Here is a 56,196-nt window from a genome sequence, read left to right as displayed (position 1 = left end):
CTGGGCAGCGTGGTGATCGCGACGGGTTTGGGTTACCGCGCGACGGCGTGGGCCGGGGTGGCGGTGAGTGCGGTGGGGTTGGTGTTGGCGGTGGTCGGGTTCGCGGTGGATCGTCGTCGGGGTGCTCGGGCGGGTCAGCTGGTGCGCTGAGTGGTGGCTCAGTGGGGCCCGTCGCGCAGGACGCCGCGTACGTGGTCGACCGAGAGTGATTCGGGGGCGAAGGCGGTCAGCAGCCAGGTCGCGCCCGCCCGCGCGTACGGCGAACCGTCCTCGCCGGGCTCGAGCTCCGCGACGTAGTCGTACGGCCCGGTTCCGGTGCGCAGCGCCTCGACCTGGGCCACGGCCTCCGCGAAGCGGTCGGCCGAGTCGAGGTTCACCGGGAAGTAGCCGTCGAGGCGCGCGGCCCGGCGCATCGGGTGGATCTTCCCGGGGAAGCCCGCCGCCCAGACCGGGATCCGCCGCGCCGGTGTCGGCAGGAACCGGATGCCGGCCACCGTGTAGTGCTCGCTGTGGTGGTCCACGACTTCGCCGGACCAGGCGGTCGCCAGGATCTCCAGCGCCTCGTCGAGCATGCGGGCGCGCACCCGGTCGTCGCACTCCTCGCCGAACCGGGAGAACTCCTCGCCGAACCGGTCGCTGCCGAGGCCGACGCCGAGCGTGAGCCGGCCGTCGCCGAGGCGGTCGAGCGTCGCGGTCTCGCGGGCGAGCTTGGCGGGGCGACGGCGGGTGATCGCGCTGACCATCGGCCCGAAACGCACCGTCGACGTGACGGTGGCGATCGCGGCCAGGGTGATCCAGGGGTCGGCCGCCGCGGCCACCGGTTCGCGCCAGCGGAGGTGGTCCCAGACGAAGACGCCGTCCCAGCCCGCTTCTTCGGCCTCGGCGGCGAGACGGGCGACGAGCCCCGGGTCGGCCAAGGCGTCGAAGAGCGGGAGCCAGAGCGCGTGCTGGGGAGTCATGCCCGGCACGCTACCCAGGCGGGCGCCGTTACGACATCCGGTGGTGATTCGCGCAGCGGAAAGCGGAAATCGCGGTGCTTCCGCCGTCAGGGCGATACTCGTGGTGCCGAAAAGTGCGGTTCCCGTCGCTCTTGAGCGTGACGTTCTCCCGGCGTTTCCCGTCCTTCGGCCTATTCCCGCCATGATCTGCGTAGGCCGAATCCAGGCTCAGTAACCCGTTGAGCGCCTTGACACAGGGCGCTCCGGGTGACGTTCGCGGACCCTGCTAACGAATTCCCGCCCAATTCGTCTTTCCCAGGCAACCCCGTACCGAATCCGGCCGTCCGCCGGTGCTCGAAAGGGAAATCCATGTCACGAAGATCAGTTTTCGTCGCCCTCACCGCGACCGCCGCGCTGCTGGCCCCGGCCGCGGTGGCGGCCGCGGCACCGCCGGGCGTCGACCCGGCCACCGTCGACCTCACGCTCGCCGCCGGGCAGAGCACCACCGTCACCAAGCACGTCACCACCTCCGCCGTCCCGCCGAACCCCGACCTCGTCCTGCTCGCCGACACCACCGGCAGCATGGGCGGCGCCATCACCAACGTGCGCACCAACGCCAACGCCATCACCGGGGACGTGCTCGCCGCGCAGCCGACCGCGCAGTTCGGCGTCGCGGAGTACAAGGATTTCAGCGACTCCGTGCCGTTCAAGGTCAACCAGGCCATCACCGCGGACACCGGCGCGGTTCAGGCGGGCATCAACCAGTGGGCCGCGGGCGGCGGGGGCGACGGCCCCGAAGCCGACCTCAACGCCCTCTACGAACTGGCCACCGGCGCCGTCTCGTTCCGCCCGGACGGGACCCGCATCGTCGCCTGGTTCGGCGACGCGCCGTCGCACGACCCCAGCGGCGGCCACACCCTGGCCGACACGATCGCCGCGCTCAAGGCGGCGAACATCCGGGTCGTCGCGGTCAACGTCGGCGCGCTCGACGCCACCGGCCAGGCCACGGCCATCACCGAAGCCACCGGCGGTGTGCTGCTCAACAACGTGCCCTCGAACCAGGTGTCCCAGGCCATCCTGGACGGCATCAAGTCCATCGAGGTGACGGTGACCCCGCACGTCACCAGCTGCGACCCGCAGCTGACGCTCACCAACGCCCCGGCGAGCGTCAAGGTGACCAGCGGCGACGTCGCGACGTTCACCGAGACGATCGCCGCCGCGGCCGATGCCGCTCCGGGCACCTACCACTGCTCGGTCGACTACCTGGTCGACGGCGTGTCCCGCGGCTTCGTCGAGACGACGACCGTGCGCGTGCTCGGCTTGGCCGTCAACGACGTCACGGTCGCCGAAGGCTCCGGCGGCGCGCCGGTGCCGGCCACGTTCACCGTGTCCCTGCTCGGCGGGACCAGCCCGAACCCGGTGACCGTGCACTACGCCACCGCGAACGGCAGCGCCACCGCACCGGCCGACTACGCCGCCGTCAGCGGCGACGTCACCTTCGCGCCCGGTGAGACGGCCAAACCGGTGACCGTGCTGGTCAACCCGGACACCGTCGACGAGCCGGACGAGACGTTCACCGTGAACCTCTCCGCCCCGGCCGGCGCCGGCCTGGTGGACCCGACGGGTGTCGGCACGATCGTCGACGACGACCGCGACGGCGCCTTCTCCTGCACCGGCACCGCGGCGAACGTCCTCGGCATCACCGCCGCCGTGGCGAACCCGCAGAACCTGCCCTGCGCCGACGACAGCAAGACCGTCCTCGACGCGACGCTCAACGCCGGCCTGATCAAGGTGCAGACCCACGCGCTGACCTCGTCGACCGACCTGACCCCGGACAACCAGTCCGCGGCCCCGGCGGCCGGTGACCAGGCGCGGGCGTCGGCCAAGATCGACAAGACGGTGATCAGCACGATCGGGCTCACGATCGAGCTGGGCGTGATCCAGTCCCAGGCGGCGGCGACCTGCCAGCCGGCCACGGGCGGGCTCGCCCCGGTGCTGACGGGCAGCTCGAACGTCGCCTCGCTGAAGATCAACGGCGTCGCGGTCACGGTCGGCTCGGCGCCGCTGACCATCCCGCTGGTCATCGGCTCGCTGAAGCTGAACGGCCAGACCGTCTCGGGCGGCGTCGTGAAGCAGCAGGCGGTGGCGCTGGACACGGCGCTGGCGAAGATCGTGCTGGCGGAGTCCCAGGCCGACGTGCACGGCAGTGCGGCGCACCCGGCGGGCAACCCCTGCCGGCGCTGATCCGGTGAACACCCGGGGCGGGCGGTTCCCCGCCCGCCCCGGCCACGGTTCGGCAAGGCTTCCTGCCGGCGCGGTTGCCCTCCGGTGCGTGGGTCGGCGACGATGGCGGCCGTGCCCGGCGACCAGTCGAAAGCCATTCCGCCACTGGCGGGGGAGGACCACGGCTGCGCCGAGTGCGGACTTTCCTATCCCACGCTCACGATCGAGACGGCCGCCGCGATCATCGCGTCCCTGCCCGGCGCGCTGGACTCCGTGCTCGGGGACGCGCCCCCGCCGGACCTCCGGCGCCGCCCGCGGCCGGGACACTGGTCGGCGCTGGAGTACCTCGTCCACCTGCGCGATGTCTGTGTCACCTACACGATCCGGGTGCACCGGGCCCGGACCGAGGACCGGCCCGCCCTCGACCCGATGCTCAACGACCTGCGGGCACGGCGTTTCCGCTACAACGAACGCTCCCTCGACGGAGTGCGTGAGGAACTGGCGGCCTGCGCTGCCGGACTCGGCGAAGAGATCGAGCGCTTGACTCCGCCGGACCTCGAACGCTCGGTGACCCGCCTCCCGGGCGAACACCGCACGGCCCGCTGGCTGGTGCGCCAAGCCGCTCACGAGGTCACGCACCACCTCGAAGACATCCGGCACTGCCTGGCCGAGGCCGCGGCACAACGGCCTCGGCGCGGTGCCGGTCGAAACCGGCACCGCGCCGAGAACGGGTGACCCTCAGTCGGTGATGTGGTGCTCGCCGTCGATCAGCGACCACGGGCCGTGCTGGAGGTCCGCGCCCAGGTACGTGTGGATCAGCAAACCCAGCGTGTCGCGGGCGTAGACCTCGATCGATCGCCGGGACTGGTGGAGGACCGCGGTCGGAGTACCCGTGATGTGCCAGTCGCCGATGACCGACCACGTGCCCGTCCGGCCGTCGCGGTCGAGGTAGTTGTGGATCAGCAAGCCGTTCACGTCGCGGCCGTAGACCTCGACCGCGCCCGAACCCGGGTTGTACGCCGCGGCCGGGGTGCCCGTGACGTGCCAGTCGCCGACCGCGCTCCACGGCCCGTGCCGCAGGTCGCTGCCGAGGTAGGTGTGGACGAGCAGCCCGGTCGTCTCCCGGGCGTAGACCTCGACGGACCGGCGCAGGTCGTCGAAGACCGCGGCGGGGTCGTCGGTGATGTGCCGGTCGCCGACCGCGCTCCACGGGCCGTGCTGCCCGTCGTTGCCCAGGTAGGTGTGGATGAGCAGGCCGGTCGTCGTTTCGCGGGCGTAGACGTCGACCGCGTCCGAGACCGGGTTGTACACCGCCGAGGGCGTTCCTTCGAAGTGCCGGTCGCCCACCACCGACCACGGGCCGTGCTTGAGGTCGCTGCCGAGGTAGGTGTGGACGAGCAGGCCGCTGACGTCCCGGCCGTAGACCTCCACCGCGCGGCTGCGGGGGTTGTAGGTCGCGGCCGGCGGCGTGGTGATGTGCCAGTCGCCGACGACGTCCCACGGGCCGTACCGGCCGTCGCGCCCGAGGTAGGTGTGGATCAGCAGGTCCTTCGTGTCACGGGCGTAGACCTCGACGGAGCCGGAGTTGGGGTTGTACACCGACACGGGCTTGCCCACGATGTGCCAGTCGCCGTGGGTGCTCCACGCACCCGACCGGCCGTCCGGGCCCAGGTAGGTGTGCGCGAGCAGGCCGTCGGTGTCGCGGGTGAACATCTCCACCGACGCCGTCAGCCCGTTGAAGGTGCCCTGGCCACCCGGGGTGGGCGCGAGGCTCGCGACCGTGTTGAAGCGGTAGAGGTTGTGCGTGACCATCAGGTTGATGATCGTGGTCGAGTAGTTGACGTCGGTGGCGTAGCCGGCCCGGTGGACCTCGCGGATGAACTGGTCCGGGTCGCCGGTGAAGGTGAAGGCGTTGGCGTAGCGCGAGTTCTCACGCAGGAACCGGCCGTGGTCGCGGAACGAGTCCTCCATGGACGCGTACGTCCGGAAGTCGGCGTAGGTCTCGTAGCAGGTGCCGTCCGGGTTGCACTCGAACGTCTTGAGCCGCGCGCAGCCGGTCGCGATCGGGCCGGGGACGCCGCCCGAGCACTTGATGCCGAAGTGGTTGTTGTTCGGCGCCGCGGTGCCCCAGGCGGATTCCTGGATGGCCTGCGCCACCGTGACCGACGCGGGCACGCCGTACTCGGACTGCCCGCGCTGGGCGGCGGGCCCGGCGGCGTTGATGAAGTCCTCCTGGCTGCCGGCCGCGATGGCGACCGGTGCCGTCTCGCCGTCCCGCGCGGCGTCGGCGATCACCGCGGGGGCGTCCGGTGGCGGGGGCGCCGCCTGGGCGATGCCGCCGGCGAACTGGGCCGCGAACAACGTGACGGCGATCGTGAAGAGGCGTCGCCGGGCGTGGGGTCTGGTCATGGTGGTCAGCGTGCGGCGCGGGTCTCCGGAGAACCTGTGAGCCGGGTTTGAGACGGCACCACGGGCGGCCGCGGCTCGGCTGCCTCGCGGCTGCCGTGACGCTCGAAGATGGCCGACGCCTCCGCCCAGGCCGCGTCGGCCGCGGCCGGGTCGCCGGCCGCCGCGTGGGCCACGGACAGGTCGCGCAGGGTCCGCGCCCGCCACAGCGGCAGGCTCAGGGCGTCCCACCAGTGCAACGCGTGCTCGAGGAGCTCCTTCGCCGCGGCCGGGCGTCCCTGCGCGAGCTCCAGCTCGCCGAGGGTCCGGGTGATGAGGGCCTGCCCGAAGCTGTCCTGCATCTCGTTGCAGACGGCCAGGCCGTCGCGCAGGGCCGGGCCCGTGCTGACGTCCCCCCGGCGCAGGCGGGCCTTCGCCAGCGCCTGGGTGGTGTAGGCGATCATCAGCCGGTCACCGATCCGGTGGAGCACGCCGAGCGCGCGCTCGCACAGGCCGATCGCCGCGTCCCAGTCGCGCTCCGCCCGCCGGACCAGGCTGAGCGACCGCAGCACGAGCGCGACGCCGTGGTCGTCGCCCTGCTCCTCGTAGATCCGCCGCGCCCGGTCACCGGCGCTCCAGGCGGCCGGGAGGTCGCCGCGTTCGGTGTGTGTCAGCGCCGCGGTGTGGTGGGCCCGGGCGAGCAGCACCGGGTCGTCCATCACGCGCAGCACCGGGATGGTTTCGTCGAGCAGCGTGATCGCGTCCGCGAGGTCGCCGCGTTCGCGGTGGACGCGGCTGAGTTCGAGCCGGGTCCGCGCCTGCTGCGGGAGGTCGCCCGCCGTGACCCAGCAGGCGAGGGCGCGCCCGTAGTAGTCGGCCGACTCGTCGAGGCGGTCCTGTTCGTAGCGCAGCCACCCGAGCCCGCCGAGCAGCCGGGCTTCCGCCGCCCGGTCGCCGGTGCGCTCCGCGGCCGCCAGCGCCGCCTGGTGCGTGCGCCACCAGAGGCTGAACTGGTTGGTGAGAGCGAACGACGACGAGGTGAGCGCCGCGGCCAGCCGGGAGGCGAGCGCGCTCAGGTCCAGCGCGGCCGCCCGTTCGACGACGGCGACCAAGCCGGTCTGCTCGGCTTCGAACCACCGTTCCGGTTCCGCGAGGAGGTCCGCGACCAGCGAATCGTCCAATGTGGACACCGATTCGGCGGCGATCACCTCGGCGGCGCCGGGCATCCGGAGGGCCGCGTGTTCCATCAGCGCCAGGTATTCGCCGGCGGCGCGCGTCACCGCGGACTCGAGCTCTGCGCGGGTTTCCTCGGCCTCGGCGCGTTCCCGGCCGAAGGCGCGGGTGAGGTCGTGCAGCGTGTAACGGTCGCCCGAGGCGTCCGCGAGGCGGCTGTCCACCAGATGCTCGACGACGTCCTCGGCCACGGCGGACGAACATCCGAGCAGCGGCGCCAGCAGCCACGAAGCGAACGAGGACAGCTCCAGGTACCCGAGCCGGCGCAGCGCCGTCCGGGCGGGCCCGGACAGCCCGGCATAACTCAGCGCCAGGCTGCCCCGCACTTCGAGGTCGCCGACGCGCAGCTCGCTCAGCACCGTGCGTTCCGACCGGAGGCGCCGGGCCAGCTGCGCCAGCGGCCACTGCGGGCGCGCCGCCAGCCGGGCCCCGGCGATCCGCACGGCGAGCGGCAGACGGCCGCAGAGGCGGGCGATCTCGGCCGCCACCACCGGTTCCCGGCCGGACCGCCCGCCGCCGACCACCGCGTCGAGCAGCCGCACCGCCTCCTCTTCGGACAGCACGCCGAGCTCACGCTGGTGGGCGCCTTCCAGCGCGCCCATCCGCTGCCTGCTGGTGACCAGGACCGCGCACCCCCGGCCGCCGGGCAGCAGCGGCCGGACCTGCTGTTCGCCGGCGGCGTCGTCGAGCACCACCAGCACCCGGCGCCCGGCCAGCTCGGAGCGGTAGCGGGCGATCCGGTCGTCCAGTCCCGCCGGGATGGCCGCCTCCGGGACCCCGAGCGCCCGCAGGAACGCCGCGAGGACGTCCGCGGGATCCGTGGCGGCCGGTCGCGTGCCGGCCAGGTGGGCGTACAGCTGCCCGCCGGGGAACTCGGCACGGACCTGGTGGGCGACGTGCCGCGCGAGAGTGCTCTTGCCCGCCCCGGGCGGGCCGGACACCGCGACCACGCGAACGGCTGTGCCAGTCCGCCCCGACAGCAGCCCGGCCAGGGCGCGGACGTCGTCCCCGCGGCCGGTGAAGTCCGCGATGTCCGTCGGCAGCTGGGCCGGCACCACGACGGTGGTTCCGCCGCAGGTCGCGTCGGCCTGCAGCACCCGCTCGTGCGCGGCGCGCAGCTCGGGGCCGGGTTCGACCCCGAGCTCCTCGACCAGCTCGGCCCGCGCGGCGCGGTAGTGGGCCAGCGCCTCGGTGCGGCGGCCCGCCTGGTGCAGCGCGGTGACGCGGTGGGCGTGCAGCCGTTCCCGGAGGGGGTGCTGCTCGATCAGCGCGGTGACCTCGCCGACGAGCCGGTCGCCCCAGCCCAGCGCCAGCTCGGCGGCGAGCCGTTCCTCGACGGCGACCAGGCGCAGCTCCTCCAGGCGGGCGCGCTCGGCGTCCGCCCAGCTCCCGGTGACGCCGTCGAGCGGGCGGCCGCGCCACAGGGCGAGGGCCGACCGCAGCTTTTCGGCGGTCACCGCGGGGTCTTCGGTGCTGCGGGCTTCCGCCACCGTGCGGGTGAACAGCTCGACGTCGACCGCTTCGGGGGGCAGGTCCAGCAGGTAGCCGCCGCCGGCGCGGACGACGACGTCGCCCAGCAGGCGGCGCAGCCCCGAGACGTAGGTGTACAGCGCGCCGCGGACGTCGGCGGCCGGGCTGTCCTCCCACAGCGCGTCGACCAGCCTCTCCAGCGACACGGCGTGCCCGGCGTGCAGCGCCAGGACGGCGATCAGGGCCCGCGGCTTCGGGCCGCCGAGCACCACGGCCCGGTCCCCGTCCCGCACTTCGACCGCACCGAGCAATCCCACCCGCACGCCGTCCCCTCCCCAGGATCCGCGACCGGACGAACCGGACCAAACGTAGCCTTGCCGGTGATCGCGGACTTCTCAAGACCGGCTCGCAGATTTCTCGCAGAGCGGTGCACGACGCTGAGCGGGATCGACGGGCGGAACCGCCGCTCGTCGCCGCGATGGGCACGGGAGTCATGCGATGAGAACGAAACCGCCGGGCCGGGTCCGGCCGGCCGCTTTGCTGGCCACGGCCGCGCTGACGGTACTGCTCGCTCTCCCGCTCGGGGCGGCCCCCGCGAGCGCCGCGACCGGCCAGGACGTCGTCCAGGTCGCCTCCGGCCAGCTCGGCAAGGGGTGCGACGGCAACGGCTGGCGCTGCGACCCCGGCGCTTGGTGCGCGGACTTCCTCAAGTGGGTCTGGGACCGGGCCGGGATCGACACGAACGGGATCACCCCGGCGGCCGGGAGCGTCGTCGGCTACGGGCAGAACCGCGGCACGGTGACCGGGACGCCGCACGTCGGCGACGCGATCGTCTACAACTACAACGGGGCCGGCTACGCCGACCACGTCAACATCGTCACCGCCGTCCGCGACGACGGCCTGGTGCAGACGATCGGCGGCAACCAGGGCCCGCCGCCGGGCATCGTCAGCTTCACCGACTGGCACCGGCCGGGCGCGGACATGAACGCCACCCCGACGATCGTCCGCCCGGCGGGGATCCAGGACGCGCCGGCGTCCGGCCTCGCGCCCGTCCAGGGCAGCCAGGGCACCTACAACGCGCTCTCGGCGTCGGTCGAGATGTTCGCGCGCGGCACCGACAACCTGCTCGGGCACACCTACCTCGGACCCGACGGCCGGTCGGGTGCCTGGAGCACCCACGGCGACTGGGCGCTCGCGAGCCAGCCGATCTCGGTCTACAACCCGAACTCCGGGGCCGTCGAGGTCTACGCCCGCGACACCCTGGGCCTGCTGATCCACACCTACATCGGCCGCGACGGGCAGTACGGGCCCTGGGACGTCGTCGGCGCTCAGCACATCACCGGCCGCCCGTCGGTGGTCTACAACCCGAACACGCGGGCCGTCGAGATCTACGCCGTCGCCACCGACGGCAAGCCCGTCCACACCTACCTCGGCGCCGACCTCAAGCACGGCCCGTGGACGGTGGCGGGTGAGTGGGTGCTGACCGACTCGCCTTCGGTCGTCTACAACCCCGTGTCCCGCGCCGTCGAGGTCTACGGGCGCGACACCTTGGGCCTGCTCGTCCACAGTTACCTCGGCGCCGACGGGAAGTACGGGCCGTGGGACGTCGTCGGTGACTGGCACCTGGCGAGCCGTCCGGTCGCGGTCTACGACGACCACCGCCGGTCGGTGGAGATCTACGGCCAGGACACGCAGAACCTGCTGATCCACACGTACCTGGGCAGCGACCTCAAGCACGGCCCGTGGTCGGTCGTCGGCGACTGGCACATCTACGCACCCCCGATCCCCGTGTACAACCCGAACTCCGGTGCGGTCGAGATCTACGGGCACGACGCGCAGAACCTGCTGATCCACTCCTACCTCGACCAGAACGGGCAGCACGGCGCGTGGTCGGTGGTCAGCGGCACCCCGGTGCGGAGCCTGCTGACGGCGACCTACCACGAGTCCCGCCGGTCGCTCGAGATCTACGCCCGCGGCGACGGCGACCTGCTGGTCCACACCTACCTCGGCAGCGACCTGAAGCACGGGCCGCTGACGGTGGTCGAAGGCGGGCACCCGGTCGTCGGCGACTGAGGCGCGCATCGGTGGGGCGCCGGGGGATCAGGGGGTTTCCGGTGCCCCACCGGCCGGCTCAGACGGCGGCGAGCCGGCGGAAGCGGCTGCCGTGGAACACCAAGGGCGGGTTCTCCGCCGTGTGCAGCCCGTGGATGCGCAGCAACGCGATCAGGTGGTCGCCGGCGGGGACTTCTTCCGCCAGGGAGCACTCGAGCCACGCGCTCGAACCGGTGATGAACACGCTGCTGTCCGGGCCCGTCTGCCAGGGGATGTCCCGGAACCGGTCGCCGTCCCGGGCCGACAGCTTCAGGCACGCGTCGTCCTGGCCCTCCGCCAGGACACTCAGGCCGAGGCGGTGCCGGGCGCGCAGCCTCGACCACGTCGACGAGGAGCGCTGGATGCAGAGCGACACCAGGGGCGGGGCCAGCGAGACCGACGTGAACGAACTGGCGGCCATTCCGTGGGGACGGCCGTCGATGAGGGCGCACACGGCGGTGACGCCGGACGGGAAGCACCCGAACGCTTCGCGCAACCGGCTTTCGGACGTCACGGGCTGCAAGACGGTCATCGAGGCTCTTTCACGATCGGTGAACGCAGGGCCCGCACTTCCGGGACCGGGCCCTCGAAGCGTTCGACGTCCACGGCCGCGTGCTGGCCCGCGCAGCCCTGCGACAGCCGGGAGGACGGCACGTCGGCGGTCAGGACGTTCGGGTTGCCGTGTGCGCACAGCGGGCCGGTCGGGTGGTCCTCCACCGGGTCGAACCATGCGCCCGTGGGGAGCTGGACCACGCCGGGCCGGAGTGCGTCGTCGAGGACCGCGCCCGCCAAGCACGCGCCGCGGGTGTTGAACACCCGGACGACGTCGCCGGTCGCGATGCCGCGGGCCGCCGCGTCGGCCGGGTTGAGGCGGATGCGCTCGCGGCCGGCCACCTTGCCCGCGCGGCTCGTCTCACCGGCGTCGAGCTGGCTGTGCAGGCGGGTGTGCGGCTGGTTCGCGATCAGCCACAGCGGGCCGGACTCGCTCGGCGGCAGCCAGACCGGGTGGCCGGGGCAGTCCGGGTACCCGAACCCCGCGACGGTCGCCGACGTGATCTCGATGCGGCCGCTCGGCGTGCGCAGGGGATGGGCGTGCGGATCCGCGCGGAAGTCCGCGAACAGCGTGTGGTGTTCGCGGCCGGGCGGCAGCCGCAGTTCCCCGGCGGCCCAGAACTCCGCGAACGAAGGTGTGTCCCGCCAACCGTTGTAGAGGTGTTCGAGCCACTGCCGGGCCGTCCGGCCTTCGGTGAATTCCGCGGCGACGCCGAGACGCTCCGACAGGCCGGCGAAGATCGCGTAGTCGTCCCGCGCTTCGCCCGCTGGCGGGGCGATCCGGTGCATGGCGATCAGGTGTGTGTCCCGGCGGCCGGAGCCGAGATCTTCCCGTTCCAGCGCGGTCGTGGCGGGCAGCACGATGTCGGCGTGGCGGGCGGTCGCCGTCCAGTGGGGCTCGTGGACGACCACCGTGTCCGGCCGGGTGAACGCGCGACGCAGGCGGTTGAGGTCCTGGTGGTGGTGGAACGGGTTGCCGCCCGCCCAGTACACGAGCCGGATGTCCGGGTAGCGGCGGACTTCGCCGTCGTAGTCGTAGGTTTCGCCCGGGTGCAGCAGCAGATCGGCGATCCGCGCGACCGGGATGAACTCGCGCACCGGGTTCACGCCTTGCGGAAGGGACGGGATCTTCAGGTCGGGCCCGGTGTCGCCGACGTCGCCCATCGAACCGTAGCCGTGGCCGAACCCGCCGCCCGGCAGGCCGATCTGCCCCAGCATCGCGGCCAGCGCGATGCCCGCCCACACCGGCTGTTCCCCGTGTTCGGTGCGCTGCAACGACCACGTGACGGTGATCAGCGTCCGGTTGGCCGCCATCTCCCGGGCCAGCGCGACGATGTCGGCGGCCGGGATGCCCGTGATGCCGGCGGCCCACGTCGCGTCCTTCGGGCCGTCGAGCAGGTACCGTTCGAACTCCGGGTATCCGACGCAGTAGCGGTCGAGGAACGTCTGGTCGTGCAAGCCTTCGACGACGAGCGTGTGGGCCAGCGCCAGCATCAGCGCGGTGTCGGCCGCGGGCCGGATCGGGTACCACCGGTAGTCCACTGTGGACGGGACGTCGTCGCGCAGCGGGCTGACGAGCGCGACGCGGCCGCTGAACCGCGCGAGGTGCCCGGCGGTCCCGTGGACCGTGACGCCGCCGGGCGTGACGAAGACGTTCTTCTCCGGCACGCCGCCGAACGCGACGATCAGCTCGGTGTGCGCGGCGATCGTCGGCCAGGTCGACGCCCGCCGCAGCACCGCGTGCGTGTCGCCGACGACGTGCGGCAGCAGTACCGACGACGTCCCGTTGCTGTAGGTGTTGCGCGACGCCGTGAAGCCGCCGAGGGTGTTCAGGAAGCGGTGCAGCTGGCTCTGGGCGTGGTGGAACCGCCCGGCGCTGGCCCAGCCGTAGGAGCCGCCGAAGATCGCCTGGTTCCCGTGCTCGGCCCGGACGCGGCCGAGCTCACCGGCCAGCCGGTCGAGCACCTCGTCCCAGGGCACCTCGACGAACTCGTCGCGGCCGCGCCGGGAGTCCGGGCCGGGGCCGTGCTCGAGCCAGCCGCGGCGGACCGCCGGCCGGGCCACCCGGGTGGGGTGGTCCAGCGCGGCGCCCAGGTTGCCCAGCAACGGCGACGGCGCCGGGTCGGCCGGATGCGGTTCGACGCGCAGCCGTCCTTCGGCGTCGACCTCGGCGGAGAAGGCGCCCCAGTGCGATGTGCTCGGCTTCATGCCCCGACGGTAACCGCGTCTTGCCGGCTACAGGACCTTCACACCGGTGGGAGGATCAACCGGGTGTCCGCGATGTGAGAACACCGCTTCGGCGACCGCCCGCAGCGTCGCGATCGGGTCGTCGCCGAGGGGGTAGACGCCGACGTGGTCCGCGCCCGCGGCCCGGTGGGCCAGCAGCCGCGCCGCGACGGTGGCCGGGTCGCCGTGGGCGACGAGTGCGTCGACGAGGCGATCGCTGCCCGCGCCGGCGAGGTCGTCCTCGGTGAAGCCCAGGCGACGGAGGTTGCTCGCGTAGTTGGCGACGCCCAGCGCGGTTCCGGGCGGGGCCGACCGGGCGATCGCGCGGGCTCGTGCCGGGTCGGGCTCGACCAGGGCGAAATGGCCCGGCAGCACCAGTTTGCCCGCGCCGAGGACCGCGCGTGCCCGGCGGGTGTGGTCCGGGGTGACCAGGCACGGGACGGTACCGGCGGTGCGGTCGCGGGCCAGGCGCAGCATCTTCGGCCCGAGGGCGGCCACCACGACCCGGTCGGCCGGCACGCCCGCGTCGGCGAGAGCGTCCAAATAGGACACCAACGTGCCGTACGGCGAGGCGTACTCGGCGTGCACTTCGCGGTGCCCGATCCCGACGCCCAGCAGGAACCGGCCGGGGTGCTTCGCGACGATCCGGTGGTAGGACGCGGCGACCGTCTCCGCTTCGGCGGTCCACACGTTCACCACGCTCGTGCCGACGACCAGCCGCGTGGTGGCGTCGAGCAGCCGCTCGGCGAAGGCGAGATCGGCGGGCGGGGAGGCGTCCAGCCAGAGCGTGCCGTAGCCGGCCCGCTCGACTTCCGCGGCGCTTTCCGGGGTCACTTCGTGCTCGCGCAAGTGAGCGCCGAGCAGACCGAGGTCGAGGTTCATGCCCCCAGTCCAGCACCGCGGGCCGCCGCGAACGAGGGCCAGGAGCGACGCGCAGCGATAACCTGGAGGCATCGTCCCAGTCCAGGGGAGAACCAGTGGAACTACGGGCCTTGCGGTACTTCGTCACGGTCGCCGACGAGCTGCACTTCGGCCGGGCCGCGCAGCGGCTGCACATCGCCCAGCCCGCGGTCAGCAGGCAGATCGCCCGGCTGGAGCGCGAGCTGGGGGAGCGGCTGTTCGACCGGTCGCCGCGCCGGGTCCGGCTGACCGCGGCCGGGCACCGGGTGCTCGCGGCCGCCCGGGACGCGCTCGCGGCCGCCGACCGCGTCCGGAGCGCGGCGGCCGGCCCCACGGGCGTCATGCGGATCGGCACCGCTGCCGGGGCCACCGCGCGGCTGGAGCGCGGGATCGACGCGCTGCGGGAGCAGGCCCCGGCGTTCGGCTTCGTGCTCGTCGACCTGCCGCAGGCCGATCGCCTGAATGCCCTGCGCCAGGGGGAGATCGACCTGGCGCTGGCCCGGGGCGTGGCCGCGGCGCCCGGGGTGCGGGTGCTGCCGGCCTGGACCGAGCCGCTGTTCGCGGTCGTGTCCGCGCGGCACCCCGCCGCCGGCCGCGACGCCGTGAGCGTGGCCGAGCTGGCCGACGGCGACCTGCGCGTCCACGACCCGGCGGTGCTGCGCGAGGCGGGCGTCCCGGTGCGGCCGGGCCGTCCGGGCCGTCCGGACCGTCCGGCGGGGACGGTCCAGGACACGATCGTCGAGGTGGGCGCGGATCCGCGGGCCTGGACGGTGCTGCCCGCGGATCAAGTGGCGGAGATCCGCTCGACCCGGGTGCGCGCGATCCCGCTCGCGCCGCGGAAGACGATCACGGGCAGCGTGGTCGTCCCGGACGACCTCCCGCACACCTGCGCGGCGGCCCACCAGGCCGCGTTCGGCGACTGACCCCCGGACCACGGCCGGCCGCGCGGCTGCACGCGGCGGGGCGCTCGAAGACGCCGGGACCACGGGGCGCTACCTCATCCCGCTGCCATGACCCGAAGGCTCAGCGGTTCCAGTGCTCGGCGAGCAGTTCGTAGGACGCGGTCGGCGTGGGCGTGCGTGATCGTCGTGATGACGAGTTCGTCGGCGCCGGTGGCCTTCTGCAGCTGCCGCAGCCGGGCGACTGCGTGCAGGACTTCGAGTACCAGCTCGACCTGCTCCTCGCCGGTCTGCGGCGCGGATGACTACCAGGCCAGCTCCCCGTTTTCGTCCTGGAGGGTCCCCGTGGGGCCGTCCGCGCCGAGGGTGGCCAGGCGCACGACAGTCCGGGCGCTCTCTTCCGGGGAACGCCCGATCCCGAACGCCGCCGTCATGTCGGTGGCGGTGGTGCCGGGCTCGACGGCGTTGAACTTGATGCCGGGCTGGGACTTGGCGTACTGGACCGTGAGCATGGTCGCGGCGGCCTTGGACGCGGAGTAGAGCGCGAGGGGCAGCCCGAACTCCGGCCGGTCGGGGTTCGTCACCGCCCAGAACGATCCGGCGCTGCTGGAAACCGTGACCACGGTGGGGTTCGACGACTTGCGCAGCCAGGGAAGCGCCGCTTCGGTGACGCGCACGATCCCCACCGCGTTGGTGTCGAAGACCCGCAGCGCGGTGGGGCCGTCGAGGGCTTCGCTGCCGAGGACGCCCGCGTTGTTGACCAGGACGTCGAGCCGTCCTTCGGCCGCGCCGATCGTGGCCAGCGCGCTGCTCACCGAGGCGTCGTCGGTCACGTCGAGCTGCACGAACCGCGCGCCGAGCTCCGCCGCGGCTTTCTCGCCACGCTCGGCGTCACGGGCTCCGACGTAGACGGTGTGTCCCAGGGACAGGAGGTGTTTCGCCGTCTCGAAACCGATGCCCTTGTTGGCTCCGGTGATCAGGGTGACGGTCATGGGGGGTCCTTCCGGCTGCCGGCTGATCTCGCCGAGTTTCGCATCGATCGATGCAGAATCCGACTGTAACAGATTTCGCAGCGATCGATTCAGAATTACGGACGGCTCAGGTGAGCGGCCAGGCGCGCAGCGCGGCGTCGGCCATCTCCTGCAGTTCGGCGCGGTCGACGCCGCTCGCCGCTTGCACGGCGATGCCGTACGCCAGCGCGGTGAGGTAGCGGGCGAGCACGGCCGGATCGGCCTCCGGGGGAAGGTCACCGTCGTCGACCGCTTGCCCGAACCGGTCGCGGAGGGTGGAGTAGCCGTCGTCGCGCCAGTCGACGAGCAGGTCGCGGGCGCCACGGCCGGCGTCGCCGGTGGCCAAGGCGCCCTGGACGCCGAGGCATCCGTGCGGGCCGGCCGGCCGGGTGGTCGTCCGGATCGTGCCCGCGATGATCGCGGTGGCGACGTCGAAGGCGGTCGGCTCTTCCAGGGCACGCGCGACGTAGGCGCTCGGGCCTTCGGTGTAGCGCTCCAGGGCCTTGCGGAACAGCTCTTCCTTGTTCCCGAAGGTCGCGTACATGCTGGTGGTGGAGATGCCCATGGCCTCGGTCAGGGTGGCCAGGCTGGCCCCCTCGTAGCCGTGCTCCCAGAACACCAGCAGGGCGCGCTCGAGGGCCGCGTCGGGGTCGAATCCGCGCGGGCGGCCGGCCGCCCGGCGTTTCCCGGTCTCCATGGCCGCAGTCTACCGTTTTTGTATCGATCGATGCGGAACGTGCCCGTCCGGTCAGTGGTGGACGGCGAGCCGCCAGAGCGAGGTGACCTCGGCCGCGCGTGCGGCGTGGAGGGGGTCGTCCGGATCGGACGCGCGGGGGTGGCGGGGCCGGGTGTCGGTCTTGCCGACCACCGTCAACCCGGCCGCGTCGATCGCTTCGAGGAGGTCGGCGCGGGACCGCAGCCCGAGGTGCTCGGCGAGGTCCGACAGGATCAGCCACCCCTCGCCGCCGGGCTCGAGGTGCTTGCCCAGCCGGTCCAGGTAGCCCCGCAGCATCCGGCTGCCCGGGTCGTACACCGCGTGCTCGATCGGCGAGGTCGGCTTGGCCGGCAGCCACGGCGGGTTGCAGACGACCAGGGGTGCCTCGCCGGGTGGGAACAGGTCCGTCCGCACGAACCGCACGCGCCCGGCGAACCCGAGCCGCTCGAGGTTGTCCTGGGCGCAGTCGAGCGCCCGCTGGTCGAGGTCCGTGGCCACGACCGACTCGACCCCGCGAGCGAGCAGCACCGCGGCGAGCACGCCGGAGCCGGTCCCGATGTCGAACGCGAGCCGGCTCGACGGGAGCGGCGCCGCCGCCACGAGGTCGACGTACTCGCCGCGGGCCGGCGAGAACACCCCGTAGTGCGGGTGGATCCGGGCGCCGAGCCCGGGCACCTCGACCCCCTTGCGCCGCCACTCGTGCGCGCCGATCACGCCGAGCAGTTCGCGCAACGACACGACCGACGGCTCCTCCGCCGGGCCGTAGGCCTCCGTGCACGCCTCCCGCACGTCGGGCGCCCGGCGCAGGGGGACGACGTGCCCCGGGTCCACGGGCACCAGCAGCTTGCCGAGCAGCTGGGCCTGCCGGGCCTGCCGCTGGCGGTGCAGGTGGAACGCCTCGGTGGCGCTCTTCGCCGGACGTCGCTTGCCGGCCCGGTCGATCCTCCGGTCCACGGCCCTCAGCAGCTGCCGCGCGTTCTGGAAGTCCCCGCGCCACAGCACGGCCTTGCCCTCGACGGCCAGCCGGTAGGCCTCGTCGGCGGTCATTTCGTCGTCGCCGACGACGATCTCGGCGGGCGGCGGCGCGTTGTTCTCCGACCGCCACTCGGCGGTCAGCTCTTCGCCGCCCTCGATCCAGCGGACGAGCATCGATTTCCCCCCGACCACGGTTTTCCCGGCACCCCACCATGTCAGACGCGAGTTCACCGCGGACCGGCGCCTACTCGATGCGCGCCGCGGCGTCGTGGAACGCGTGGCGGACCGCCGAGACGTCCTGGGCCCGGCTCGGGTGCACGCGGTTCGTCAGCAGGACGTAGTAGCGGCGGCGGGTGGGCTCCACCCACAGGCTCGTGCCCGTGAACCCGGTGTGGCCGTAGGAATCCGGCCGCAGTGCGGTGCCGACGGGCGAGCCGGGGACGTCCAGACCCTGCCACGCCAGGCCGCGGCGCAACCCCCGGGTGTGGCAGGCGATCATCTCCGCGTGCGTCTCCGGCTTCAGCAGCGGGGCCGCGCCCGCCGCCAGGACCCGGCCGAGGCGTGCCACGTCCGCCAGCGGCGCGAAGAGGCCCGCGTGCCCGCAGATCCCGCCCAGCACCACGGCGTTCTCGTCGTGGACTTCGCCGGTCACGACCCGGCCGCGCCACGGGCAGTCCTCGGTGGCCACCGCGTCCGCCACCGGGCCGAACCCCGTGTCCCGCATCCCCGCCGGGGCCGTCACCAGGTCCGCGACCAGGCGGTCCAGCGGCCGCCCCGAAGCCGCCGAGGCGATCAGGCCCAGCAGGATGAACCCCTGCGACGAGTACTCCACCCGGCTGCCGGGCGGGGCCGGCAGCGGGGTCGTCCGGATCGCTTCCAGCAGGTCCGTCCGCGTCGGGAAGGTGCGCCACAGCGGGGTCCCGCCGGGCAGGCCCGAGGTGTGGGTCAGCAGCTGTCGCACGGTGATCGACGCTTTATCGGTCCCGTCGTACGACGGCAGGTGACGAGGGAGCGGGTCGTCGAGGGACAGCGCGCCGCGCTCGGCCAAGGCGGCCACGACCAGGCCCACCACCGGCTTGGTCACCGAGGCCAGGTCCCACCGGCTCGCCTCCGTGACCGGCGGCCCGTCCCACCAGCGCGTGCCCAGGACGCCGCGGTCGAGCACGGCGTCGGCCGTGCCGACCTCCCACGCCGCCGCGGAAGAGACCCGGTCGTCGCGTGCCCGGGCCAGCAGCTCAGCGAGCATCGACCGCTCGCAGCGGGGTCCCGGCGAGCACCGCCGAGAGCCGGTTCGCCGCCTCGGCCACCAGCGGGCCCAGCACGGCGAAGCTCGACGGCTGCAGCGTGAACGTCAGCCCGGACACGCTCACCGCGCCCAGCACCGCGCCGCCGGCGTCGAGCACCGGGGCGCCCAGGCAGCGCACGTGCGCCTCGAACTGCTCGTCGTCCACGACGTAACCCGCGCGGTCCGCCGTGGCCAGCTCGGCCCGCAGCGACGCTGGGTCTGTCACCGTCTTCGCCGTGCGCGCCGCGAGCGGGGCGCGCAGCACCGCGTCCACGTCGGCCTCGGGCAGGCGCGAGAGGATCGCGCGGCCGACGGCCGTGCAGTACAGCGGCACCTCGCCGCCCGGCCGGGTGTTGAGCTGGTACGCCTGCTCCGGCTCGAGCTTCTCGACGTACACCGCCCGGTCGCCGTGGCGCACCGCGTAGTGCACCGTGTGGCCGGTCCGCCGCTGCAGCTCGGCCAGCACCGGCCGCAGCGGCCGCGTGCTCACCAGCGCCGCCGCCGAAAGCCCCAGCAGCCGCGGCCCCACGGCGTAGTGCCCGCTGCCCGCGCCCACGGCGTACCCGGCCTCGGTGAACGTCTGCAGCATCCGGTGCACGGTCGGTTTCGGCAGGTCACAGGCCTGCGCCAGGTCGGCCAGCCGGTGCGGGCCACCGGGCCCCGCGAGCGTCGCGAGCACCTCCAGGGCCTTCTCGACCGCGCCCCGCGAGCCGGGGGAAGCGTTGACAGCGTTGGTCACGGCGCCTAGCTTAGCGCAATCGCGTTCCATGTGACGGAACGCTCTTCCGTGAGACGGAAAGGAGGCGCCGTGTCCCCACTGTCGCGCCGCGACGCACTGAGGCTCGGCGGGCTCGCGCTCCCCGCGCTGGCCCTGCCCGGGCTGCTGGCCGCGTGCGGCACCGCCGCCGGCGCGACCGGCAGCGTGCTGCGGGTCGCGCAGATAGCGGACCCCAAGACGCTCGACCCGCAGAAGCAGGGCGACATGACGTCAATGAACGTGCTGACCAACATGTTCGACACGCTCACCACCCGCGGACCGGACAACCGGCTCGTGCCCGGTCTCGCGCTCGAATGGTCCTCACCCGACCCGCTCACCTGGCGCTTCAAGCTGCGTCCCGGCGTCGAGTTCCACAACGGCGAGCCGTGCGACGCGAACGCCGTCGCCTTCAGCATCAACCGGCTGCTCGACCCCGCCACGAAGTCGCCGATCGTCGAGCTGCGCTACGTCAAGCAGGCGGTGGCCGTCGACGACCTGACAGTGGACCTGCGCTGCGCCCAGCCCGACCCGATCATCCCGGCCAAGGTGTCGCTGTTCGGCGGTGTCGCCGTGCCGCCGGGGTACCTCAAGCAGGTCGGCAACGCCGGATTCGCGAAGCACCCGGTCGGCACCGGGCCGTTCACCTTCGCCGACTTCCAGCGTGACCACCGGCTGCGGATGCGCGCGAACCCCGCGTACTGGGGCGGCAGGCCGGCCTACGACGAGCTGGTGTTCCTCCCGATGCCCGACCCGTCGTCGGCACTGGCCTCCCTGCAGAGCGACGAGGTGGACATCGTCGCCAACCTGACCCCGGACGCCGCGCTGCAGCTGCAGGGCTACAAGGGCGTCGCCATCCGGAACTTCCCCGGCATCCGCACGTCGTACCTCTCGCTCGACACGACCAGCGGCCCGCTGCGCGACGTGCGCGTCCGCCGGGCGCTCAACCACGCCGTCGACGTGCCGCTGCTGATCAAGGCGGTGCTCGACGGCAAGGCCCGCGAGGTGCCGACGATGTTCCCGCGCGAGTCGTTCGGCTTCGACCCGTCGATCGCGCCGTTCACCCGCGACGTCGGCCTGGCGAAACAGCTGCTCGCCGAAGCCGGTTTCCCGGACGGTTTCGACACTTCGCTCACCGCGCAGACCGCCGACGGCAACCTCGCCGAGGCGATCTCCGGCCTGCTCGCCCGCGTCGGCGTCCGGGCCCGCGTGGACCTCGTCGACGCCGGCACGTACAGCAGCCGGCTCACCTCCAGCAACCGCGGCGCCCTCGGCCCGATCTACCTGGCCGCCAGCACCGGCTGGACGCTCGACGCCGAGAGTCTCGTCCAGTCCAACGTCCGCCACGACCGGCGGCAGAGCCGCTGGCACAACGCCGAAGCCGACCGCCTCGTCGACGCCGAGGAGCAGTCACTCGTGCCCGCCGACCGGCAGCGGGCCTTCACCGGCCTGCAGCGGCTTCTCAAGCAGGAGGCGCCGTTCGTGTTCCTCTACCAGATCGACAACATCTGCGCGGTCAACACGCGTCCACAGTGGACACCAGGCGTGGTGGGCGTGCTGAACATGGCGAAAGCCGAGGTGACCTCGTGAGCACCGTCGCCCTCACCCGCCGCCCGGCGGCCGGGGCCGCCGTGCTGCGCACGGTCGCCGGCAAGGTGCTGACCGCCGTCATCGTGCTGTTCTTCGTGGCCACGGCGGCGTTCTTCCTGGTCCGCCTCTCGGGCGACCCGGTGAAGCTGATCCTGCCGCCGGACGCGACCACCCAGCAGGAGTCCACGCTGCGCGCGAGCCTCGGGCTCGACCGGCCGCTGCTCACGCAGTACCTCGACTACCTCGGCGGCCTGCCGCGGCTGCACCTGGGCACGTCGCTCGTCTACGACCAGCCGGTCGCCGACGTGCTGCTCGCCCGCGTCCCGGCGACGCTGGAGCTGGCCGGCGCGGCCCTGCTGCTGGCCCTGCTGATCGCGATCCCGGCCGGCACGTTCGCCGCGCTGCGGCGGGGCCGCGCGGGCGACACCGGCGTGATGACCGGGGTCCTCGTCGGCCAGTCGACCCCGGCGTTCTGGGTCGGAATCCTGCTGATCCTCGTCTTCGCCGTCCGGCTGCAGGTGCTGCCCGCCTCCGGCTACGGCGGTTTCGAGCACCTGGTGCTGCCCGCGGTGACCCTGGCCGTCTACTCGGTCGCGGTGATCGCGCGGCTGCTGCGGACGTCGCTGATCGACGTGCTCGGCGCCGACTACATCCGCACCGCCCGCGCGAAAGGCCTCGGCACCGGCGGCGTCGTGCTCGCCCACGGCCTGCGCAACGCCGCGCTGCCGGTGGTCACGGTCGTCGGGCTGGAGGTCGGCTCGCTGCTCGGCGGGGCGATCCTCACCGAGCAGGTGTTCTCCTGGCCCGGCCTCGGCCGGCTCACCGTGGAGGCCATCCAGAACCGCGACTTCCCGCTCGTGCAGGCCGCGGTGCTGTTCTTCGCCGCCACGTTCGTCGTGGTGAACCTGCTGGTGGACCTGTCCTACACGCTGCTGGACCCGAGGGTGAGGGTGACCGCATGACGGCCTTGAACGCCACCGCGCTGCCCGCCGCCCGGGTGGCCCGCCCGAACGTGGTGCGTGCCGTGCTGCGCAGCAAGCTCGGCGTCGTCGCCCTCGCCGTGCTGACCCTGATGGTGCTCGTCGCCCTGCTCGCGCCGCTGATCGCGCCCTACGACCCGGGCGCGCAGGACCTGCTGGTGCGGCTGCACCCGCCCGCGTGGGCCGCCGGGGGCGACGCTTCGCACCTGCTCGGCACCGACCAGCTGGGCCGCGACATCCTGTCCCGGCTCTGCTACGGCGCCCGCGTCTCGCTGCTCGTCGGCGCGTGCGCGGCGCTGCTGGCCGGCGTCGTCGGCGCGGCGATCGGCCTGGTCGCCGGGTTCCTCGGCGGCTGGTTCGACCGGATCCTCATGCGGATCGCCGACATCCAGCTCGCGTTCCCGGCGATCCTGCTCGCGCTGGCCATCGTCGGGTTCCTCGGCTCCGGGCTCTGGTACGTCGTCCTGGTGCTCGGCTTCACCGGCTGGGTGTCCTACGCCCGCGTCATCCGGTCCGAGGTGCTTTCCTTGCGCACCAGGGAGTTCGTCACCGAAGCGCGCGCGATCGGCGTCACCGACCTCACGATCATGCGGCGCCACCTGCTGCCCAACGTCATGGCGCCGCTGGCCACCATCGGCACGCTGCACGTCGCCGCGGCGATCGTGGCGGAGGCGTCCCTGAGCTACCTCGGTCTCGGTGTCCCGAAACAGACCGTGACCTGGGGCGGCATGCTCGCCGACGGCCAGCTGTACCTCGGCACCTCGTGGTGGGTGGCCGTGTTCCCCGGGGTCGCGCTGATGCTCACCGCGCTGGCCGTCAACATCACCGGCGACGTGCTGCGCGACGTCGCGGACCCGAAGGCGTACCGCTCATGAGCCTGCTGGAGATCAACGATCTGCGCGTCGAGTTCCACGTGGACACCGGCGCGGTGACCGCCGCCGACGGCGTGAGCCTGACGGTGGCCGAAGGCGAGACGCTGGCGCTGGTCGGGGAGTCCGGCAGCGGCAAGACGGCGACGGCGCTGTCGGTCCTGCGGCTCAACCCCGAACCGCCGTGCGTCTACGCGGGCGGCGAGATCCTGCTGGACGGGCGGGACGTTCTTCGACTGTCCGAAAAGGACCTGCGGCGGATTCGCGGGAACGACGTCGCGATGGTGTTCCAGGACCCGATGACCAGCCTGAACCCGGTGAAGCGGGTCGGTGCCCAGGTCGCCGAAGTCGTCCGGAAGCACCGGGGCGCGTCCCGGGCCGAGGCGCGCACGGCGGCCGTGGAAGCGTTGCGGGAAGCCGGCATCCCGGACCCCGAGCGCCGGGCTTCCCAGTACCCGCACCAGCTTTCCGGCGGGCTGCGGCAACGCGTGATGATCGCGATGGCGCTGGTCGGCCGGCCGCGGGTGCTCATCGCCGACGAGCCGACGACGGCGCTCGACGTCACCGTGCAGGCGCAGATCCTCGACCTGCTGGTGGACCTGCAGCGGCGCCACGGCATGGCGATCCTGCTCATCACCCACGACCTGGGCGTCGTCGCCGAAGTCGCCGACCGGGTCGTGGTCATGAACGCCGGGCGGGTCGTGGAGACCGGCGAAGTGGTGCCGCTGTTCGAGGCACCGCGGGAGGACTACACGCGCGAGCTGCTGCGTGCGACACCGAAGCTGGAGCGGGTATGACGAACCTGGTCGAGATCCGCGGGCTGCGCAAGGACTACGGCGCGCTGCCCGCGGTGGACGGGGTCGACCTCGACGTCGTCGCGGGCGAAACCCTGGCCGTGGTGGGGGAGTCCGGCAGCGGCAAGACGACCCTGACCCGGCTGCTGCTGCGGCTGGCCGAACCCACCGCGGGCACGGTCCGCTTCGACGGCGCCGACCTGGCGACGCTGCCGCCGCGCCGGCTGCGGAAGGTGCGGCGCGAGATGCAGGTGGTGCTGCAGGACCCGTATTCGAGCATGAACCCGCGCCTGCGCGTGACGGAGATCGTGGGCGAGCCGCTGGTGACGCACGACGCGGCACTGCGTGGGCGGAGGGGCCGGGCCCGGGTGCGCGACCGCGTCGCGGAGCTGCTCGACGCGGTCGGCCTGCCACCCCAGGTGCAGGACCGCTACCCGCACGAGTTCTCCGGCGGGCAGCGCCAGCGCATCTCCATCGCGCGGGCCTTGGCGCTCGAGCCGCGGCTGGTGGTGCTCGACGAGCCGACCAGCGCGCTGGACGTGTCGGTGCAGGCCCAGGTGCTGGACCTGCTGGCGGGCCTGCAGAAGCGGCTGGACCTGACGTACGTGTTCGTGTCGCACAACCTCGCGGTGGTGCAGCAGATCGCCGACCGCGTCGCGGTGATGCGCGCCGGGAAGATCGTCGAGCTGGCAGGGGCGGCCGAGCTGTTCCGCGCACCGTCGCACGAGTACACGCGCAGCCTGCTGGACGCGGTGCCGAACCCGGATCCACGGTTGGCGCGGCGGCGGGTGTCGGGGTGAGGGTGTCGGTGGTGGGGGAGTGCGTGGCCGGTCTGCGGGTATACGGGTGGCGTGTCGGACGCGGTGCCGAACCCGGATCCGCGGTCGGCGCGGCGGGTGACGGCGTGAGCGGGTCGGTGGTGGGGGAGTGCGAGCCCGGTCTGTGGGTACGCGGGCGGTTTGTCGGGCGCGGTGGTTCCGTGTCGGGCTCGTCGACGAGCGGCCGGGTGAGCGGGTCAGTGGTGCGAGAGCACGAGCCCGGCGCCGCCGAGGAGGGCGACGTCGTCGGCCGGGCCCGGGCTGACCACCACCCGGGGCGGCTCCGCTCCGCTCGCCCACGACGAGTCCTCCCGCAGCCGCTCCTCGATGCGCGACCGGAAGCGCTCGCCGCCGTCGGCGGCCTCGCCGTGCAGCACGAACAGGCCCGGCGCGAACAACTGCTGGATGTTCACCAGCCCGAGCGCGATGTTGGCGGCGTACTCGTCGAGCAGGGGGTGCCCGGCCAGCTCGCGCACCGAGCGCGCCGGCAGGCCGCGCCGGTCGGCCTCGGCGCGCAGCCACGGTGTCGTCGCGACGGTCTTCCAGCAGCCCCGCGCGCCGCACGTGCAGGGGCGCCCGCTCGCGGCGACCGTCATGTGCGCGCCGCTGCGGCCGCCCGGCGGGGCCAGCACCTCGCCGCCGTACAGGATCCCCACGCCCAGCACCTCGCCGGTGGAGACGGACGCGAACGCGGTGCGGCCGCGGCCTTCGCCGAACCAGCGGTCGCCCAGGACCTGCAGCCGCGCCCGGTGTTCGACGTGGACCGGCACACCGGCCACAGTGGACAGCACAGCCGCGACCGGATAACCGTGCAGCGCGGGCACTTCGTTGACTTCGATGATCACGCCCGCCCCGGCGTCGACCAGCCCGGCCGCCGCCACGCCGACGCCGACCGGCCGGGTGGGGAACCGCGCGACCGCGGCCAGGGCCGTGTCGATCTCGGCCCGGTCCGCCGTGCCGCGCGGGTACGTCGCCTCCGCGCGCCACACGACCGCGCCGGACAGCTCGACCAGTGCCGCCCGGACCCGGCCGGGCAGCAGCTCGACGGCACCCAGCAGCGGCCCGCCGGCCTCGGTCGCGGCCGGCGCCGGAACCAGCCGCAGGGCCGGGCGTTCGCCGGTGCTCATGGGAGTCACGATGCCACGACCGGGAGCGAGAGGGGAGACCAGATGCCCGAACTGACGCGGATGACCTGGCGGGAGGTGCGCTCGGCGGCGCGGACGGCGATCGCCGTGCTGCCGATCGGTTCGCAGGAACAGCACGCCGGCCACCTGCCGATGGGCACCGACACGATGCTCGCCGAGGCGGTCACCGACCGGGCGCTCGAGCGCCTCGGCGGCGAGCCGGCCGTGGTGCGGCTGCCCGCGCTGCCGTTCGGCCACAGCCCGCACCACCTGTTCGCCGCGGCGGTGTCGCTGCGCGCGGCGACGCTGCGGGCCGTGCTCGCCGACGTCCTGGACTCGCTGGCCACCAGCGGGTTCCGGCGCGTTCTCTTGGTCAACGGCCACGGCGGCAACGACGAGATCATGCGCCTGGCGGTCAAGGAGTACGCGCTCCGCGCCGACGTCGCGCTCGGGGCGTGCTCCTACTTCTCGCTCGGCGAACACAGCGGCTCACCCGGGCACGCGGGGCACTACGAGACGTCGCTGATGCTCGCGGCGCACGCGGACCTGGTCCGCCCGCCCGAGCCGCGGCCCGAAGTGGTGCCGCCGCCGCTGTTCGCCGAACCGCCGTACCCGGGCCTGACCGCCGAACGCCACGGCGAATGGGCCCGCGTGGGCGGCAGCACCGACGACGCCACCGGCGCGACCGCCGAAGGTGGCGCCGGCCTGCTCGAAAACCGGGTGACCGCCCTCGCCGGCGCGATCCGCGCGTTCGACGCGGCCACCCGCGCAACCCACGCCGAAGGGGAGGCATGAAGATCACCGAAGTCGACGCCTGGGTCGTGAACCTGCCGTTGACCAACCCGTTCACCAGCTCGTTCGAGACCAAGACGGGCGAGACCCGCACGGTGGTGCGGCTGCGCACCGACACCGGCGTGACCGGCTGGGGCGAGACCATGTGGGGCCGCCCGGTCGCCGAGTTGGTCCGCAAGCTCGGCGCGGAGCTGGTGGGGCGGAGCCCGTTCGCGCTCGAGGCGTTCCACCGGCGTCACCACATGGTGCCGTTCTTCCACGGCTACCTCGGCTACGCGGCGCTGGCCGCCCTCGACGTCGCGTGCTGGGACCTGATGGGGCACGTCACCGGCCAGTCCGTGACCGACCTGCTCGGCGGCCGCGTCCGCGACGACGTGCCGATCACGGCGCTCGTCACGCGCGCCGACGCCCCCGGCGCGACGGGCCGCGAACTGGCCCAGGGGATCGCCGAACACGCGGCGAAGGTGGTCGCGCGGGGCGGGTTCACGGCGGTGAAGCTCAAGGGCACCACCGACGTCCGCGGCGACGTCGCGATCATGCGCGAGCTGCGGCGGGCCCTCCCGGACGTCGAGCTGCGCGTCGACCCGAACGCGGCGTGGTCGGTGCCCGACTCGATCCGCGCCGGGCTGGCGCTGGAGGAGCTGGACCTGGAGTACCTCGAAGACCCCTGCGTCGGCATCGAGGGGATGGCCCAGGTACGGGCGAGGGTCCGGATCCCGTTGTGCACCAACATGTGCGTGGTCCGCTTCGAGGAGTTCGCGCCGGCGGTCCGCCTCGGCGCGGTCGACGTGATCCACGGGGACGTCTACAAGTGGGGCGGGATCGCGGCGACGAAGGCGCTGGCCGCGCACTGCGAGACGTTCGGCCTCGGGATGAACCTGCACAGCGGCGGCGAGCTCGGCATCGCGACGGCGGCGCACCTGGCGGTGGTGGCGAGCACGCCGGTGCTGTCGCGGGCGATCGACAGCATGTACTACCTGCACGCGGACGACATCGTCGAGCCACTGGAGCTCACGGCCGGCCGGCTGCGGGTGCCGTCCGGGCCGGGGCTGGGCGTGACGGTGGACGAGGAGAAGCTGGCCCACTACGCCGGACGCAACGAGCGGGAAGGCGATTTGACGGGCTGAGCGACGAGACACCCGGCGGGCCGCCCGCGCTGCGCGGGCGGCCTGGGCCGGCGAAGCGGATCTACTGCGAGCGCAGCACCCAGACGTCGTTGTCGTTCACCGCGACCAGGTCCGCGTCCCCGTCGCCGTCCACGTCCGCCGTCAGGGTCTCCTTCGTGCCGGCGAACGCGTCGGCGTACCACAGCTCGGGCGCGGCGTAGCCCGCGCCGGTGGAGCGCATCACCCGCACATCCGTGTCGCCGACGGCGATGAGGTCCGCGTCCCCGTCGGCGTCGATGTCCGCGGTCAGGGTCTTCCTGGTGCCGTAAAAGGGCATCGCCGACCACTGCGCCGGGGTGTCGAACCAGCGGTTGGCGTTTCCCGGCACCACTCTCGTGCCGCCCGCGTCGACGAGGATGAAGTCGGCCTTGCCGTCGCCGGTCGCGTCCGCCGCCAGCGTGGCCTTCTCGCCGCGGATCGGCGGAGCCCACGCCGTCAGGGGCAGCGTCGAGGTGCCGTTCGACCGGGCCGCGAGGGTGGCCACGTCGAACAGGCCGATCACGTCCGTGTCCCCGTCACCGTCCAGGTCCGCCGCCAGGTTCCCGTAGTCGCCGGCGATCGTGTTGTTCAGCCACTGCGTGGGCGTCCCGAACCGTTCGACGCCGTAGTAGTCGATGATCGACCGCGCCACGAAGATGCCGCGCGGGGTCGAAGCCGTGGGCCGCCGGACCGCGATGGCGTCCGCGCGCCCGTCGTTGTCCACATCGCCGACGAAGTTCGCGTTGCCGTTGAAGCCGGTGCTCAGGAAGTTGCCCGCGCCCCAGTTCTGCTGCGCCTGGAAGGCCGAACCGGTCGACAGCTTCACGTAGCACCCGTACAGGTAGGTGTTGTAGCTGACGAGGTCGTCCTTGCCGTCGCCGTCGACGTCCCCGGCCATGACGGCGACCTGCGCGGTGAACGGGCCGGCCGACCACTGTTCCGGCACGCCGACAGCCCGCGCCGGCGTGGTGAGGGTCAACGACAGCAGACCGGCCACCCCGGCCACCACCAGAACTCGCATCACGTCCCCTTCGTGTCGGCTTGCCGTATCCAGGTCGCCGCCAGACGGGGATTGTTACGGCGACGCGCTCGGGACGTCGTGAAGACGGGGTGCGGTCCCGGCCTTGACAGCGGCTGGCGGAGGCTCCATGGTTAGCTACATGAGTAATGAACCGACGAACCGTCCCGCGCGGTGGTCGGCGTGAAGGACGACGGACGGCCGCTGTTCCTGCAGATCGCCGAGTGGATCGAGAACTCGATCGTCGACGGCAGCCTGGCCGCGGACACGCAGGTGCCCTCCACCAACGAGCTCGCGGCCTTCCACCGGATCAACCCGGCGACCGCGGCCAAGGGCATCAACCAGCTCGTCGCGGACGGGATCCTCTACAAGAGACGAGGCATCGGCATGTTCGTCGCGACGGACGCCCGCGCGCAGCTGCTGGAGCGGCGGCGGCGGGACTTCACGCGGCAGTTCCTCGCCCCGCTGATGGCGGAGGCGGGCAAGCTCGGCATGGACGCCGAGGAGATCAAGAAGCTGATCGACGTCTGGGAGCCGCAGCGATGAACGTGGTGCGCACGACCGGGGTGACGAAGCGCTACGGCCCGCTCGCCGCGCTCGACGGGGTGAGCGTGGAGCTCGCCGGGAACACGATCCACGGCCTGCTCGGCCGCAACGGCGCCGGCAAGACCACGCTGATGCGGATCCTCACCGGGCAGGCCTTCGCGACCGGGGGCACGGTGGAGGTTTTCGGGCAGCACCCGTACGAGAACGCCGACGTGCTTTCGCGGGTCTGCTTCATCAAGGAAAGCCAGCACTACCCGGAGAAGTTCCGCGTGAAGCACGCGCTGCGGGCCGCCGAACTGCTCTACCCGGACTGGGACGACGCCTACGCCGCGGAGCTGCTGGCGGACTTCGCCGTCCCGGCCGGCGGCCGGATCGGCCGGCTCTCGCGCGGTCAGCTCTCGGCGGTCGGGGTGGTCATCGGGCTCGCTTCGCGGGCCCCGCTGACCCTGTTCGACGAGCCTTACCTCGGCCTCGACGCCGTCGCGCGTCAGCTGTTCTACGACCGGCTGCTGGCCGACTTCGCCGAGCACCCGCGCACGATCGTGCTCTCCACGCACCTGATCGACGAGGTCGACACCCTCATCGAGCACGTCGTGCTGCTCGACTGCGGCCGGGTGCTGCTCGACACCGACGCGGAGTCGCTGCGCGGCGAGGCCGTCGCGGTGACCGGGCCCGCCGAGGCCGTCGAGCGCTTCGCCGCCGGCCACCGGGAACTGCACCGCGAGCGGATCGGCGGCTCCCTGCGCGTCACCCTCACCGGCGCGCGGGACCGGTACGAGCCCGGCCTGGACTTCGAGCCGGTTTCGTTGCAGCAGCTGGTCGTCCGCACCACCCAAGGCCGCGGCGGGCCGGTCGCCGCCGGGAAGGAATCCTGATGACACGCGTGCTCGACGTCGCGCGGATCCAGCTGGTCCACTGGCCGGTCCTGCTCGCCTATCCGCTGGGGTTGCTGGCCCTGCTGCCGCTGCTGGGCTGGGGCATCGACGTCTCCAACGGCGAAGGCGCGCTCGGCGCGCACGAGATCTACCTGCTGCCGGCGGTGTGGGGGGTGGTCGCGCCGGCGCACCTGCAGTCGATGACGCAGGTGTTCCCCTTCGCGCTGGGGCTCGGCGTGACCCGCCGGACGTTCGCCGCGGCCACCGCGCTGGTCGTCCTCGGCCAGGCCCTGGTCCTCGGGCTCGCGATGGTGGCGCTGGACGTCGCCGAGCGCTCGACCGGCGGCTGGGGCCGGGACGCGCAGATCTTCGGGCTGGAAGTGCTGGGTTCGCACGGCCCGGCCGCGCTGTGGTTCGTCTACAGTGGACCGCTGGTCGCGGTGTCCGCGATCGGGGTGCTGGCGGGCGTGGTGTTCCAGCGCTGGCGGCAGACGGGGATCTACCTCGCCCTCGCCGGTGCCGTCGCGCTGCTCGCCGGGACCAAGATCCTGGTGTCGCAGCGGAGCTGGTGGCCCGCGATCGGCGACTTCTTCGGCGGCCAGCCGTCGTTCGCGCTGTACACCGTCTATCCGCTGGCGTTCGCCTTGGCGCTCGGCGGCGCGGCGTGGCTGGTGCTCCGGCGCGCGACGGCGTGACCGTCAGTCCTGGGTCGCCTGGCGCGCCAAGCGCTCGACGGCGGAGGCGGTCGCCGTGACGACGCCGGCCGTCGCCGGGGAAAGGCCGTGGCGCCGCGCGATCCAGCCGACCTCGGTGTAGGTCACCCACGCCCGGCCGTCCTCATCCTCCCAGACGAGGAACTTCAGCGGCAGGTCGAGGCCGGCGACCTGGTTCTCCTGCATCAGCTGGGTGCCGCCGCGCGGGTTGCCGAAGATGAGCAGGAACGTGGGCCGCAGGGCCAGGTCGATCTCGTGCGCGTTGCGGGCGTGGTCGACCCGGGCGAACACGACGAGCCCGGCGGCGGTGATGGCCCGCTCGAGCCGTTCGACGGTCGCGTCCACCGGCCACTTGCTCGGGACGGTCGCCAGGCCCTGCTGGTCCACGGTGTCTCCTCGGCTCAGCGGCTCACGCCGTCACCAGCGTACGGCCGCGGAGACCCCGGCGCTGCCGGTGAACGCTCTCCGGCCGCACCCCCAGGCCGGCCGGCGAGCGTCGACCTTCCCCGGTTACCGGGTCCCGACGGTAGCCGCTCGCCGCGCGACGAGGCGAGTCACAGAGTGCACAGTGAGCGGCCGCGGCGGTTTCCCGGTGCCCGGTGAAGCGGGGTGACGCCGTCAGCCCGCGACGTGGGCGGTGTGCTCGACCCAGTGCCGGGCGAGCTCGGCGTCACCGTCGATGGTGACGTGGCCGGTCTCTTCGCCGGGCCCTGGACGATCACGTCGGCGGTGCCGCCGCCGGGCTGCCGGCGCGCACCGCCGGGGTGGCGTTCGACGCGCCATTCGAGGCCGGGGTCGCCGGTGGCACGCCAGAGCAGGGTCTGGCCGGTGCCCCGCAGCGCGGCCACGGAGTCCGGGCGCCGGGCCGTCCAGGTCGGCGAGGTGAGCATGGCCAGGTGGTTGGTGATGAGCGCCGCGGCGACGTCGGTGTCCACGTCGTGATCGTGGCCGGCGGTCGCGGCCGCGTCGAAGCCGTGCACGACCGCCTCGTTGAGCAGGCTGTCGAGCCAGAACCGCGCACCGGTCCGGTCGTCGCCGGCGGCGTTGAACACCGGGGCCGCCAGCGCCGCACCGGAGCAGGCCCCGGCCGCACGGGTGGCGGCGCCGGACAGCCACGCCGGCCAGGTCACGGGGTCGGCGGGCAGCTCGGCGACCCCGGCCGGCAGCCCGGCGGGGTCGGTGATGCGGCGTTCGACGATTTCGGACACCCAGTGCAGGGTCTGGCCGACGTGCTCGACCAGGCTGGTCACGGTCCAGCCGGGGCAGGTCGGCACCGCCGCGTCCGCACCCGCCGCGCGGGCGCATTCCGCCAGCTGCCGGACGTGGTCCTGGAGTGCTTGCCGGCGGCGATCCGCACTCGGCTCGGGATTCATGGTGTGTCCTTCCCATCGACGAGGACCACGGCTCGCGAACCTACCCGGGGCACAGCGAACCGGTGGCCCGCATGGCGAGCCAGAGTTCGTGTTTGGCGCTGGGCGCGTGCAGCAGGGAACGGCCGAGCGCCTGCTCGATCCGGGCCAGCCGCTTGCGCACGGCCGGAGCGGAGATGCCGAGCGCGGCGGCGGTCGCGGGCAGCCGGGTGTCGGCGCGCAGCCAGGCTCGGAGCGTCTCGAGGCCGGCCGGCGGGCCGGCATGCTCGAGGGGACGGAGGCGGGACCGCGCCCAGACTTTCGCCGCCGGGGTGGCCAGCAGCCGATCGAGGGTGACGGTCGCGTCCGGTGCGGTGGGGGTGGCGCGAGGGGCGGAGTGCAGCCGCAGCGCCAGCCAGGCGGCCGACTGGTCGGACACCCGGGTCAGGTCCACGCCGAGCAGGCCGTCGAGCAGGTGCAGGCGGGCCGAGAGCGTGTTGCGGTGGATCTTGAGGTGGCGGTTCGCGCCGTTGTCGAAGGTGAGCCAGGAGTACAGGGTGGCGAGGAGCTCTTCGGCGCCGGGGTCGGCGCGCCGGGCCGGGGTGTGGGACAGGCAGGGCGCCAGGAACCCGGCGGCCCAGGCGTGTCCGACGCCGTCGACGAGCGGGGTGAGGTCGGTGTGCCGGTCGAACCGGGCGTACCGGCCGGGCACGCCGCGGGCCACCGCGAGGGCGTGGAAGGCCTGCTCGTAGCCGATCGCGGTGTCGCTCAGCGGGAGCTCGTCACTCGCGCCGACGCGCGCCTCGGGGACGGTTTCGGCGATCACCCGGTCCAGGGCGGCACCGCGCCCGGGCGGCACGAGCGCGATGAGGTGGTGGGGGTGCACGGGGCAGGGCACGATCCACGCCCGTCGCCCGGCGAACCGCTCGATCCGGTCCGCGACGTGGTGACGCCGGCCGGCCGGGCATTCCACGACGTACACCCGCGACCGGTCGGGCAGGCGGGGTCCCAGCGTCGCGGCGATCCGCCGGGCCGCGGCCAGGCTGCCGGCCATGAGCAGGTGGAGCACGGCTTCGCGGCCGTGCGCCATGGCCGAGGTGACCCGCCGGCTGGTCCGTTCGGCCTCCTGGAGCCGCCAGCACAGGTCCAGGACGCGGGCGGCGTCGGCGAGCAGGACACCGTGCCGGCGGTCTTCCGATCCCGAGACCAGCAGGAACGTGCCGGTCTCCGTGCCGAGCCGGAGAAGGTCGACGGTGTCCGGCTCACGGCCGAGAACGGCCGAGGAAGTCCCGCGCCGGTGCATGCGGGCCACCTCGGTGGCGGCCGCGGCCAGGACCGTGGGCCGGGGGAGTGGCCGCCCCGGCGCCCCGGCCACGACGCTGCCGTCGCTGCCGAGCAGAGCCACGGTCCCGCCGGTGCGCCCGGCGAGCCAGCCGAGAATCTCTTCGACCGCACCGGTTCCGGCCGCCAGCCGGCTCAGCGCGACGAGGTTCCCGGCACGGTCGGCAGCGGCGGTGCGCGGAGATCCCGCGGTGGTTCCGGCACGGCCCAACGGTGACCCCGCCCCCTTCGGAAAGCCGGATTCCACCGTACCGCAGGAACTTTGATCAACTCCCCGGTCGCGCGCGATCCCCTTCCGGAGGACAGGGACCTGGTCCGCTCCGCAACGCGGGCGGGGTCGCACTCCGCCCCTGGCGACACGACTTCACCAGGTACTCCAGCGCACCCCGCCCGATCGGCTCACCCGACCGGTCCAGCAGCAACGGCGACGGTCCGCTGGTCCCACCGATGGCGGTGCGCCGCACGATCGCCGTGCCGGCCTCGACCGGCGAACCGGCGCCCGCCGAGTCCAGCTCCGACGACCGGTACCGGGCCGCACCGGCGTGGCGCGGCCCGGCACCCGTCAGGCCCGGCGCACTCCGGCCGCGAGCCGCTTCGTGAGCCGCTCGAGCGCGGCCGTTCCCGCCGCCGGGTCGCGTGCTTCGAGGAGCGTCTCCACGAGCGCCGACCCCACGATCACGCCGTCCGCGAACCCGGCGACCTCGGTGGCCTGGCCCGCGTCCGCGATCCCCATGCCGACGCAGACCGGCAGCTCCGTGACCGCGCGGAGGCGGCGTGTCAGGACCCCGGCCGCCTCGTCGACCGACGCCCGCGTCCCCGTGACGCCCATCAGCGCGGCCGCGTAGACGAACCCCGTGCCCGCCGCGGCGGTTTCCGCCAGCTGCGCGTCCGTGCTGCTCGGTGCGACGACGAACACCGTGGCCAGTCCGTGCGCCGCGGCCTGCCGGCGCCACGACGCGGACTCCGCCACCGGCAGGTCCGGCAGGACGCAGCCCGCGCCGCCGGCCGCGGCCAGCTCGCGGGCGAACCGCTCGGCGCCGTAGCGGGACACCGGGTTCCAGTACGACATCACCAGCACCGGTTTGCCCGTGTCGGCGTGGACTTCGCGGACCGTGCGCAGGACGCCGGCGATCCGGATCCCGCCTCGCAGCGCGAGGTCGTCGGCCGTCTGGATGACCGGGCCGTCCAGCACCGGGTCGCTGTGGGGCAGGCCGACTTCGACGATGTCCGCGCCGGCGTCGAGCGTGGCCCGGAGCGCGGCGATCCCGCCGTCGACGGTGGGGAACCCGGCCGGCAGGTACGCGATGAGCGCGGCCCGGCCGGCTCGCTTCGTCCGGGCGAGCGTTTCGGTGAGCAGCCGCAGGCTCATCGCGCACCCTCCAGTCCGAAGTGGACGGAGGCGGTGTCCAGGTCCTTGTCCCCGCGGCCGGAGAGGTTCACCAGGAGGAGGGCGTCCGGGCCGAGTTCGGCGCCGACCTGCACGGCTCCGGCGAGCGCGTGCGCGCTTTCGATCGCGGGGACGATGCCCTCGGTGACGGCGAGCAGGCGGAACGCGTGCATGGCCTCGTCGTCGGTGACCGGGCGGTAGCCGGCGCGGCCGGAGTCGTGCAGGTGCGCGTGCTCCGGGCCGACGCCGGGGTAGTCGAGCCCGGCCGAGATCGACCAGGCTTCGAGGATCTGGCCTTCGTCGTCCTGCAGGACGTAGGAGCGCGAGCCGTGCAGCACACCCGGTTCGCCCGCCGACAGCGACGCCGCGTGCTTCCCGCTGCGCACCCCGTGGCCGGCGGCTTCGCAGCCGACGAGGCGCACGCCGGGGTCGTCGAGGAAGGCGTGGAACAGGCCGATCGCGTTGGACCCGCCGCCGACGCAGGCGATGGCGGCGTCGGGCAGCCGACCGGTGCGCTCCAGGAGCTGCCGGCGCGCTTCGACGCCGATGACGCGCTGGAAGTCGCGGATCATGGCCGGGAACGGGTGCGGCCCGGCGACGGTGCCGAACAGGTAGTGCGTGTCCTCGACGCGGGCGACCCAGTCGCGGAACGTCTCGTTGATGGCGTCCTTGAGGGTCCGGGAGCCGGACGTCACCGGGACGACCTCGGCGCCGAGCAGTTCCATCCGCGCCACGTTGACCGCCTGGCGCCGCATGTCCGTCTCTCCCATGTAGACGGTGCAGGCGAGGCCGGTGAGCGCGCACGCGGTGGCGGTGGCCACGCCGTGCGAGCCGGCGCCGGTCTCGGCGATGACGCGGGTCTTGCCCATCCGCTGGGCGAGCAGTGCCTGGCCGAGCGCGTTGTTGACCTTGTGCGAGCCGGTGTGGTTGAGGTCTTCGCGCTTGAGGAAAACGCGGGCGCCGCCCGCGTGTTCGGCGAAGCGCGGCACTTCGGTGAGCGCGCTGGGGCGCCCGACGTAGTGGGCGAGCAGGTCCTCGAACCGGGCGATGAAGGCGGGATCCGCTTTGGCCCGTTCGTATTCGGCGGCGACCTCGTCGATCGCGGCGACGAGCGCCTGCGGGACGAACTGGCCGCCGAAGGCGCCGAAGTAGCCCTCGGCGGTGGGCGGGGTTCCCGGCGCGGCCGGGAAGAAGAAGCCGTGGTTCATGGCGATGTGCTCCTGGGTGGGTTCGTGGCTGGTCGGGGATCACCGGAGCGCACGAACACGCGGGCTCACCGAGGAGGAACTTCCTCAGCGATCCCTCGTGACGCGCGGCGCACGCTGCCATCGCATCCCGTCGACCTGGCCCGCCTCGGAGCCGATCGCATACCGCACCCGCCGTCCCCGCACCCGCCGCGCGGGCGCTTGACAGCCACGCGGCCGGCGGCCACGGGCGAAGCGGACGGTGAGAGGCACGACGGCAGCTTAACCCGCGGGGGCTCGCCGGGTGTAGCGCGTTTCCGGCCGCTTCCGATGCCGGGTCCGGAAGTGCGCTGAAGGGGCCCTTCCTTGCATCAGACGCGAGGAAGGGCCCCTTCAGTCCGCACCTGGCCGCCCGCAGCGACCCAGCCGTGCCACCCGGAGCCGGGCCGGCACTTGCCCGGCCAGCCGACCGTATAACGCCCTATGCACCCGGCCATGCAAGACGATCAACTCGGCCCCCAGCGCCGGAAAATCGGTACTTGACAACCTCGCGGCCGCCGTTCAATCTCTCTAATTAACCGTACGGTACATACCTGACCGGTTAGTTACCTGGACTGCACCGGCGCACCCGCGGAGGAGATTGACGTGACCGATCGTCCGGATGGCGCACCCGCGCCCGTGGGCAGGCCGGCCAAGGCCGCCTTGGCCGCTTGGATCGGCAGCGCCCTCGAGTACTACGACTTCTTCATCTACGGCACGGCCGCCGCGCTGGTCTTCAACAAGATCTTCTTCCCGGCCTCCTCGCCGGCGACCGGCACGCTGCTTGCGCTGTCGACCTTCGGGGTCGGCTACGTGTCGCGGCCGCTCGGTGCGCTGCTGCTGGGACACCTGGGGGACAAGTTCGGCCGCAAACGCGTGCTGCTGGCCACCTTGCTGCTGATGGGACTGTCCACAGTGCTCGTCGGCTGCCTGCCGGGCTACGGGACGATCGGCGTGGCCGCGCCCATCCTGCTGGTCGCGCTGCGGCTCTTGCAGGGCCTGTCCGCCGGCGGTGAGCAGGCCAGTGCGAACTCCATGAGCCTCGAGCACGCGCCCGAGCACCGGCGCGCCTACTACACGAGCTTCACCCTCAGCGGGACCCAGGCCGGGCAGATCCTGGCCACCGCCGTGTTCCTGCCGGTGGCCGCGCTGCCGCAGGAAGAGCTGCTGTCCTGGGGCTGGCGGGTCCCGTTCTGGCTCAGCGCCGTCGTGGTGCTGGTCGGGTACTACATCCGCCGCTCGCTGGACGAGACGCCGGTCTTCCAGGAGGAGGTCGCCAGTGGGGAAGTGGTGAAGCTGCCGCTGGCCGTGCTGCTGCGCGACCACTGGGCCGACGTCCTGCGCGTGGTCGTGGCCGCGTTGATCGCTTCCGTCAGCACGATCTTCACCGTCTACGCGCTCAGCTACGCCGTCAACACGGTGGGCCTGAGCAAGACGCCGATGCTGTGGGTCGGCGTGCTGGCCAACGTCGCCGCCGTGGTCACCATCCCGTTGTGGGCCAAGTTCTCCGACCGCGTCGGGCGCAAGCGGATCTTCATGGCCGGCTCGCTGGGCTGCGCGATCCTGATCTTCCCGTACCTGGGCGCCATCGCGGCCGGCAGCTACCTCTGGATCTTCGTCGTCGGCATCGGGATGTTCGGCATCGTCTACACCGCCACGAGCGCCGTGTGGCCGTCGTTCTACGGCGAGATGTTCCCCGCGCGGGTGCGGTTGTCGGGCACCGCGATCGGGACGCAGATCGGGTTCGCGATCAGCGGGTTCCTGCCCACCATCGCGGTCGGGGTCACGGGCACGGGCCGGGGCGCTTGGCTGGGCGTCGCCGTCTTCACCGCCGCCTTGTGCCTGGTCAACATCATCGCCGTGGCCACCGGGAAGGAGACCTACCGGGTGCCGACCGCGCGGCTGGGCCTCAAGGAACCGGCGCGCACCGAGGTCAGCGTTCCGCAGTGAGCGAGTTCGACGTCTACGCGCTCTGCTACGGCCGACGCACGGGCTACCGCGGTGAGCATTTCCTGGGCTACAGCGCGGATTCCGCGCACCCCCACCCGACCGCCTACTACGTGTGGCTCGCGGTGTCGCCGGAGCACACGGTGGTCGTCGACGCGGGCATCCGGGCGGAGCGGGCGAGGCAGGTGGACGGGCTCGAGTACGTCGAGCCCGTCCGGCTGCTCGCCGAGCTGGGCGTCGACCCGGGGACGGTCGGTCACGTCGTGCTCACGCACCTGCACTACGACCACTGCGGCACGGTGGCGGACTTCCCCGGCGCGCGGTTCGTCGTCCAACGGTCCGAAGTGGACTATTGGACCGGTCCGTGGGCGAAGCGGATCGAGCGGGAACGGTGGCTGCTCGACGAAATCGCCCTCGACCACGTGCTGGCCGGGCCGGTCGACCTGGTCGAGGGGGACGCCGAGGTCGTGCCGGGGCTCAGCGTCCACCTCGTCGGCGGGCACACCGCCGGGATGCAGGTCGTCCGCGTCGAAACCGGCGCCGGTCCGGTCGTGCTGGCCTCGGACGCCAGTCACTTCCACGAAAACCTCGAGACGGACCGCCCGGCGCCGCTGCTGCACTCGATGACCGGGGTGTACGGCGCCTTCGACCGGGTCAAGGAGCTGGCCGGCGGCGGCCTGGTCGTGCCGGGCCACGATCCGGAGGTGCTCACGCGGTATCCGCCGGTGACGGACCGGATCGTGCGGCTCAGCGCGCCGTGAGGTAGCTGACGAGCATGTCGGCGACCATGCGCCGGTGGTGGTCGCGGAAGGCGGGGTCGAGCATGTCGCGGTCGAAGATGGCGTTGAACGTGTAGCGGTTCGCGGTGCGGAACACGCAGAACGCGCTGATGGCCATGTGCACGTCCAGCGCGTCGACGTCTTCGCGGAACTGGCCGGCTTCGCGGCCGCGCGCGAGGATGCGGGTGAGCACGTCGAGCGCCGGGTTGGCCAGGTTGGACAGCGCGTTCGACCGCGCGATGTGCTCGGCGCGGTGGATGTTCTCGATGCTGACCAGCCGCACGAAGTCCGGGTGGGACTCGTGGTGGTCGAACGTGAGCCCGGCGAGCTGCCGGATCGCCTCGGCCGGGTCGAGGTGGTCGACGTCGAGGTCCTGCTCGAGGGAGCGGATGACCGTGTAGGCCCGCTCGAGCACCTCGACGAACAGCTGGTCCTTGTTCGTGAAGTAGTAGTAGATCATCCGCTTGGTGGTGCGGGTCTTCGCGGCGATCTCGTCCACCCGGGCGCCGTCGAAGCCCTTCTCGGCGAACTCGCGGGCGGCGGTGTCGAGGATCTCCGCGCGCGTGCGGTCCGCGTCGCGGATGCGTGCGGGTCCGCTGCTGGCCACTGCGTCCGACGATGGTGCTGCCACGGACTTCCTTCCTCGCTTCAGCTGATGTGCCCACTGTAGGACGTCGCGGCGGATCCGGGCCCTTCACGGCGGCGACACCATGAGGTACAAATAACGTACTGGTTCGTACATTACGGGAGTGCCTGTGAGCTTGTCTTCGGCGATCGACGCGATCCGCGCCCCCGCAGCGCGTGCGAACCCGGGCACGGTGCTCACCGGGCTGATCGGCGCGGGCATCGGGCCGTCGCTGAGCCCGCCGCTGCACGAGACCGAGGCCCGCCGGCTCGGGATCGACCTGGTCTACGCCCGCTTCGACCTCGACGAACTGGGCGTGCCGGCCAGCGAAGTGGGGTCGTTGCTGGCCGCGGCTCGCGACGCGGGGTACCGCGGGCTGAACATCACGCACCCGTGCAAGCAGCTGGTCCTGGAGCACTTGGACGAGCTGTCCCCGGACGCCGCCGCGCTGGCCGCGGTCAACACCGTCGTGTTCGAGGACGGCCGCGCGGCCGGGCACAACACCGACTGGTCCGGCTTCGCGCGCGGCCTCCGGACCGGCCTGCCCGACGTCGACCTGGGCTCCGTCGTGCTGCTCGGCGCGGGCGGAGCCGGTGCCGCGGTGGCCCACGGCCTGTTCACCGCCGGCGCCGGCCGGGTCCGGATCTTCGACCTCGACGCCGCCCGCGCCGCGGAACTCGCCGCCGCCCTCGCCGGCCGGTTCGGGACCGGCCGGGCGTCGGCGGGCACGGATCTCGAAGCGGCGGTGGGCGCCGCGGACGGGCTCGTGCACGCCACCCCGACCGGCATGGCGGCCCACCCGGGGCTGCCGCTGCCCGCCCGGCTGCTGCGCCCGGACCTGTGGGTCGCCGAGGTGGTCTACCGCCCGCTCGACACCGAGCTGGTCCGCGCCGCGCGCGCCGCCGGGGCCCGGGTGCTCGACGGCGGCCGGATGGCGGTGTTCCAGGCCGCCGAGGCGTTCGGCCTGTTCACCGGTACCGAACCCGACGCCGCGCGGATGTCGCGGCACTTCGCCGAGCTCACCGCGTCTCCGGAAAGGCAGCCCGCCGATGTCCTCGACTGAATCCCGCCGTTCGATCGCCACCGTCTGTCTCTCCGGGACCCTGGAGGACAAGCTGACCGCGGCCGCCGCGGCCGGGTTCGACGGGGTGGAGATCTTCGAGAACGACCTCGTCGCGTCGTCGTGGTCGGCGAAGGAGATCAGCGAACACTGCGCCGAGCTCGGGTTGTCGATCGACCTGTACCAGCCGTTCCGGGACTTCGAAGCGGTCCCGCCGGACGTGCTCGCCCGCAACCTGCGGCGCGCGGAGCTGAAGTTCGACGTCATGGACCAGCTCGGCGCCGACACGATGCTGGTGTGCTCGTCGGTCTCCCCGGACGCGGTCGACGACGACGACCTCGCCGCCGAACAGCTGCACCTGCTCGCCGAGCGCGCCGCGGCGCGGGGCATCCGGATCGCCTACGAAGCGCTGGCGTGGGGCCGGTTCGTCAACACCTACGAGCACTCGTGGCGGATCGTGCGCCGCGCCGCCCACCCCGCGCTCGGGCTGTGCCTGGACAGCTTCCACATCCTGTCGCGGGGCAGCGACCCGGCCGCGATCCGCACGATCCCCGGCGAGAAGCTGTTCTTCCTGCAGCTGGCCGACGCGCCGCGGCTGCAGATGGACGTCCTGCAGTGGAGCCGGCACCACCGGCTCTTCCCCGGCCAGGGCGCGTTCGACCTGACCGCGTTCACCGGGCACGTGCTGGCGGCCGGCTACCGCGGGCCGCTGTCGCTCGAGGTGTTCAACGACGTCTTCCGCCAGGCCGACCCGGGGCCGGCGGCGGTCGACGCGATGCGGTCCCTGCTCGGCCTGCAGGAGACGCTCGGCGTCGCGGACCTGCCGCCCGCGCCGGCGCTCGCCGGGCACGCGTTCGTCGAGGTGGCGGTCGACGACGAAGCGGAGCCCTCCCTGGCGGAAGCGTTGCGGGGCCTGGGTTTCGCCGAGACCGGCCGGCACCGGTCCAAGCCCGTCCGGTTGTGGCAGCAGGGAGACGCGCGGATCCTGCTCAACCGGTCCGGCCCCGGGGGCGCGTCGGTCGGCGCGGTCGCCGTCGAGAGCGCCGACCCGGTCGCCTCGGCCCGGCGCGCCCAGCGGCTGCTCGCCCCGATCCTGCCGCGCGGCCACCGCGCGGACGAGGCGGACCTGTCGGCGGTCGCCGCGCCCGACGGAACGTCGGTCTTCTTCTGCCGCACCGGCGCCGACGACGCGGACAGCTGGCTCGGCGACTTCACGCAGACCCCGGCGGCGGGCGGCGAAGCCGGGGTGACCGGGATCGACCACCTGGCCCTGACCCAGCCGTTCGACCACTTCGACGAGGCGGCGCTGTTCTACCGAGCGGTCCTCGGCCTGGAGCCGGAGCCGGTGACGGAGTTCGCGGCACCGTTCGGGCTGGTGCGCAGCCGGACGGTGGCCGACCCGTCCGGCCGCGTCCGCATCGCGCTCGAATCGGCCCTGCTGCGGCGCGGGGAGTGGGCCCCGGGGGTGCGCGAGCCGCAGCGGGTCGCGTTGACCACCGGTGACGCGCTGGCGAGCGCCCGCCGGATGCGCGAGCTCGGGGCACCGCTGCTCGAGATCCCCGGCAACTACTACGACGACCTCGACGCCCGGCTGGCCCCGGACCCCTCGCTGCTGACGGCGTTGCGGCAGCAGTCGGTGCTCTACGACCGCGACGAGGGTGGCGAGCTGCTGCACTTCTTCACCGTGGTGCTCGGCGGCCGGGTGTTCTTCGAGGTGGTGCAGCGCATCGGCGGTTACGCGGGTGACGGGGCCGCGAACTCCCCGGTGCGGATGGCCGCCCACCGGAGGCAACGGGAAGCTCAGCGGTCCACCACTTAGCGTCGCGCGCCCCAAGGTGGCCGACAACCGGACTGGGCTCGCCCGGCAGTGCGCCCCAATGTGGCCTTCGGTGCGTGAGACGCACCCAAGGTGGCCTTCGGTGCGTCTGACGCACCCAAGGTGGCCTTGGGGCGCACTACCTGCGCTGTCGACAAATCCGCCGGCCGCGCGACCCTAGTTCTTCCAGACCACCGGGGACTTGTCGTAGCCGTCGCCCTTGTCGAACGTCGCGGAGCCGACCTCGCTGCCTTCGCGGGCGCCCTGCAGCGTGCACGTCTCGAACTTCGCGCCCGCCTTGGTGAAGTCCTTGCCCGCCGTGCCGGACTTGCACTGGTCGGTGCTGCCGGTGATGATCACGCCGGTCGAACGGCCGTCGGTACCGAGGGCGCGCAGGCTCACCGAGGCGTAGGCCAGGTCGGCGCCGTCCACGTTCTCGACCGTCGCCCGCAGGTAATACGGCGTGATGCCCTTCGCCTTGTCGCCGTACTTCGCGAGGTCGGCGTTGGCGCCCTTCTCGATCGCCGTCACGGTGATCGCGATCGTGCCGGACTTGGTGGTGCCGTACTTGAACGGGACGACCGCGCGCTCGCCGAGCTTCAGTTCGGTGCCGGGCTTCGTGACGTCGCCGGCCGGAACGGCCGCGCCCGTCGAAGACTCCGGCGACGCCGACGCCGAGTCGGACGCCGGGGCGGCGGGAGCGCTGCTGGGGGCGGCGGGCGCGGCCTGGCCGGACTCCCCGCCGCACGCGGACAGCAGGAGGCCGGCGGCGCAGGCGGCGAGCAGGGCGGTGGTGCGGACGTGCTTCATGGATCTCCTCGGAAAGCCCGCCGGACGGGTTCCGGGCGGGCGGAGCCGAGCGCCGCGGCCGCCCCCAGGGCAGTCGCGGCGGCCGGGAACGGTGCGCCCTCGCGGCTCCGTCAGCCGGAGGCTAACCCGAATGCCGCACCGGTGGTGTGGGCCGTTCGCACCACACGGAGGTCACAGATCGTCGATGCCGATCAGGCCGTCCTGGATGGCCCGGGCGACGAGCGCGGCCTTCGTCGGCGCCTCGCGGCCGATGCGCGCGTACTTGACCCGGATCCGCTCGAGGTGGGAGTTCACCGTGCTGGCGGAGATCCCCAGCCGGTGCGCGACGAACTCCTTCGACTCCGACTGGAACCACTCGACGAGCACCTCGGCCTCACGCGCCGAAAGCGCGGGCCGAGTCTCCGAACGATCTCCGGCGAGCGCCCCGGCCAGCGACGGCGGGGTGTAGGGCCGGTCCTGCGCCGCGGCCCGGGTCGCTTCCACCAGGTGCCCGGCGCCTTCGGCCTTCGTCAGGTAACACAGCGCGCCCAGTTCGAGGCACTGCAGGGCGACCTCGTCGTCCGCGCGCATCGAGTAGACGACCACCCGGCGCCCGGCCTCGGCCAGCCGCCGCAGGTCGCCGAACGCCGGCGCGGGGCCGCCCAGGTGCAGGTCGAAGATCACCACGTCGGCGTCCGCACCCGCACCGAGCCAGGCGGCCTTGACGTCCTCGCCCTCGGCGACGACGTCGATCGGCGGGTCGCCGCCCGCCAGCCAGTACGTCACGCCGGCGCGCACCGCCGGGTGGTCGTCGACCACCACGGCCGTCACTCGGGTCGCCACCGCGCCTCCATCCAGGTCTGCCCGTCCCGGGAGTGGGACGTGACGGGGACCGCCGCGGATCCGGTCACTTCCGCGGAACCGTCCGCGACCACGGCGACGCGCACCAGCTCGGGCGTGCGCAGCACGCTGACGCGCGCCCGGGTGCGGGCGGCGGCCAGCGCGGTGAGCACGGGAGCGGTCAGGTCACGGCGGGCCGGGGCCGGGACGTCGACGACGTCGCCGCTCACGGCCAGCGTCACGACGATCCCGCGTCGCCCGGCGACGTCGAGGCACGCGGTGACCTCGTGCACGAGCGGGTCGGGCACGTCGTCGTTCTCCGCGAAGAGCCGCCGCAGCTGCGCGGCGGCCAGCGCGCAGCGGGCGCGGGCGTCCGGCGTGCGCGGGTCGACGGTGCCGTCGGCGAGGCCGGCCAGCAGCGGGAGGGTGGCGCCGAGCTGTTCGGCGAACCCGGTGCGCAGGTCCCGCCCGGCCTGCGCGGCGAGGGCGGCCCGGATGGCGAGGCGCTCCCGCTCGGCGGCGGCCGCGGCGGCCTCGCCCGCGCGGCGGTCGAGCAGCCGGATCAGCCCGGCGATGGCGAGCTGGAAGACGGTCACGCCGAAGAGCACGATCGCGGCGTCGCCGAGTTCGGTGCGCGTCGGGGCCCCGCCGAGCAGGAACTGGGTGACGCTGGCGGCCGTGTGGGCGGCGAGCGCGGTCAGCAGGGCGGGCGGCCGGTCGGCGAGCAGCACGAGCAGGTGCCACCCGACGAGCCCGAACGACCAGTGCGGCTCCCGGAAGAAGGCATCCGGCGGCAGCGCGGCGGTCGCGGCGGAGGAGGCGGCGAGCACGACGAGCGTCCCGCCGGCGGCCATCGACCGGGGGAGCGGCTTGCGCCGCAGCACCCAGAGGGCGCAAAGGGCGGTGACGCCGGCGAGGGTCACGTAGGCGAGATCGGCGGCGACCGGCGGCCGGTAGGAGGAGTGGTGCCGGAGGAGCGGAGCGATCCCGAGGCCGAGCTGGATGATGCCGGTGACGCCGAGCAGCACGATCCGGATGGCCGCGGCGAGCCGGATCGCGGGGTCGCTGGAGGCGTCGTGTGGGGTCGCGGGCCTGGCTGTCGGTCCGGGAGTGGCGGGTGTGTTCGGGGGGAAGCTGGGCCTGGCGGAGCGCGCCGGGGGTTCGGGGGTGGCGAGCCGAGTCGCGGCGTCGGTGGGCGCGGCGAGGTCGCTGGGAGTGTCGCTTGCGGCGGCGGGGCGGGCCGTGGGGCCGGGTGTGGTGTGGGCACTGGGCCCGACGGTGGGGGCTGCGGGCTCGGGGGTGGGCGTGATCGCCGGGGTGCTGGGCGCGGCTATGGGATCCGGAGCGGTTCCGGCAGCGGCGGCGGTGGCGAACCCGAGCGCGGTGGCGGGGTGAGGCGCGGGTCCGGGCGTGGCGGGTTTGTCAGTGGGGGCACTGGGTGCGGCTGGGCGGGCCACAGGTCCGGGCGTGGGTGTGTTCGCTGGGGTGCTGGGCGCGGCGATGGGATCGGGAGCGGTTCCGGCAGCAGCGGCGGCGGCGAACCCGGGTGCGGTGGAGCCGGTCTCCGTGGGCCCGGAGGAGCCCGGGCCGGCCACCTCGCCGCCCTCGGCCGCGCTGTCCTCCGCCGGCTCACGCACCGGACCACCTCAACGTCACGACCGTCCCCGCGCCGGGGGCCGACGTGACCTCCGCCGTGCCGCCGGCCGCGCGCATCCGCTCCACCACCGAGCCGCGCACCCCGCGCCGAGCCGGGGAAACCGATGCCGGGTCGAAGCCCGTGCCGTCGTCGGCGATCGTGACCGTCACTCCGCCCGGCGATGATGCCAGCCGCACCGAAACCGAGTCCGCGCCCGAATGGCGTTCGGCGTTGCGCAGCGCCTCCTCGGCCGCGCGCACCACCGCCAGCGCCGCCGACGCCGGGATCAGCGGCACCGGCTCCCAGACCGCCACGACCGGCAACGCGCGCCCCGCCAGCGTCGCGCGCAGGCCCGCTTCGAGGTCCGCCGGGGTGTCCTCCTCCCGGTGCGAGCCGGTCAGGATCGCCAGGTCGCGGGCCGCGTACCCGGCCACCGCACCCGGGTCGGCCGCCGCGCCGGACGCGACCGCCAGGAACGTCGCCGACGCCGTGTCGTGCAGCAGCGCCAGGTACTCGCGCTCGCGGCGGCGGCGGTCGCCCTCGAGCGCCGCCGCCCGCTCGAGCGCGGCCTGCTCGGCGCGCGCGGCGTCCGTCCGGGCCGTCGACCGGACGAGCAGCACGAACGCCAGCCGCGCCAGCACGCTCTCCACGACGACCCGCAGCGCCACGAGCAGCCAGTCCCCGCCGCCCGCGGTGATCCCTACGGCCAGCAGCACCACCAGCGCCGGCGCGGTCAGCCGCGGCGGGTGCTCCCACTGCCAGGTGATCGCGGTGATCGTGAGGACGTTCACCGCCCACAGGCTCGCCGCGCCGGGCACCGACGTGATCCACGGCTGGCACGCGCCCACCGCCCCGGCCCGCAGCACCGCCAGCGCGAACGACGTGCGCCGCCCGGCGAAGACGTCGGCGGCGCCGGCCACGAGGGTCAGGGCGAGCAGTCCGACGGCCGGGAACGCACCGGGCGCCGCGACCACCCCGAAGACGCCGACGGCCCCGGTGGCGACGGCTCGCGCGGGTCCGGCGAACCGGGTGACGGACGCCCGGAACTGCGCCTCGACCGGCCCCGGCGCGCTGGCCGTCATCACACCCCCGAGAGCCCTGGTCGCACTGCGGAAAATCGGACGTCCTGTTTCTACCAGGCCGCACGCGACGCGCAATTCTGTCCATTTAGGGTGGACTTCTTGCACTATCGAGCACTTGACATGCCCGGTGTTGCTCGCTTTACTGCTGAGCACGTCGGAACGGACGCCCCGACGTCAGAGGTACGCCCAGCCGGTATGTCGGCCTTCGCCGCGAGCCCGGACTGAGTCGCCAGGACGTGCTCGTGGTCCGAGGCGGGGTCGTGCCCACCATCATCCGGAGCTCGATGATGCCCTCTTCCCGCGTTCAGTTCCTCGCCGGCGCCGCCCTGGCGACGCTCGTCATGGCCGGCACCGCGTGTTCCGCCTCCGCGGCACCGGCCGCCGCCGTCACGCCCCCGCCGGTCAAGGCCGGCTTCGACTACCAGATCGGCGGCGCCTACACCCCGGCGAGCGACGTCAAGGTCGTCAGCCGCGACCACACCGCCCAGCCCGCCGCGGGCCTCTACAACATCTGTTACGTCAACGCCTTCCAGGCCCAGCCCGGCGCCGAAGGGGAGTGGGGCGACCTCCTCCTCCGCGACGCCAACGGCAACGTCGTCGTCGACGAGGACTGGGACGAAGCCCTGCTCGACCTCCACACGGCGGACAAGCGAACCCGGGTCGCGGCCAAGGTCAACGCCTGGGTCGACGACTGCGCCGCCAAGGGCTACCAGGCGATCGAGCCCGACAACTACGACAGCTTCACGCGCTCCAAAGGGCTTCTGACCGACAGCGACGCCCAGGCCTACATCCGCCTGCTCTCCGCGCACGCCCACGGAAAGGGCCTGGCGATCGGGCAGAAGAACACCTCCGAGCTGTCCGACCAGCGCCAGGCGAACGGCCTCGACTTCGCCATCGCCGAAGAGTGCGGGCAGCAGAAGAACTGCGGTGAGTTCACCCCCGCGTTCGGCGACCACGTGATCGTCATCGAGTACACCGACGCCGGGCTGAAGACCGCCTGCAGCCGGTGGAGCTCGCTCAGCATCGTGCGCCGCGACCACGACGTCGTCCCGAAGGGCGAAGCCGGCTACGTCCGCAAGACCTGCTGATGGACCGCCGCGGATTCCTGCGCGCCACCGGTGGGCTCGCCCTCGGCGCCGCCGTGGCCGGCTGCGGCCCGGCGCGCGCCACCGGCGGCCCGGTCACCGTCGAGATCTGGCACGGCCAGACCGACACCGGCAAGAATGTCCTCGACGCGCTCGTCGCGGACTTCCACCGGACGCACCCCGGCATCCGGATCGACCTGGGCGGCGGCGTCCTCGCCGACGCGATGCTCCAGAAGATCACCGCGGCGCTCGCGTCGGGGTCGTTCCCGGACATCGCCTACGTCTTCGGCTCGGACCTGGCCAGCGTCGCGCGCAGCCCGAGCGTCGTCGACGTCACCGACCTCGTCGACGCGGGCCCCGGGTTCTGGGCGCCCGCCCGGGAAGCGGTCACCGTCAACGGCCGCGCCCGCGCGGTCCCGGCGCTGCTCGACTCCCTGGCCGTGGTGTGCAACAAGGACCTCTTCGCCGACGCCGGGATCCCGCTGCCCGCCGCCGGCTGGACGTGGGCCGACTTCGTCGCCACGGCCGCGAAACTCACCGACGCGGGCAGCGGCACCTTCGGCACCGCTTGGCCCGCCACCGGTGACGAGGACACCGTGTGGCGGTTCTGGCCGATGGTGTGGGATCTCGGTGGCGACGTCATCGGCGCGGGCGGGCGCGGCATCGGGTTCGCGGACCAGGGCGTGCGCGCCCTCGAGGTCGTCCGCGACCTCGCCGCGGCGAAGTCCGTCTACCTCGACCCGAAGACCGGCAGCGAGCAGATGTACCAGGCGTTCGGGGCGGGCCACATCGGCATGGTCCCGACCGGGCCGTGGCAGCTGCCCGACATCGCCGACGCCGGGATCGACTACGCGGTCGTGCCGCTGCCGAGCTTCAGCGGCCGGCCGGGCACCATCTCCGGACCGGACACCTGGACGCTGTTCGACAACGGCGAGGAGCGCGTCCAGGCGGCGCGCACCTTCCTGTCCTGGCTGGCCGGTCCGGCCCAGGACGTCCGCTGGGACGACGGCGCCGGCAGCCTTCCGCTGAGCCGCGGGACGCAGCAACTGCCGGCGTGGCAGGAGAAGACCGCGCAGACCCCGGGCCTGCCCGTCTTCGTCGACGCGCTGGAGAACGCCCGCGTCCGGCCGGTGCACCCGGCCTACCCCCAGGTGTCGGCGGCCGTCGGCACCGCGATCGTCGCCGTGCTGCTCGGCCAGGCGACGCCGGCCGACGCGCTGCGCGACTGCGCCGCGGCCGCGAACGCCGCCCTGATCATTCCGCGATAGGGAGCCGCCATGCCCGGACTGCCGAGGCCCGTCACCCTGCCAAGCCGAGGCTCCGCCTCGGGCCCCGCCCAACGCAGGCGCCGCCGCGAAACCGCGGCGGCGTGGGCCTACGTCTCGCCCGCCGTCCTCATCATCCTCGGCCTCGGCGTGGTGCCCGTCGCCTGGTCGCTGGTGCTGTCCTTCCAGGTCGACGACCTGGTGACCCCGAGCCGCTGGACCGGCCTGGACAACTACGCCGCCCTCGCCCAGGACCCGCACTTCGCGGAAGCTATCCGGAACACCGTGCTGTACACGGTGCTCTACGTCCCGCTCAGCATCTTGTTCGGGTTCTTGCTGGCCCAGGCGCTGAACCGGCGCATCCGCCTGGTCGGCCTGTACCGGACGCTGGTGCTGATCCCGTTCGTGCTGTCGGCGACGGCCCAGGGCGTGCTGTTCTCCTTCATCCTCGACCCGCAGTTCGGCGCGGCCAACTCGCTGCTGCACCACCTCGGCGTGTCCCCGCAAGGGTTCCTGACCGACCCGGCGCAGGCGCTGCTGGTGCTGGTCGGGATCACGCTGTGGAGCGGCACCGGCTTCTGCGTCGTGGTCTACCTGGCCGCGCTGCAGGACGTGCCGCCGTCGCTGGTCGAGGCCGCGCGGCTGGACGGTGCGGGCACCTGGCGCGTGCTGCGGCACGTGACGCTGCCCGCGGTCGCCCCGGTGACGGCGTTCCTGGTGCTGTGGCAGCTGATCACGTCGCTGCAGGTGTTCGATCTGGTCTACGTGACGACCAAGGGCGGCCCGCTCGGCTCCACCACGGTCATCGTCTACTTCGTCTGGGAGCAGGCGTTCAAGAACTTCACCGCCGGCTACGGCGCCGCGTCGGCCTACGTGCTCGCGCTCGCCCTGCTCGTCGTCGTGGTCGTCCTGCGCGTGCTGCGCCGGCCCGGGAAGGCCCTGCGATGACCACACAGCCGACACAGACGACACGGCCGGCTCGGCTCGAAGTTCCCGCGACCCGCGTGCTGCCCGTGCCGCGGCGGCCCCGGCTGCCGTTCAGCCTGTGGCACCTGCTGCTCGTGCCGCTCGCGCTGGTGTTCGCGGCGCCGCTGGTGTGGCTGCTGCTCAGCTCCGTGATGAGCAACGCCGAGATCAACCGGTTCCCGCCCGCGCTGTGGCCGTCGCGGGTGGATTTCGCCGGGTACCGTTACGTCTTCGAAAACGCGCTCTTCCTGCGCTGGTTCGGGAACTCGCTGATCGTCTCGGCGGTCACCGTGGTGTCGAACCTGCTGTTCGGCGCGCTGGGCGGGTACGCGTTCGCGCGGATGCGGTTCGCCGGTTCGCGGGCGCTGCTGGCGCTGATGGTCGCGACGATGGCGATCCCGTTCCAGCTCACCATGATCCCGACGTTCCTGGTGATGAAGAAGCTCGGCCTGATCGACAGCCTCGGCGCGCTCATCGTGCCGTCGCTGGTGACGCCGTTCGCGGTGTTCCTGCTGCGCCAGTTCTTCCTGTCCCTGCCCCGGGAACTGGAAGAGGCGGCGTGGATCGACGGCTGCTCGCGGCTGCGCGTGCTGTTCACGATCGTGCTTCCGCTGTCGCGGCCCGCGTTGAGCACGGTCGCCGTGCTGACGTTCCTGACCACCTGGAACGACCTGACCTGGCCGCTGATCGCGGTCAACCACGACACGGTCTACACGCTGCAGCTGGGCCTCACCACGTTCCAGGGCCAGCACCACACGAACTGGGCCGCCGTGATGGCGGGCAACGTCATCACCGTGCTGCCCGTGCTGCTGGCCTTCCTCGGCGCGCAGAAGACCTTCGTCCAGTCCATCACCTCCAGCGGGCTCAAGGCCTGAACCCGCACCTCGAACCACCGGATCGGATTTCCATGACCCCCAAGATCACCTTCGTCGGCGCGGGCAGCGTCGTGTTCACCCAGGGCCTGCTCGCCGACCTGTTCGCCTACCCGGAGCTGGACGGCGTGCACGTCGCCCTGCACGACATCGACGCGGACCGGCTGGCGACGGCCCTGGCGGCCGCCCGGCGGATCGCCGCCGTCCGGGGCGTCAAGCCGGTGCTCACCGCGCACGCCGACCGGCGGGAAGCGTTGTCGGGCGCGGACTTCGTCGTGAACATGGTCCAGATCGGGATGGGGGAGGCGACGCGCACCGACTTCGACGTCCCGGCGCGTCACGGCCTGCGCCAGACCATCGGCGACACCCTCGGCATCGGCGGGATCTTCCGCGCGCTGCGGACGTTCCCCTTCCTGAAGGAGCTCGGCGCGGACATCGCCGACGTCTGCCCGGAGGCGTGGCTGCTCAACTACACCAACCCGATGGCGATGAACGTCCAGTACCTGGGCGAAGCCACCGGGCTGACCCGGGTCGTCGGGCTCTGCCACTCGGTGTACTGGACCGTGCACGGGCTCGCCGAGCTCGTCGGGGTGCCGTTCGACGAGGTCACCTACGTCGCGGCGGGGGTCAACCACCAGGCGTGGGTGCTGCGGTTCGAGCACGCGGGCACCGACCTCTACCCGCGGCTGCGGGAGCTGGCCGCCGGCGACGAGCAGCTGCGGCGGCGCGTCCGGTTCGACATGCTGCGGCGGCTCGGCTACTACCCGACGGAGACCAGTGAGCACTCCGCCGAGTACGTGCCCTGGTACCTCAAGCACGACTCCGAGATCGAGCGCCTGCGGCTGCCGATCGGGGCCTACCTCGACATCGTGGCGGAGAACGAGGCCGAGTACGAACGCACCCGGCACGCGATCGCGGCCGACGAGCCGCTGCCCGTCGAAGGCACCGGCGAGTACGCCCCGCAGATCGTCCACAGTGTCCTCACGGGCACTCCGCGGACGGTCTACGGCAACGTCGTCAACCGGGGCCTGATCGAGAATCTGCCGTCCGGCGGGGTGGTCGAGGTGCCGTGCCTGGTCGACGGCACCGGCGTCCGGCCGACCCGGATCGGCGCGCTGCCGCCCCAGCTCGCCGCGCTGAACCGGACGTACCTGAGCGTGAACGACCTCGTCGTGCGCGCGGCCGTCGAGGACGACCCGCGCCACATCCGCCACGCGGCGATGACGGACCCGGCCACGGCGGCGGCGTTGCCGGTGGAGCGGATCTTCGAGCTGTGCGACGACCTGGTCCGCGCCCACGGCGACCGCCTCCAGCCCGGCCTGCGCGCCGTCCTCGGCCGCTGACCTCTCGACTCCTACGGCGACCGTCCTCAGCTGCTTCCGGAACCACAGCGCGCCGCCTCCAGCGCGGCAAGAGCCGGCCCGACGTGGGGCCTGACCCACACCGACGGGTGGTCGGAGGTTCCGGAAGGCCGATTGGTGGGTAGCCCAGTGGAGTGAGACTGAGCAGGCCCCTGCCTGCGGAACTAGTGAGAGGTGGTCACATGGGCCAGGGCGATGCTCCGGTCGGGCGATCGGTGAAGACGGCGGCGGCCGGGGTTCGGGATCTTGCCGCGGAGGCGGCGCGAGTCGGTGCGGCCGCGGCCGCGCGCGCGGTGGAGATCACCGATCGGAAGCTGACGGAAGGTGCCGACGAGCTGGCGAAGGTCGGCCGCTCGGCGACCAAGGACTTCGACAAGAGCACCCGGTCTTCCCGCCGGGACGTGCGGAAGCACTCGGTCGCCGCCCGCGACGAGGTGCTCTCGCGCGCGGTGAAGCTGCGCGACCCGGGCCGTAAGGCGGCGCAGGCGCTCGCGACGGTGGCGGGTTCGGCGAACGAGTCGAACCGCAAGCGGCGCAAGGCCGTGGCGACGGCGAAGCGGGACCTGGCCGTCGCGCTGAACGAAGCGAAGAGCGTGGCGCGCGGGGAACGTTCCCGGCGGGCCCGCTGGCCGTGGGTGGTCGCCCTCGCCGCGGTGGCCGCGATCGCGGCCGTCGTGCAGGTCCGGCGGTCCAACCCGCTGGCCGAGCCGGAGAACGAGGTGAAGGCTCCGGTGCCGGCCGACAAGGTGGTGACCCCGGCCGACCAGGCGGTGCCGCCGACGCCCGCCAAGCCGGCGGCCGCGGCCCCCAAGCCGGCCGACGCGCCGACGCCGCCCAAGCCGGCCGAAGCCCCGAAGCCGCCGGCCCCCAAGCCGGTCAACGGCACCAACGGCAACGGTCACGCCGCCGCCGGCAAGGGCAAGACCGAGAACAAGAGCCGCTAGCCCGGCAAGCCGTAGCGGTCGAAGGAGACTCGTCTCCTGCACTGAAGGGCCCCTTCCTCGCATCTGACGCGAGGAAGGGGCCCTTCAGCCATGTCGGCCGATCGTCCGGTCCGGCGTGGCGGCCCTGCCGGAACGTCTTGAATGCGTCATTCAGGACCTCCGACGCCCTGAATGACGCATTCAAGACATCGCCGGCCGCCGAGCTGGACTGCCACCCTCCGCCGGTGACGGGTGTGACGTGGGTCGGCTTGAGAGGATGGCGGTATCGCGCATAATGAGCACCTGACCGACCGCTTAGCATGTGCCGGGTACCACACCGCGAAGGAGACACACTGCCGTGAACTCGTTCAAGGATCGCGTCGCGATCGTCACCGGGGCCAGCCGGGGCATCGGCCTCGGGATCGCGAAGACGCTCGTCGAGCGCGGGGCCAAGGTGTGCATCACCGCGCGCAAGCCCGAGGCGCTCGAAGAGGCCGTCAACGAGCTCGGCGGGCCCGACGTCGCCATGTTCGTGCCGGGCAAGTCCGACGACACCGACCACCAGGACGAGGCGATCGCGAAGACGATCGAGACCTTCGGCCGGCTCGACTACCTGGTCAACAACACCGGCATCAACCCCGTCTACGGGCCCACCCTGGACATCGACCCGGCCGCCGCGGCGAAGATCCTCGGCGTCAACGTCCTCGCGCCGCTCGGCTGGACCAAGCGCGCCCGCGACGCGTGGATGGGGGAGCACGGCGGGGCCGTCGTCAACGTCGCCTCCATCGCCGGCCTCGGCGCGTCGCCCGGCATCGGCATGTACGGCGTCAGCAAGGCCGCGCTGATCCGGCTGACCGTCGAACTCGGCGCCGAGCTGGGGCCGAAGATCCGCGTCAACGCCGTCGCGCCCGCCGTCGTCAAGACGAAGTTCGCCACCGCGCTCTACGAAGGCCGCGAAGAAGAGGTCTCGGCGGCCTACCCGATGAAGCGCCTCGGCGTGCCGGCCGACATCGCCGGCGCCGTCGCGTTCCTGCTCTCCGACGACGCGGGCTGGATCACCGGCCAGACGATGGTGCTCGACGGCGGCGTGACCCTGGGCGGTGGCCTGTGACCGGCGTCGTCGTCACCGGGGGCGGCGGGGGCATCGGGGCCGCGCTGGCCCGCCGCTTCGCCGCGGGTGGTGCGCAGGTGGTCGTCGCCGATCTCGACGGCGACAAGGCCGCGGAAATCGCGAAGGAGGTCGGCGCGACGGCGTTCGTCGGCGACGTCGCGAGCGTCGACGGCGTCGCGAAGCTGGTGGAGAGCGCGCGCGAGACCCTCGGTGAGATCGACATCTTCTGCGCCAACGCGGGCATCGCGCCCTTCGGCGGCCCGGAGAGCCCCGAGGAGGTCTGGGCGCGCACCTGGGACGTCAACGTCATGGCGCACGTCCGCGCGGCCAACCTGCTGCTGCCCGCGTGGCTCGAGCGCGGCCGGGGGCACTTCATCGCGACGGTGTCGGCGGCCGGGCTGCTGACCAGCCTCGGCTCGGCGCCGTACTCGGTGACCAAGCACGGCGCGCTGGCGTTCGCCGAGTACCTGTCCGCGACCTACCGGCACCGCGGGATCACCGTGCAGGCGATCTGCCCGCAGGGCGTGCGCACCGCGATGCTGGAGAGCACCGGCACCGCCGGCCAGCTGCTGATGGGCGCGTCGGCGATCGAGCCCGAGCAGGTGGCGGACGCGTTGTTCGCGGCCATCGAGGCGAAGCAGTTCCTCGTCCTGCCGCACCCGGAGGTCGCGGACTACTACGCGGCCCGCGCGACCCGGACCGACCGGTGGCTCGGCGGGATGAACAAGCTGCAGCGCAAGGTCGAAGCGGCCCTCGAAGCCGAATGAACTGGCAGCCGGAGGTCGACGAGATCGCGCGGCGGCGTGCGCTGGCCGAGCGCATGGGCGGGCCGGAGAAGGTGGCCCGCCAGCACGCCGCCGGGCGCTCGACGGTCCGCGAGCGGATCGCCGCGCTCGCCGACCCCGGCAGCTTCGACGAAATCGGGGCGCTCGCCGGCACGGCGTCCTATGCGGACGGCTCGCTCGAGGCGTTCACCCCGGCCAACTTCGTGCTCGGCACGGCGAAGCTCGACGGCCGCCGGGTGGCCATCGGCGGCGACGACTTCACCGTCCGCGGCGGCGCGGCCGACGCGGCGATCATGGAGAAGCAGGTCTACGCCGAGCGGCTCGCGAACGAGCTCGGCTTGCCCATGGTGCGGCTGATCGAGGGCACCGGGGGCGGCGGCAGCGTCAAGATGCTGGAGCAGCACGGGTTCACCTACGTTCCGGTCAACCCGGGCTGGGACCTCGTGGTGGACAACCTCTCGACGGTCCCGGTGGTCGCGCTCTGCCTCGGCCCGGTCGCCGGGCTCGGCGCCGCGCGGGCGGTCATGGCGCACCTCAACGTCCTGGTCGAGGGCGCCGGGCAGTTGTTCGTCGCCGGGCCGCCGGTGGTGCGGCACGCGACGGGGGAGGACCTCACCAAGGAGGAACTGGGCGGCGCGGACGTCCACCGGCGCAGTGGGGCGATCGACCGGATCGTCGCGTCCGAGGCCGAGGCTTTCGCGGTGGTGAAGCAGTTCCTGTCGTACTTGCCGTCCTCTGTGGACTCGCTGCCGCCGGTCGGGTCCACCTCGGACCCGGTGGACCGGCGGGAGGAAGCGCTGCTGTCGCTGGTTCCGCGCAACCGGCGGCACCCCTATCGGTTGCGCCCGTTGCTCGACGGCGTCTTCGACGAAGGGTCGGTGTTCGACTACGCCGTGTCGGGCGGCTCGGCTTACGCTGGACTCGCGCGGCTGAACGGCCACCCGGTCGGCGTCCTCGCCACCGACCCGTACCGCGGTGCGACGCTGACGCCGGAGGGCGCCGACGTCATGACGCGGTTCGTCGACCTCTGCGAG

53 protein-coding genes (2 of these 53 running past the window's edge) are annotated in these 56,196 nt (G+C 73.2%); 30 read left to right on the top strand and 23 right to left on the bottom strand.

Annotation, left to right across the window (positions count from 1 at the left end; all coding sequences use genetic code 11):
• Window positions 1-150 carry the final stretch of an MFS transporter gene (locus tag AB0M83_RS18085; RefSeq protein ID WP_364518336.1) on the top strand. The gene continues 1,059 nt to the left of window position 1, outside the view, so only the last 150 of its 1,209 coding nucleotides appear in the window; its start codon lies beyond the left edge, outside the window; the stop codon is at window positions 148-150.
• Window positions 151-158: 8 nt separating this feature from the next.
• Here AB0M83_RS18085 and AB0M83_RS18080 read toward each other — a convergent pair whose 3' ends face one another.
• A complete protein-coding gene (locus tag AB0M83_RS18080; RefSeq protein ID WP_364518334.1) occupies window positions 159-959 on the bottom strand; it encodes an LLM class flavin-dependent oxidoreductase in 801 nt (266 codons plus the stop codon).
• 348 nt (window positions 960-1,307) lie between these two features.
• On the opposite strand from AB0M83_RS18080, the gene AB0M83_RS18075 reads away from it, so the two are divergent.
• Window positions 1,308-3,182: a Calx-beta domain-containing protein gene (locus AB0M83_RS18075; RefSeq protein ID WP_364518332.1), complete on the top strand. Its 1,875-nt coding sequence runs from the start codon at window positions 1,308-1,310 to the stop codon at window positions 3,180-3,182.
• Window positions 3,183-3,293: 111 nt separating this feature from the next.
• Complete coding sequence (locus tag AB0M83_RS18070; protein WP_364518330.1) at window positions 3,294-3,896, top strand: DinB family protein; 603 nt, start codon at window positions 3,294-3,296, stop codon at window positions 3,894-3,896.
• A gap of 3 nt (window positions 3,897-3,899) precedes the next feature.
• Here the strand turns inward: AB0M83_RS18070 and AB0M83_RS18065 are convergent, their stop codons facing one another.
• A complete protein-coding gene (locus tag AB0M83_RS18065; protein WP_364518328.1) occupies window positions 3,900-5,570 on the bottom strand; it encodes a glucosaminidase domain-containing protein in 1,671 nt (556 codons plus the stop codon).
• Window positions 5,571-5,575: 5 nt separating this feature from the next.
• Window positions 5,576-8,572, bottom strand: a complete 2,997-nt coding sequence (locus AB0M83_RS18060; RefSeq protein WP_364518326.1) for a BTAD domain-containing putative transcriptional regulator — start codon at window positions 8,570-8,572, stop codon at window positions 5,576-5,578.
• A gap of 175 nt (window positions 8,573-8,747) precedes the next feature.
• On the opposite strand from AB0M83_RS18060, the gene AB0M83_RS18055 reads away from it, so the two are divergent.
• On the top strand, window positions 8,748-10,322 hold the full coding sequence (locus AB0M83_RS18055; protein WP_364518324.1) for a CHAP domain-containing protein: 1,575 nt from the start codon (window positions 8,748-8,750) through the stop codon (window positions 10,320-10,322).
• A gap of 58 nt (window positions 10,323-10,380) precedes the next feature.
• On the opposite strand, the gene AB0M83_RS18050 is transcribed toward AB0M83_RS18055, so the two are convergent.
• Genes AB0M83_RS18050 through AB0M83_RS18040 form a run of 3 tightly spaced genes read right to left on the bottom strand, consistent with a single transcriptional unit; the run spans window position 10,381 to window position 14,000 of the window.
• Window positions 10,381-10,872: a flavin reductase family protein gene (locus AB0M83_RS18050; protein ID WP_364518322.1), complete on the bottom strand. Its 492-nt coding sequence runs from the start codon at window positions 10,870-10,872 to the stop codon at window positions 10,381-10,383.
• Window positions 10,869-13,100: a molybdopterin-dependent oxidoreductase gene (locus tag AB0M83_RS18045; protein WP_364518320.1), complete on the bottom strand. Its 2,232-nt coding sequence runs from the start codon at window positions 13,098-13,100 to the stop codon at window positions 10,869-10,871. The genes AB0M83_RS18050 and AB0M83_RS18045 overlap by 4 nt, the downstream gene beginning before the upstream one ends.
• Before the next feature lie 27 nt (window positions 13,101-13,127).
• Window positions 13,128-14,000, bottom strand: a complete 873-nt coding sequence (locus AB0M83_RS18040; RefSeq protein ID WP_364518318.1) for a TIGR03620 family F420-dependent LLM class oxidoreductase — start codon at window positions 13,998-14,000, stop codon at window positions 13,128-13,130.
• A gap of 95 nt (window positions 14,001-14,095) precedes the next feature.
• On the opposite strand from AB0M83_RS18040, the gene AB0M83_RS18035 reads away from it, so the two are divergent.
• Together AB0M83_RS18035 and AB0M83_RS18030 are read left to right on the top strand one after the other, a co-directional pair.
• Complete coding sequence (locus tag AB0M83_RS18035; RefSeq protein WP_364518316.1) at window positions 14,096-14,941, top strand: LysR family transcriptional regulator; 846 nt, start codon at window positions 14,096-14,098, stop codon at window positions 14,939-14,941.
• A 146-nt stretch (window positions 14,942-15,087) separates the two neighbouring features.
• Window positions 15,088-15,222 (top strand): hypothetical protein, encoded by a 135-nt coding sequence (locus AB0M83_RS18030; protein WP_364518314.1) that lies wholly within the window; start codon window positions 15,088-15,090, stop codon window positions 15,220-15,222.
• Here AB0M83_RS18030 and AB0M83_RS18025 read toward each other — a convergent pair whose 3' ends face one another.
• From AB0M83_RS18025 to AB0M83_RS18005, 5 genes are all read right to left on the bottom strand, one after another.
• A complete protein-coding gene (locus tag AB0M83_RS18025; protein WP_364518312.1) occupies window positions 15,223-15,909 on the bottom strand; it encodes an SDR family NAD(P)-dependent oxidoreductase in 687 nt (228 codons plus the stop codon).
• 106 nt (window positions 15,910-16,015) lie between these two features.
• Window positions 16,016-16,624, bottom strand: a complete 609-nt coding sequence (locus AB0M83_RS18020; RefSeq protein WP_364518310.1) for a TetR/AcrR family transcriptional regulator — start codon at window positions 16,622-16,624, stop codon at window positions 16,016-16,018.
• Between the two features lie 51 nt (window positions 16,625-16,675).
• Window positions 16,676-17,791, bottom strand: coding sequence for a class I SAM-dependent methyltransferase (locus AB0M83_RS18015; protein ID WP_364518308.1), 1,116 nt, complete (start codon window positions 17,789-17,791; stop codon window positions 16,676-16,678).
• 70 nt (window positions 17,792-17,861) lie between these two features.
• On the bottom strand, window positions 17,862-18,863 hold the full coding sequence (locus tag AB0M83_RS18010) for a serine hydrolase domain-containing protein (protein ID WP_364518306.1): 1,002 nt from the start codon (window positions 18,861-18,863) through the stop codon (window positions 17,862-17,864).
• A complete protein-coding gene (locus tag AB0M83_RS18005) occupies window positions 18,853-19,641 on the bottom strand; it encodes an IclR family transcriptional regulator (RefSeq protein WP_364518304.1) in 789 nt (262 codons plus the stop codon). The genes AB0M83_RS18010 and AB0M83_RS18005 overlap by 11 nt, the downstream gene beginning before the upstream one ends.
• A 69-nt stretch (window positions 19,642-19,710) precedes the next feature.
• Here AB0M83_RS18005 and AB0M83_RS18000 point away from each other — a divergent pair, with 69 nt between their 5' ends.
• From AB0M83_RS18000 to AB0M83_RS17980, 5 genes are read left to right on the top strand one after another with little or no spacing between them, the layout of a single operon-like run.
• On the top strand, window positions 19,711-21,246 hold the full coding sequence (locus AB0M83_RS18000; protein WP_364518302.1) for an ABC transporter substrate-binding protein: 1,536 nt from the start codon (window positions 19,711-19,713) through the stop codon (window positions 21,244-21,246).
• Entirely contained in the window at window positions 21,243-22,208 is a 966-nt protein-coding gene (locus tag AB0M83_RS17995) for an ABC transporter permease (protein ID WP_364518300.1), read from the top strand. The genes AB0M83_RS18000 and AB0M83_RS17995 overlap by 4 nt, the downstream gene beginning before the upstream one ends.
• Window positions 22,205-23,101 carry an ABC transporter permease gene (locus tag AB0M83_RS17990; RefSeq protein WP_364518298.1) on the top strand — a complete coding sequence of 299 codons (897 nt, stop codon included), beginning with the start codon at window positions 22,205-22,207 and terminating at the stop codon, window positions 23,099-23,101. The genes AB0M83_RS17995 and AB0M83_RS17990 overlap by 4 nt, the downstream gene beginning before the upstream one ends.
• The gene (locus AB0M83_RS17985) at window positions 23,098-23,892 is read left to right on the top strand and encodes an ABC transporter ATP-binding protein (RefSeq protein ID WP_364518296.1); all 795 of its coding nucleotides are present in this window, start codon (window positions 23,098-23,100) and stop codon (window positions 23,890-23,892) included. Before AB0M83_RS17990 ends, AB0M83_RS17985 begins: the two co-directional genes overlap by 4 nt.
• Window positions 23,889-24,689: an ATP-binding cassette domain-containing protein gene (locus tag AB0M83_RS17980; RefSeq protein WP_364518294.1), complete on the top strand. Its 801-nt coding sequence runs from the start codon at window positions 23,889-23,891 to the stop codon at window positions 24,687-24,689. Before AB0M83_RS17985 ends, AB0M83_RS17980 begins: the two co-directional genes overlap by 4 nt.
• A 215-nt stretch (window positions 24,690-24,904) precedes the next feature.
• Here AB0M83_RS17980 and AB0M83_RS17975 read toward each other — a convergent pair whose 3' ends face one another.
• On the bottom strand, window positions 24,905-25,834 hold the full coding sequence (locus tag AB0M83_RS17975) for an ROK family protein (RefSeq protein WP_364518292.1): 930 nt from the start codon (window positions 25,832-25,834) through the stop codon (window positions 24,905-24,907).
• A gap of 42 nt (window positions 25,835-25,876) precedes the next feature.
• On the opposite strand from AB0M83_RS17975, the gene AB0M83_RS17970 reads away from it, so the two are divergent.
• Both AB0M83_RS17970 and AB0M83_RS17965 read left to right on the top strand, forming a co-directional pair.
• Window positions 25,877-26,626 carry a creatininase family protein gene (locus AB0M83_RS17970; RefSeq protein WP_364518290.1) on the top strand — a complete coding sequence of 250 codons (750 nt, stop codon included), beginning with the start codon at window positions 25,877-25,879 and terminating at the stop codon, window positions 26,624-26,626.
• Window positions 26,623-27,750 (top strand): enolase C-terminal domain-like protein, encoded by a 1,128-nt coding sequence (locus AB0M83_RS17965; protein WP_364518288.1) that lies wholly within the window; start codon window positions 26,623-26,625, stop codon window positions 27,748-27,750. The genes AB0M83_RS17970 and AB0M83_RS17965 overlap by 4 nt, the downstream gene beginning before the upstream one ends.
• A gap of 61 nt (window positions 27,751-27,811) precedes the next feature.
• Here the strand turns inward: AB0M83_RS17965 and AB0M83_RS17960 are convergent, their stop codons facing one another.
• Window positions 27,812-28,789, bottom strand: coding sequence for a VCBS repeat-containing protein (locus AB0M83_RS17960; RefSeq protein ID WP_364518286.1), 978 nt, complete (start codon window positions 28,787-28,789; stop codon window positions 27,812-27,814).
• Window positions 28,790-28,960: 171 nt separating this feature from the next.
• Between AB0M83_RS17960 and AB0M83_RS17955 the strand changes: the two genes are divergently transcribed.
• From AB0M83_RS17955 to AB0M83_RS17945, 3 genes are read left to right on the top strand one after another with little or no spacing between them, the layout of a single operon-like run.
• The gene (locus AB0M83_RS17955) at window positions 28,961-29,332 is read left to right on the top strand and encodes a GntR family transcriptional regulator (RefSeq protein WP_364518284.1); all 372 of its coding nucleotides are present in this window, start codon (window positions 28,961-28,963) and stop codon (window positions 29,330-29,332) included.
• On the top strand, window positions 29,329-30,207 hold the full coding sequence (locus tag AB0M83_RS17950) for an ABC transporter ATP-binding protein (RefSeq protein WP_364518282.1): 879 nt from the start codon (window positions 29,329-29,331) through the stop codon (window positions 30,205-30,207). The genes AB0M83_RS17955 and AB0M83_RS17950 overlap by 4 nt, the downstream gene beginning before the upstream one ends.
• A complete protein-coding gene (locus AB0M83_RS17945; RefSeq protein ID WP_364518280.1) occupies window positions 30,207-30,902 on the top strand; it encodes a hypothetical protein in 696 nt (231 codons plus the stop codon). The genes AB0M83_RS17950 and AB0M83_RS17945 overlap by 1 nt, the downstream gene beginning before the upstream one ends.
• Before the next feature lie 3 nt (window positions 30,903-30,905).
• Here AB0M83_RS17945 and AB0M83_RS17940 read toward each other — a convergent pair whose 3' ends face one another.
• The 5 genes from AB0M83_RS17940 to trpB all read right to left on the bottom strand — a co-directional run bounded on the left by AB0M83_RS17940 (window position 30,906) and on the right by trpB (window position 36,205).
• A complete protein-coding gene (locus AB0M83_RS17940; RefSeq protein WP_364518278.1) occupies window positions 30,906-31,307 on the bottom strand; it encodes a DUF302 domain-containing protein in 402 nt (133 codons plus the stop codon).
• A gap of 167 nt (window positions 31,308-31,474) precedes the next feature.
• Window positions 31,475-32,293, bottom strand: coding sequence for a maleylpyruvate isomerase N-terminal domain-containing protein (locus AB0M83_RS17935; protein WP_364518276.1), 819 nt, complete (start codon window positions 32,291-32,293; stop codon window positions 31,475-31,477).
• Window positions 32,294-32,333: 40 nt separating this feature from the next.
• Window positions 32,334-33,821 carry a helix-turn-helix domain-containing protein gene (locus AB0M83_RS17930; protein WP_364518274.1) on the bottom strand — a complete coding sequence of 496 codons (1,488 nt, stop codon included), beginning with the start codon at window positions 33,819-33,821 and terminating at the stop codon, window positions 32,334-32,336.
• Window positions 33,822-34,172: 351 nt separating this feature from the next.
• Window positions 34,173-34,979, bottom strand: coding sequence for a tryptophan synthase subunit alpha (trpA, locus tag AB0M83_RS17925; protein ID WP_364518272.1), 807 nt, complete (start codon window positions 34,977-34,979; stop codon window positions 34,173-34,175).
• A complete protein-coding gene (gene trpB, locus AB0M83_RS17920) occupies window positions 34,976-36,205 on the bottom strand; it encodes a tryptophan synthase subunit beta (RefSeq protein WP_364518270.1) in 1,230 nt (409 codons plus the stop codon). The genes trpA and trpB overlap by 4 nt, the downstream gene beginning before the upstream one ends.
• 621 nt (window positions 36,206-36,826) lie before the next feature.
• Here trpB and AB0M83_RS17915 point away from each other — a divergent pair.
• The gene (locus AB0M83_RS17915; RefSeq protein ID WP_364518268.1) at window positions 36,827-38,170 is read left to right on the top strand and encodes an MFS transporter; all 1,344 of its coding nucleotides are present in this window, start codon (window positions 36,827-36,829) and stop codon (window positions 38,168-38,170) included.
• Complete coding sequence (locus AB0M83_RS17910) at window positions 38,167-38,928, top strand: N-acyl homoserine lactonase family protein (RefSeq protein ID WP_364518266.1); 762 nt, start codon at window positions 38,167-38,169, stop codon at window positions 38,926-38,928. The genes AB0M83_RS17915 and AB0M83_RS17910 overlap by 4 nt, the downstream gene beginning before the upstream one ends.
• Here AB0M83_RS17910 and AB0M83_RS17905 read toward each other — a convergent pair.
• Window positions 38,915-39,577: a TetR/AcrR family transcriptional regulator gene (locus tag AB0M83_RS17905; protein WP_364518264.1), complete on the bottom strand. Its 663-nt coding sequence runs from the start codon at window positions 39,575-39,577 to the stop codon at window positions 38,915-38,917. The genes AB0M83_RS17910 and AB0M83_RS17905 overlap by 14 nt on opposite strands.
• A 124-nt stretch (window positions 39,578-39,701) precedes the next feature.
• Between AB0M83_RS17905 and AB0M83_RS17900 the strand changes: the two genes are divergently transcribed.
• Both AB0M83_RS17900 and AB0M83_RS17895 read left to right on the top strand, forming a co-directional pair.
• On the top strand, window positions 39,702-40,634 hold the full coding sequence (locus tag AB0M83_RS17900; protein ID WP_364518354.1) for a shikimate dehydrogenase: 933 nt from the start codon (window positions 39,702-39,704) through the stop codon (window positions 40,632-40,634).
• The gene (locus AB0M83_RS17895) at window positions 40,621-42,450 is read left to right on the top strand and encodes a TIM barrel protein (protein ID WP_364518262.1); all 1,830 of its coding nucleotides are present in this window, start codon (window positions 40,621-40,623) and stop codon (window positions 42,448-42,450) included. Before AB0M83_RS17900 ends, AB0M83_RS17895 begins: the two co-directional genes overlap by 14 nt.
• Before the next feature lie 174 nt (window positions 42,451-42,624).
• Here AB0M83_RS17895 and AB0M83_RS17890 read toward each other — a convergent pair whose 3' ends face one another.
• From AB0M83_RS17890 to AB0M83_RS17880, 3 genes are all read right to left on the bottom strand, one after another.
• Complete coding sequence (locus AB0M83_RS17890) at window positions 42,625-43,257, bottom strand: hypothetical protein (protein ID WP_364518261.1); 633 nt, start codon at window positions 43,255-43,257, stop codon at window positions 42,625-42,627.
• 171 nt (window positions 43,258-43,428) lie between these two features.
• Window positions 43,429-44,079, bottom strand: coding sequence for a response regulator transcription factor (locus tag AB0M83_RS17885; protein ID WP_364518259.1), 651 nt, complete (start codon window positions 44,077-44,079; stop codon window positions 43,429-43,431).
• Window positions 44,064-45,104, bottom strand: coding sequence for a hypothetical protein (locus tag AB0M83_RS17880; protein WP_364518257.1), 1,041 nt, complete (start codon window positions 45,102-45,104; stop codon window positions 44,064-44,066). Before AB0M83_RS17880 ends, AB0M83_RS17885 begins: the two co-directional genes overlap by 16 nt.
• On the opposite strand from AB0M83_RS17880, the gene AB0M83_RS17875 reads away from it, so the two are divergent.
• The gene (locus AB0M83_RS17875) at window positions 45,088-45,471 is read left to right on the top strand and encodes a hypothetical protein (protein WP_364518255.1); all 384 of its coding nucleotides are present in this window, start codon (window positions 45,088-45,090) and stop codon (window positions 45,469-45,471) included. The two genes, AB0M83_RS17880 and AB0M83_RS17875, sit on opposite strands and share 17 nt — an antisense overlap.
• A gap of 234 nt (window positions 45,472-45,705) precedes the next feature.
• On the opposite strand, the gene AB0M83_RS17870 is transcribed toward AB0M83_RS17875, so the two are convergent.
• Complete coding sequence (locus AB0M83_RS17870; protein WP_364518253.1) at window positions 45,706-46,794, bottom strand: ATP-binding protein; 1,089 nt, start codon at window positions 46,792-46,794, stop codon at window positions 45,706-45,708.
• 260 nt (window positions 46,795-47,054) lie between these two features.
• Between AB0M83_RS17870 and AB0M83_RS17865 the strand changes: the two genes are divergently transcribed.
• The 9 genes from AB0M83_RS17865 to AB0M83_RS17825 all read left to right on the top strand — a co-directional run.
• A complete protein-coding gene (locus tag AB0M83_RS17865) occupies window positions 47,055-47,882 on the top strand; it encodes an endo alpha-1,4 polygalactosaminidase (RefSeq protein ID WP_364518252.1) in 828 nt (275 codons plus the stop codon).
• Window positions 47,882-49,147: an ABC transporter substrate-binding protein gene (locus AB0M83_RS17860; RefSeq protein ID WP_364518250.1), complete on the top strand. Its 1,266-nt coding sequence runs from the start codon at window positions 47,882-47,884 to the stop codon at window positions 49,145-49,147. Before AB0M83_RS17865 ends, AB0M83_RS17860 begins: the two co-directional genes overlap by 1 nt.
• Before the next feature lie 9 nt (window positions 49,148-49,156).
• Complete coding sequence (locus AB0M83_RS17855; protein ID WP_364518248.1) at window positions 49,157-50,092, top strand: sugar ABC transporter permease; 936 nt, start codon at window positions 49,157-49,159, stop codon at window positions 50,090-50,092.
• Window positions 50,089-50,985: a carbohydrate ABC transporter permease gene (locus AB0M83_RS17850; RefSeq protein ID WP_364518246.1), complete on the top strand. Its 897-nt coding sequence runs from the start codon at window positions 50,089-50,091 to the stop codon at window positions 50,983-50,985. Before AB0M83_RS17855 ends, AB0M83_RS17850 begins: the two co-directional genes overlap by 4 nt.
• Before the next feature lie 32 nt (window positions 50,986-51,017).
• Window positions 51,018-52,325, top strand: a complete 1,308-nt coding sequence (locus tag AB0M83_RS17845) for an alpha-glucosidase/alpha-galactosidase (protein ID WP_364518244.1) — start codon at window positions 51,018-51,020, stop codon at window positions 52,323-52,325.
• Between the two features lie 200 nt (window positions 52,326-52,525).
• Window positions 52,526-53,287, top strand: coding sequence for a hypothetical protein (locus AB0M83_RS17840; protein ID WP_364518243.1), 762 nt, complete (start codon window positions 52,526-52,528; stop codon window positions 53,285-53,287).
• Window positions 53,288-53,624: 337 nt separating this feature from the next.
• Window positions 53,625-54,377 carry an SDR family oxidoreductase gene (locus tag AB0M83_RS17835; protein ID WP_364518242.1) on the top strand — a complete coding sequence of 251 codons (753 nt, stop codon included), beginning with the start codon at window positions 53,625-53,627 and terminating at the stop codon, window positions 54,375-54,377.
• A complete protein-coding gene (locus AB0M83_RS17830) occupies window positions 54,374-55,144 on the top strand; it encodes an SDR family oxidoreductase (protein WP_364518241.1) in 771 nt (256 codons plus the stop codon). Before AB0M83_RS17835 ends, AB0M83_RS17830 begins: the two co-directional genes overlap by 4 nt.
• On the top strand, window positions 55,141-56,196 hold the 5' portion of the coding sequence (locus tag AB0M83_RS17825; RefSeq protein ID WP_364518239.1) for a carboxyl transferase domain-containing protein. The gene runs 492 nt beyond the window's last position; only the first 1,056 of its 1,548 coding nucleotides appear in the window; the start codon lies at window positions 55,141-55,143; the stop codon falls past the right edge of the window. Before AB0M83_RS17830 ends, AB0M83_RS17825 begins: the two co-directional genes overlap by 4 nt.

It is taken from the genome of Amycolatopsis sp. NPDC051106 (assembly GCF_040682775.1).
In the GTDB taxonomy this organism is placed as follows: Bacteria; Actinomycetota; Actinomycetes; order Mycobacteriales; family Pseudonocardiaceae; genus Amycolatopsis.
The sequence above is the reverse complement of the archived record's forward strand: the minus strand, read 5'-3'. Positions and strand labels throughout refer to the sequence as shown.

Bases quoted from the DNA above. Each gene is read 5' to 3' on its own strand.
- AB0M83_RS18080 (WP_364518334.1), bottom strand. From the start codon at position 959: ATGACTCCCCAGCACGCGCTCTGGCTCCCGCTCTTCGACGCCTTGGCC.
- AB0M83_RS18075 (WP_364518332.1), top strand. From the start codon at position 1,308: ATGTCACGAAGATCAGTTTTCGTCGCCCTCACCGCGACCGCCGCGCTG.
- AB0M83_RS18065 (WP_364518328.1), bottom strand. From the start codon at position 5,570: ATGACCAGACCCCACGCCCGGCGACGCCTCTTCACGATCGCCGTCACG.
- AB0M83_RS18055 (WP_364518324.1), top strand. From the start codon at position 8,748: ATGAGAACGAAACCGCCGGGCCGGGTCCGGCCGGCCGCTTTGCTGGCC.
- AB0M83_RS18050 (WP_364518322.1), bottom strand. From the start codon at position 10,872: ATGACCGTCTTGCAGCCCGTGACGTCCGAAAGCCGGTTGCGCGAAGCG.
- AB0M83_RS18045 (WP_364518320.1), bottom strand. From the start codon at position 13,100: ATGAAGCCGAGCACATCGCACTGGGGCGCCTTCTCCGCCGAGGTCGAC.
- AB0M83_RS18040 (WP_364518318.1), bottom strand. From the start codon at position 14,000: ATGAACCTCGACCTCGGTCTGCTCGGCGCTCACTTGCGCGAGCACGAA.
- AB0M83_RS18025 (WP_364518312.1), bottom strand. From the start codon at position 15,909: ATGACCGTCACCCTGATCACCGGAGCCAACAAGGGCATCGGTTTCGAG.
- AB0M83_RS18020 (WP_364518310.1), bottom strand. From the start codon at position 16,624: ATGGAGACCGGGAAACGCCGGGCGGCCGGCCGCCCGCGCGGATTCGAC.
- AB0M83_RS18015 (WP_364518308.1), bottom strand. From the start codon at position 17,791: ATGCTCGTCCGCTGGATCGAGGGCGGCGAAGAGCTGACCGCCGAGTGG.
- AB0M83_RS18010 (WP_364518306.1), bottom strand. From the start codon at position 18,863: ATGCTCGCTGAGCTGCTGGCCCGGGCACGCGACGACCGGGTCTCTTCC.
- AB0M83_RS17990 (WP_364518298.1), top strand. From the start codon at position 22,205: ATGACGGCCTTGAACGCCACCGCGCTGCCCGCCGCCCGGGTGGCCCGC.
- AB0M83_RS17985 (WP_364518296.1), top strand. From the start codon at position 23,098: ATGAGCCTGCTGGAGATCAACGATCTGCGCGTCGAGTTCCACGTGGAC.
- AB0M83_RS17980 (WP_364518294.1), top strand. From the start codon at position 23,889: ATGACGAACCTGGTCGAGATCCGCGGGCTGCGCAAGGACTACGGCGCG.
- AB0M83_RS17975 (WP_364518292.1), bottom strand. From the start codon at position 25,834: ATGAGCACCGGCGAACGCCCGGCCCTGCGGCTGGTTCCGGCGCCGGCC.
- AB0M83_RS17970 (WP_364518290.1), top strand. From the start codon at position 25,877: ATGCCCGAACTGACGCGGATGACCTGGCGGGAGGTGCGCTCGGCGGCG.
- AB0M83_RS17965 (WP_364518288.1), top strand. From the start codon at position 26,623: ATGAAGATCACCGAAGTCGACGCCTGGGTCGTGAACCTGCCGTTGACC.
- AB0M83_RS17960 (WP_364518286.1), bottom strand. From the start codon at position 28,789: ATGCGAGTTCTGGTGGTGGCCGGGGTGGCCGGTCTGCTGTCGTTGACC.
- AB0M83_RS17950 (WP_364518282.1), top strand. From the start codon at position 29,329: ATGAACGTGGTGCGCACGACCGGGGTGACGAAGCGCTACGGCCCGCTC.
- AB0M83_RS17945 (WP_364518280.1), top strand. From the start codon at position 30,207: ATGACACGCGTGCTCGACGTCGCGCGGATCCAGCTGGTCCACTGGCCG.
- AB0M83_RS17935 (WP_364518276.1), bottom strand. From the start codon at position 32,293: ATGAATCCCGAGCCGAGTGCGGATCGCCGCCGGCAAGCACTCCAGGAC.
- trpA (WP_364518272.1), bottom strand. From the start codon at position 34,979: ATGAGCCTGCGGCTGCTCACCGAAACGCTCGCCCGGACGAAGCGAGCC.
- trpB (WP_364518270.1), bottom strand. From the start codon at position 36,205: ATGAACCACGGCTTCTTCTTCCCGGCCGCGCCGGGAACCCCGCCCACC.
- AB0M83_RS17895 (WP_364518262.1), top strand. From the start codon at position 40,621: ATGTCCTCGACTGAATCCCGCCGTTCGATCGCCACCGTCTGTCTCTCC.
- AB0M83_RS17890 (WP_364518261.1), bottom strand. From the start codon at position 43,257: ATGAAGCACGTCCGCACCACCGCCCTGCTCGCCGCCTGCGCCGCCGGC.
- AB0M83_RS17870 (WP_364518253.1), bottom strand. From the start codon at position 46,794: ATGACGGCCAGCGCGCCGGGGCCGGTCGAGGCGCAGTTCCGGGCGTCC.
- AB0M83_RS17860 (WP_364518250.1), top strand. From the start codon at position 47,882: ATGGACCGCCGCGGATTCCTGCGCGCCACCGGTGGGCTCGCCCTCGGC.
- AB0M83_RS17855 (WP_364518248.1), top strand. From the start codon at position 49,157: ATGCCCGGACTGCCGAGGCCCGTCACCCTGCCAAGCCGAGGCTCCGCC.
- AB0M83_RS17850 (WP_364518246.1), top strand. From the start codon at position 50,089: ATGACCACACAGCCGACACAGACGACACGGCCGGCTCGGCTCGAAGTT.
- AB0M83_RS17845 (WP_364518244.1), top strand. From the start codon at position 51,018: ATGACCCCCAAGATCACCTTCGTCGGCGCGGGCAGCGTCGTGTTCACC.
- AB0M83_RS17840 (WP_364518243.1), top strand. From the start codon at position 52,526: ATGGGCCAGGGCGATGCTCCGGTCGGGCGATCGGTGAAGACGGCGGCG.